At 71.0% G+C, this 57,671-nt stretch carries 42 protein-coding genes (2 of these 42 only partly in view); 14 read left to right on the top strand and 28 right to left on the bottom strand.

What is annotated here, in order from left to right:
* The 3 genes in view from KF837_10030 to KF837_10020 are tightly spaced (at most 49 nt apart) and all read right to left on the bottom strand, a layout consistent with a single transcriptional unit that may run on beyond the window.
* A protein-coding gene (locus tag KF837_10030; protein ID MBX3227643.1) for a hypothetical protein crosses the window boundary here: on the bottom strand, nt 1–1,949 show its 5' portion. Its footprint begins 403 nt before the window's first position; the window shows 1,949 of its 2,352 coding nt (coding positions 1–1,949); its start codon is at nt 1,947–1,949; its stop codon lies beyond the left edge, outside the window.
* 49 nt (nt 1,950–1,998) lie between these two features.
* Entirely contained in the window at nt 1,999–2,313 is a 315-nt protein-coding gene (locus tag KF837_10025; protein MBX3227642.1) for a hypothetical protein, read from the bottom strand.
* A 48-nt stretch (nt 2,314–2,361) separates the two neighbouring features.
* Nucleotides 2,362–4,494: a GGDEF domain-containing protein gene (locus KF837_10020; protein ID MBX3227641.1), complete on the bottom strand. Its 2,133-nt coding sequence runs from the start codon at nt 4,492–4,494 to the stop codon at nt 2,362–2,364.
* Between the two features lie 92 nt (nt 4,495–4,586).
* Between KF837_10020 and KF837_10015 the strand changes: the two genes are divergently transcribed.
* Nucleotides 4,587–5,561: a rhomboid family intramembrane serine protease gene (locus tag KF837_10015; protein ID MBX3227640.1), complete on the top strand. Its 975-nt coding sequence runs from the start codon at nt 4,587–4,589 to the stop codon at nt 5,559–5,561.
* 21 nt (nt 5,562–5,582) lie between these two features.
* On the opposite strand, the gene KF837_10010 is transcribed toward KF837_10015, so the two are convergent.
* Nucleotides 5,583–6,152: a Uma2 family endonuclease gene (locus tag KF837_10010; protein MBX3227639.1), complete on the bottom strand. Its 570-nt coding sequence runs from the start codon at nt 6,150–6,152 to the stop codon at nt 5,583–5,585.
* A 79-nt stretch (nt 6,153–6,231) separates the two neighbouring features.
* Here KF837_10010 and KF837_10005 point away from each other — a divergent pair, with 79 nt between their 5' ends.
* Nucleotides 6,232–6,972 carry a hypothetical protein gene (locus KF837_10005; GenBank protein ID MBX3227638.1) on the top strand — a complete coding sequence of 247 codons (741 nt, stop codon included), beginning with the start codon at nt 6,232–6,234 and terminating at the stop codon, nt 6,970–6,972.
* A gap of 84 nt (nt 6,973–7,056) precedes the next feature.
* Here KF837_10005 and KF837_10000 read toward each other — a convergent pair whose 3' ends face one another.
* A complete protein-coding gene (locus KF837_10000; protein MBX3227637.1) occupies nt 7,057–7,659 on the bottom strand; it encodes a hypothetical protein in 603 nt (200 codons plus the stop codon).
* Entirely contained in the window at nt 7,656–8,777 is a 1,122-nt protein-coding gene (locus KF837_09995; GenBank protein MBX3227636.1) for an N-6 DNA methylase, read from the bottom strand. The genes KF837_10000 and KF837_09995 overlap by 4 nt, the downstream gene beginning before the upstream one ends.
* Before the next feature lie 49 nt (nt 8,778–8,826).
* Between KF837_09995 and KF837_09990 the strand changes: the two genes are divergently transcribed.
* The 3 genes from KF837_09990 to KF837_09980 are packed head-to-tail and all read left to right on the top strand — an operon-like array spanning nt 8,827 to nt 11,005.
* Nucleotides 8,827–9,906: a hypothetical protein gene (locus KF837_09990; protein ID MBX3227635.1), complete on the top strand. Its 1,080-nt coding sequence runs from the start codon at nt 8,827–8,829 to the stop codon at nt 9,904–9,906.
* Nucleotides 9,903–10,253, top strand: coding sequence for a hypothetical protein (locus KF837_09985; protein ID MBX3227634.1), 351 nt, complete (start codon nt 9,903–9,905; stop codon nt 10,251–10,253). Before KF837_09990 ends, KF837_09985 begins: the two co-directional genes overlap by 4 nt.
* Nucleotides 10,250–11,005: a hypothetical protein gene (locus KF837_09980; protein ID MBX3227633.1), complete on the top strand. Its 756-nt coding sequence runs from the start codon at nt 10,250–10,252 to the stop codon at nt 11,003–11,005. The genes KF837_09985 and KF837_09980 overlap by 4 nt, the downstream gene beginning before the upstream one ends.
* A gap of 96 nt (nt 11,006–11,101) precedes the next feature.
* Here the strand turns inward: KF837_09980 and KF837_09975 are convergent, their stop codons facing one another.
* Nucleotides 11,102–11,539: an extensin family protein gene (locus KF837_09975; GenBank protein ID MBX3227632.1), complete on the bottom strand. Its 438-nt coding sequence runs from the start codon at nt 11,537–11,539 to the stop codon at nt 11,102–11,104.
* Between the two features lie 214 nt (nt 11,540–11,753).
* Nucleotides 11,754–12,953 carry a UDP-N-acetylmuramyl-tripeptide synthetase gene (gene murE, locus KF837_09970; protein ID MBX3227631.1) on the bottom strand — a complete coding sequence of 400 codons (1,200 nt, stop codon included), beginning with the start codon at nt 12,951–12,953 and terminating at the stop codon, nt 11,754–11,756.
* 202 nt (nt 12,954–13,155) lie between these two features.
* Here murE and KF837_09965 point away from each other — a divergent pair, with 202 nt between their 5' ends.
* Nucleotides 13,156–14,601 carry a serine/threonine protein kinase gene (locus KF837_09965; GenBank protein MBX3227630.1) on the top strand — a complete coding sequence of 482 codons (1,446 nt, stop codon included), beginning with the start codon at nt 13,156–13,158 and terminating at the stop codon, nt 14,599–14,601.
* 16 nt (nt 14,602–14,617) lie between these two features.
* On the opposite strand, the gene KF837_09960 is transcribed toward KF837_09965, so the two are convergent.
* The 8 genes from KF837_09960 to larB all read right to left on the bottom strand — a co-directional run bounded on the left by KF837_09960 (nt 14,618) and on the right by larB (nt 28,433).
* Nucleotides 14,618–17,638, bottom strand: coding sequence for an FHA domain-containing protein (locus tag KF837_09960; protein ID MBX3227629.1), 3,021 nt, complete (start codon nt 17,636–17,638; stop codon nt 14,618–14,620).
* Nucleotides 17,639–17,683: 45 nt separating this feature from the next.
* Nucleotides 17,684–19,765, bottom strand: coding sequence for a CPBP family intramembrane metalloprotease (locus KF837_09955; GenBank protein MBX3227628.1), 2,082 nt, complete (start codon nt 19,763–19,765; stop codon nt 17,684–17,686).
* A 10-nt stretch (nt 19,766–19,775) separates the two neighbouring features.
* Nucleotides 19,776–20,519, bottom strand: a complete 744-nt coding sequence (locus KF837_09950) for an ABC transporter ATP-binding protein (GenBank protein ID MBX3227627.1) — start codon at nt 20,517–20,519, stop codon at nt 19,776–19,778.
* The gene (locus KF837_09945; GenBank protein MBX3227626.1) at nt 20,516–21,880 is read right to left on the bottom strand and encodes a protein phosphatase 2C domain-containing protein; all 1,365 of its coding nucleotides are present in this window, start codon (nt 21,878–21,880) and stop codon (nt 20,516–20,518) included. The genes KF837_09950 and KF837_09945 overlap by 4 nt, the downstream gene beginning before the upstream one ends.
* The gene (locus KF837_09940; protein ID MBX3227625.1) at nt 21,877–22,521 is read right to left on the bottom strand and encodes an FHA domain-containing protein; all 645 of its coding nucleotides are present in this window, start codon (nt 22,519–22,521) and stop codon (nt 21,877–21,879) included. Before KF837_09940 ends, KF837_09945 begins: the two co-directional genes overlap by 4 nt.
* 2,010 nt (nt 22,522–24,531) lie before the next feature.
* Complete coding sequence (locus KF837_09935) at nt 24,532–25,653, bottom strand: FHA domain-containing protein (GenBank protein MBX3227624.1); 1,122 nt, start codon at nt 25,651–25,653, stop codon at nt 24,532–24,534.
* 261 nt (nt 25,654–25,914) lie between these two features.
* Nucleotides 25,915–27,675 (bottom strand): nickel pincer cofactor biosynthesis protein LarC, encoded by a 1,761-nt coding sequence (larC, locus tag KF837_09930; protein MBX3227623.1) that lies wholly within the window; start codon nt 27,673–27,675, stop codon nt 25,915–25,917.
* Complete coding sequence (gene larB, locus KF837_09925; GenBank protein ID MBX3227622.1) at nt 27,672–28,433, bottom strand: nickel pincer cofactor biosynthesis protein LarB; 762 nt, start codon at nt 28,431–28,433, stop codon at nt 27,672–27,674. Before larB ends, larC begins: the two co-directional genes overlap by 4 nt.
* 76 nt (nt 28,434–28,509) lie before the next feature.
* On the opposite strand from larB, the gene KF837_09920 reads away from it, so the two are divergent.
* Together KF837_09920 and KF837_09915 are read left to right on the top strand one after the other, a co-directional pair.
* Complete coding sequence (locus KF837_09920) at nt 28,510–29,055, top strand: hypothetical protein (protein MBX3227621.1); 546 nt, start codon at nt 28,510–28,512, stop codon at nt 29,053–29,055.
* A 24-nt stretch (nt 29,056–29,079) separates the two neighbouring features.
* Nucleotides 29,080–29,676 carry a hypothetical protein gene (locus tag KF837_09915; protein MBX3227620.1) on the top strand — a complete coding sequence of 199 codons (597 nt, stop codon included), beginning with the start codon at nt 29,080–29,082 and terminating at the stop codon, nt 29,674–29,676.
* Nucleotides 29,677–29,689: 13 nt separating this feature from the next.
* Here the strand turns inward: KF837_09915 and KF837_09910 are convergent, their stop codons facing one another.
* Nucleotides 29,690–31,171 carry a lipoprotein gene (locus KF837_09910; GenBank protein ID MBX3227619.1) on the bottom strand — a complete coding sequence of 494 codons (1,482 nt, stop codon included), beginning with the start codon at nt 31,169–31,171 and terminating at the stop codon, nt 29,690–29,692.
* Nucleotides 31,172–31,278: 107 nt separating this feature from the next.
* On the opposite strand from KF837_09910, the gene KF837_09905 reads away from it, so the two are divergent.
* Together KF837_09905 and KF837_09900 are read left to right on the top strand one after the other, a co-directional pair.
* A complete protein-coding gene (locus KF837_09905; protein ID MBX3227618.1) occupies nt 31,279–32,316 on the top strand; it encodes a zinc-binding dehydrogenase in 1,038 nt (345 codons plus the stop codon).
* A gap of 22 nt (nt 32,317–32,338) precedes the next feature.
* Nucleotides 32,339–33,841, top strand: coding sequence for an RtcB family protein (locus tag KF837_09900; GenBank protein MBX3227617.1), 1,503 nt, complete (start codon nt 32,339–32,341; stop codon nt 33,839–33,841).
* 175 nt (nt 33,842–34,016) lie between these two features.
* Here KF837_09900 and KF837_09895 read toward each other — a convergent pair whose 3' ends face one another.
* The 3 genes from KF837_09895 to KF837_09885 form a co-directional block, all read right to left on the bottom strand.
* Nucleotides 34,017–34,856, bottom strand: coding sequence for a hypothetical protein (locus KF837_09895; GenBank protein MBX3227616.1), 840 nt, complete (start codon nt 34,854–34,856; stop codon nt 34,017–34,019).
* 344 nt (nt 34,857–35,200) lie between these two features.
* Entirely contained in the window at nt 35,201–38,383 is a 3,183-nt protein-coding gene (locus KF837_09890) for an efflux RND transporter permease subunit (protein ID MBX3227615.1), read from the bottom strand.
* Entirely contained in the window at nt 38,380–39,399 is a 1,020-nt protein-coding gene (locus KF837_09885) for an efflux RND transporter periplasmic adaptor subunit (protein ID MBX3227614.1), read from the bottom strand. Before KF837_09885 ends, KF837_09890 begins: the two co-directional genes overlap by 4 nt.
* An 89-nt stretch (nt 39,400–39,488) precedes the next feature.
* On the opposite strand from KF837_09885, the gene KF837_09880 reads away from it, so the two are divergent.
* Nucleotides 39,489–40,133 (top strand): TetR/AcrR family transcriptional regulator, encoded by a 645-nt coding sequence (locus tag KF837_09880; GenBank protein ID MBX3227613.1) that lies wholly within the window; start codon nt 39,489–39,491, stop codon nt 40,131–40,133.
* Between the two features lie 73 nt (nt 40,134–40,206).
* The gene (locus KF837_09875) at nt 40,207–40,926 is read left to right on the top strand and encodes an SGNH/GDSL hydrolase family protein (GenBank protein ID MBX3227612.1); all 720 of its coding nucleotides are present in this window, start codon (nt 40,207–40,209) and stop codon (nt 40,924–40,926) included.
* 16 nt (nt 40,927–40,942) lie between these two features.
* Here the strand turns inward: KF837_09875 and KF837_09870 are convergent, their stop codons facing one another.
* The 7 genes from KF837_09870 to KF837_09840 form a co-directional block, all read right to left on the bottom strand.
* A complete protein-coding gene (locus KF837_09870) occupies nt 40,943–45,634 on the bottom strand; it encodes a cadherin-like domain-containing protein (GenBank protein ID MBX3227611.1) in 4,692 nt (1,563 codons plus the stop codon).
* Nucleotides 45,631–47,352 carry an OmpA family protein gene (locus KF837_09865; GenBank protein ID MBX3227610.1) on the bottom strand — a complete coding sequence of 574 codons (1,722 nt, stop codon included), beginning with the start codon at nt 47,350–47,352 and terminating at the stop codon, nt 45,631–45,633. Before KF837_09865 ends, KF837_09870 begins: the two co-directional genes overlap by 4 nt.
* 93 nt (nt 47,353–47,445) lie before the next feature.
* The gene (locus tag KF837_09860) at nt 47,446–48,816 is read right to left on the bottom strand and encodes a hypothetical protein (protein ID MBX3227609.1); all 1,371 of its coding nucleotides are present in this window, start codon (nt 48,814–48,816) and stop codon (nt 47,446–47,448) included.
* Between the two features lie 11 nt (nt 48,817–48,827).
* Nucleotides 48,828–49,466 carry a hypothetical protein gene (locus tag KF837_09855; GenBank protein MBX3227608.1) on the bottom strand — a complete coding sequence of 213 codons (639 nt, stop codon included), beginning with the start codon at nt 49,464–49,466 and terminating at the stop codon, nt 48,828–48,830.
* 104 nt (nt 49,467–49,570) lie between these two features.
* Nucleotides 49,571–50,005 (bottom strand): SUMF1/EgtB/PvdO family nonheme iron enzyme, encoded by a 435-nt coding sequence (locus KF837_09850; protein ID MBX3227607.1) that lies wholly within the window; start codon nt 50,003–50,005, stop codon nt 49,571–49,573.
* Between the two features lie 601 nt (nt 50,006–50,606).
* Nucleotides 50,607–52,031, bottom strand: a complete 1,425-nt coding sequence (locus tag KF837_09845; GenBank protein ID MBX3227606.1) for an outer membrane protein transport protein — start codon at nt 52,029–52,031, stop codon at nt 50,607–50,609.
* Between the two features lie 7 nt (nt 52,032–52,038).
* Entirely contained in the window at nt 52,039–55,638 is a 3,600-nt protein-coding gene (locus KF837_09840) for a hypothetical protein (GenBank protein MBX3227605.1), read from the bottom strand.
* 260 nt (nt 55,639–55,898) lie between these two features.
* On the opposite strand from KF837_09840, the gene KF837_09835 reads away from it, so the two are divergent.
* Nucleotides 55,899–56,825 carry a hypothetical protein gene (locus KF837_09835; protein MBX3227604.1) on the top strand — a complete coding sequence of 309 codons (927 nt, stop codon included), beginning with the start codon at nt 55,899–55,901 and terminating at the stop codon, nt 56,823–56,825.
* Nucleotides 56,826–56,828: 3 nt separating this feature from the next.
* Nucleotides 56,829–57,539 (top strand): S1 family peptidase, encoded by a 711-nt coding sequence (locus tag KF837_09830; protein MBX3227603.1) that lies wholly within the window; start codon nt 56,829–56,831, stop codon nt 57,537–57,539.
* A gap of 11 nt (nt 57,540–57,550) precedes the next feature.
* Here KF837_09830 and KF837_09825 read toward each other — a convergent pair whose 3' ends face one another.
* Nucleotides 57,551–57,671: the 3' portion of a hypothetical protein gene (locus KF837_09825; protein ID MBX3227602.1), read on the bottom strand. It continues 173 nt past the right edge of the window; the window shows 121 of its 294 coding nt (coding positions 174–294); its start codon lies beyond the right edge, outside the window; its stop codon occupies nt 57,551–57,553.

The raw sequence follows: 57,671 nt of genomic DNA, 5'->3' as shown, positions 1-57,671 counted from the left end.
AACGGGAGATCGCCCTCCGGCGTGACGGAGGAGGTCTGGCGGCTCAGGAAGTTGCCGTACGCGCGGCGGCTCGTGAAGACGACCCAGTAGTAGCCGCCGACCGCGACCGGGAGCACGGTGGGCTCGTAGTTCATGTGCGCGTCCTCGGTGTTGCACGCCGTGTCCGGATCCGCGAGGTTCGGATCCGGATCGGGGACGTCGCAGAACGGGAGGTAGCACTCCTTGCCGCCGGCGCCGTTCGGGCGATAGCCGTTGAGCGCGTCGAGCGGGGACGGGATCTTCGTCGCGACGTCGACCCAGTGGAGGTCGGCGCAGTAGTGCACGAGCTGGGTCGGCGGATCGCGATGCCCGCCCGTGTCGTACGCGGTGCCCTCCTGATAGAGGACCGCCTTGCTGTCGGGGAGGAAGGACGGCCAGCCGACGACGCGGTTGTTGCTCGCGACGAGCTCGCGGTTGTTGGTGAACGACGGCGGGCTCGAGGTGAGGTTCGCGTCGAGGATCGAGATCGCGCGGCCGCTCGCGTTGCGCTCGCGATCGCCGAACGCGAGGAGCTTCGCGTCGGGCGAGAAGGACGGCGCGACCGCCTTGCGACCGGCGGCGGCGGTGAAGAACCCGTCCTCCACGATCGCGCCCGTCTTCGCGTCGTAGAGGCGGCTGTTCTGATCGAGGCCTCCGAGGCCGCGGATCCAGGCGCCGGAGCGCGACGCGCTGCCGACGAGCCAGTTGCCGTCGGGCGAGAGCGCGCCGAACGGCATCGCGTGGCCGTTGCTCGTGACGAAGCGCGCCGTCGCCGCGCCTTCGGTGCTGATCGTGAAGACGGCGCTGTCGTGCGGCGCGCCGTTGTCGCCCCAGTCGAGCGCCGCCGCGAGCGCGGTGCCGTTCGCGCTGACGGAGTGGCAGACCGTGCACTTCGAGTCGCGCGCGGTGCCGGTCTCGTTCGGGAGGTTCGTGCTGCCGATGAAGACCTCGACCTTCGTGCCGGGCTTCAGGCGCATGATCGCGCCCTCGGCGCCGTTCTCGCGGACGATGCGCGAGTTGTACGTGTTGTAGAAGACGGTCCCCTTCAGCGAGCCCTGCGCGATGCTCCAGGTCTCCGTGATCGGACCGGTGACGTCGGCGCCCTCGATCTTCGTCACGTTGATCGTGACCGGATCGTTCGCCCCGACGCTGCGCGTGATCGTGCGCCACCACTCCTCGCTCACGACGACGCGCGCCGCGTCGCCGCCGCCGGAGTAGAAGCCCGAGTAGTCGATGTTCTTCGCGCTGAGGCGGACCCAATACGCGGTCGGCGCGGCGCCGCCGAACATCAGCTTCGGCGCGAGGAGCCCGCGCGGGAACACGGTCTTGTCGTAGGGGTAGAGCCACTTGAAGTTGGAGGCGTCGGCGTTGCCGCCCGCCTTCAGCGCCGTCTTCGTCGCCTCGGAGATGCCGCCTCCGCCGCCGCCGCCCGCGGTGAGGTCCTCCTCGATCTCGAGCGACACGGTGACGTCCGCGAGGCCGACCAGGTTGCCGACCTGCGCGCGGACCTTGGTCTTCCCCGCGAACGTCGCGGTGTGGAAGAGGCCCTCCTTCTCGATCGATCCGATGCCCGCGTCGTCGACGGACCAGATCGCGGCGACGGGCGTCGTGCTCGCGCCGATGTACGCGGTGAACTGCTGCTGCCCGGAGTGGCTCGTGAGCGAGCCCTTCGCCTTGACCGTGATCGTGGCGGGCTCGATGCGGAGCTGCTCGCCGTCGTTGGGGCTCCCGTCGCCCGAGCTCGACCCGTTGCCGCTGCTCGTCGTGCTCCCGAAGCCGCTCGTCCCGAAGCTGGCGTCGTCGTCCTGGTTCCCGCTGCCGTCGTCGAAGCGGGAGCCCTCCGACGAGCCGCACGCCGCCATCCAGGCGGAGAGGCCGAGCGCGGAGACGACGAAGGCGGGAGCGAGGAACCGGTTCTTTCGGAGCGCCATCGGCGCAAAATGGTACCGGTAACCGGCGCCGAAGGCGAAACGCTAGCGCTCAGCCTACACGCGGGCCCTTCGGGGGCTCCGGTGCGTAGCCGTCGTCGTACTTCTGCTCTTCGGCCGGAGGCGCCTCGTTCGTGTTGGCCTGCGGGGCGGGAGGAGGAGGCGAAGACTGCGGCTTGCCGCTGATGACCTTCTGGATCTCGCTGCCGATCGACTCGAACGCGCGGTTCACCTCGCCCACCGCCTCGGTCGCGACCTTCTCGACCTTCTCGGTCGGCAGCGACTGCACGGCGCCCTTCGCAGCGCGGAACAGAAGGCCAAGGCCTTCCTTGAGGTCGTCGACGGGCTTCGGCTTGTCCTCGCTCATGGCCCTCGATGATGACCACGCCCGGCCTACATGTCCAGACGCGCGGGCCTAACCGGCCTTCACGCGCGCGGCGGAGGGGGGCGACCACATCGTGACGCGGTCGCGGCCTGCGTTCTTGCTCTGGTAGAGCGCCTGGTCCGCGCTCTTGAAGAGCTCGTCCCACTTCGCGCCGGCGGCGGGGAACGTCGCCGCGCCGACCGAGCACGTCACCGTGAGCGGGCCGTTCGGCGTCTGGAACACGGTCTTGCCGAGCTCCTCGCGGATGCGCTCGCCGAGGAGCATCGCGCCCGCCTCGTCGGTCTGCTCGCAGAGGATGACGAACTCCTCGCCGCCGAAGCGCGCCACGACGTCGGTGCTCCGCTTCACGCGCTTCAGGATCTCGCCGAGGCCCTTGATGACGACGTCGCCGACGTCGTGGCCGTACGTGTCGTTGACCTTCTTGAAGAAGTCGATGTCCGTGACGAGGACGGAGAGCTTGCGGTTGAAGCGCTGCGCGGCGCCGATCTTCTGCGCCGCCGCGTCGAGCATCGCGCGCTTGTTGAGGAGGCCGGTCATGCCGTCCGTCGTCGCCATCGTCTCGAGCTTGTGGACCATGCGCGCGTTCGAGAGCGAGACCGCGAGGTGCGAGGCGAGGACCTCGAGCGTGGGGCGCGTCGCGTCGCCGAACGCGTGGCGGCGGCGCGCGCCGAGGATGAGCGTGCCGAGGACGCGGCCGTGATGGAGGAGCGGCAGGACGAGGAGCGAAGGGACGTTCGGCCACGGGAGCCGCTTCGTGAGCACGGTCTGGTGCGCGGCGTCGTACTCGCCTTTGTACGGGAGCGGGAAGCGGTTCGTGACGACCATCGAGACGAGGCCGGTGTTCTGCTTGAAACGCTGGCCGACGAGGTCGTCGATCGCGCCGTCGTTCGACGTGGCGGCGCGGACCTCGTGGAACTTCTTGGTGTCGTCCCAGACCGTGACCGCGGCGAGATCGAAGCTCGCGATCTCGCGCGCGGCGCGGACGCCCGCCTCGACGACGTCCTTCTCCGACAGCGCGGCGCCGAGCGCCTGCGCGGCGCGGTAGAGCTTGCCTTGCTCCACCTTCGCGCGCTCGAGCTGCACGAAGACGCGCTCGTTCTGGATCGCGCGGAGGCAATAGCGCGCCGCCTGCGCCGCGACGTCGTGCTCGTGCGGCGTGAAGGCCTTCGAGTCGATCCGATCGAGGCACAGGACGCCGCGGACGACGCCGTCCTCGATCACAGGGATCGCGGCGAGGGCGCGGATGGGGCACGGCCCCGCGTAGTAGGGAACATTGTACGAGGGCCGCAGGTTCTCGAGCAGCACGGCCTCCTTCTTGGCGATGACCGCCGCGCAGACGCCGTCACCGATCGAGAAAGGTGCATCGTGGATCTCGTCCGACGCCGTGGAGAGCTCGCTGATGCGGAGGTGCGTGCCCGAGTCGGTGCGCCAGAGCAGCACCGCGGTGTGGAGGTCCAACGAACGCCGCAGGAGCTCGAGTGCATAATGCACGGATTGGTGAATCTCTTCGACGCTCGAGCGCGCGAGCCGCTCCTCGGCGTCCTCTTTTTTCGTGACCGCTTCCCCCGCCCCGAGGAGGCGGTAGCTCCGTGCGTCGGCGCGAAGGCGCTCGAGCTCCTTCTCGACCCGCGACCGCGCGGTGACACGGATGCGCGCGACCTCGGCGCGGAGGAGGATCAAGTTGAGGAGCGCGAACGCACAAGCGAAACCCGCCTGCGTCGCGAGCGCTTCGAGCGACGCCTGCCCGAGCGTCTTGTAGCGGATGAGCGCGTCGAGGCCGACGACCCATCCGACGACCGCGAGGCCCGCGACCGGGCGGCCGAACGACGCGACGAGCGCGACGAGCACGTACGTCGCGGGCGAGAAGCGGCCCGAGAGCGTGCCGTCGAAGCGAAGCAGCGCCGCGTCGAGGCCGATCGCGAGGAGCGCGCCGAGCTCGAAGTCGAGGACGAACGGCGCCTCGCCGGTGAGACGGAGCTTCTGCCGGAGGCGCTTGCCGAGGAAGAACGCCCACACCACCGCGCCCGCGATCGGGATCGGTCCGAGCGGGAGCTGCGCGAAGCCGAGGACGACGAAGGCGGCGAGCGCGCACGCGAGCGCGATCCCGTGCGCCCCTCGAACGAAACGGCGCGCAAGCAGCGTCGCGCGGACGAGCGAATCCATCTGGCATTGTCGGTATCAGGACGGCGCGGGGGCGGCCAAAAAGGCGGTGATGTTCGCCGGTTGCTTGACGCGCGAGCGGACCGTAAAACCGGATGGTGAGCGCCTCCCCGCCCGCGTCCGCCCCGACCTCGGCTTCGGCGCCCGATCAGGCCGAACAGAAGGGGATCGACGGCGCGCCGATCACGGGCGCGCTGCTCGCCGCGAACGCGGGCGTCTTCGCGGCGCAGGTGTCGCTCGCGGGGCACCTCCGCTTCGGGCTCGGCGGGGCGGACGTGCGCGACCAGACGCTGTGGAACGCGATCCTGCGCTGGCTCGGCGGCAACGACTCGACCTTCACGATCGCGGACACCCGCGTCGAGACGCTGGTGACCTCGTGTTTCCTCCACGGCTCGATCCTGCACCTCGGCTTCAACATGCTGGTCCTCTGGCAGGTCGGGCCGTTCCTCGAGCGCGCGATCGGACCGGCGCGCTTCCTCCCGCTCTACCTCGGCGCCGGCGTGATGGGCTCCGCCTTCAGCGCGATCGCGGGGCGCCTCTTCGGCGCGTCGCTCAGCATCGGCGCGTCGGGCGCGGTGTGTGGGCTCATCGGCTCGATGCTCGTCCTCGGCGCGCGCACGCAAGGGTGGAAGGGCCCGCTCGCGCGCCAGATGGCGGGGTGGCTCGCGTTCCTCTTCGTGCTCGGCCTCGCGAAGAACCTGCAAGGCGGGATGGTGCAGGTCGACAACGCGGCCCACATCGGCGGCGCCGTCGGCGGCGTCCTCGTCGCGGCGACGTGGCAGCGCGGCGTGACGTACACGAAGAAGGCGGAGCGGGCGATCGTCGGCGCCTGCGTCGCGCTCGTGCTCCTCTGCGGGATCACGGTCTACGTCCGCGATCGCACGGACCCTTATCTCTTCATGAGCCTCGACGAACGCCTCGACGCCGCCTGGCGCGCGGCGAAGACGGGCAAGTGCGACGAGGCGGACATCGCGATGAAGCGCGCGCAGCGCCTCGATCCGGGGAGCGCGCTCCTCCGCGATCGCGCCCGCGACGTCGACCGCCTGTGCCTCGCCGGCCAGCGCCCATGACGCGGCCTTCTCCGTCTCCGCTCACCCGGTGAGGAGCGGAGACTTGTCGATGCGCTCGTAGACGGCGTCGACCGAGATCTCCGCGGCGCAGACGCGGAAGGACCCCGACGACAGCGGGTCCATGACCCATCCCCCCTTCACGCGTCGATGCACTTGAATCAGCTTCTTCTTCTGCGAGATCAGGACGTACTCGCTCAGCGACGCGATCGTCTTGTACGCGGGGAGCTTGTCGTGGGTATCGATGCGGGAGGTGCTCGGCGAGAGGATCTCGAAGATGGCGCTCGGATTGATCAACGCGCGCCCCCGGACCTTGTCGTAGGCGGCAGGCTCGCAGATCACGACGACGTCTGGGCCGAAGGCTTCCCCGGTCGCTTCGCAGTACACGCCGATCGGGCCGAGCACCTCACATCGTCCGTCGAGCGCGCGCAAGAGCTCCCTCCCGAGCGACATCTGCAACGCGGCGTGCCGGATCGTCGGCTGATTCATCGCCAAGATCTCCCCGCCGAAGAGCTCGTACCGCGTGTCGGGCTCTCCCTCGAAGGCCCAGAATTCTTCGAGGCCGAGTCCGAGGCTCCTGGCAGGCTCGCCCATGACGGCCATTGTACGCGGGCGTCGCTACCGTGTCCTGCCGGCTTGCGCGAGGGCGAGGGCGTGGCCATGAATGGGGCCCATGCGAGCCGACATGGACGAGGTCATCATCGAGCGGCCGCGCTGGGGGCATTGGCTTCGGTACCCGCGCACGCGGGTGCGGAACCGGACGCGGGCACGCGAGGGAGGCGAAGAGACGTTTCCGCTCCGCGAGCCGATGGGCGGGTTCTACGCGGCGAAGTCGCTCAGCGACAACCTCGCGCCGCTCGAGCGGTACCTGCGGAGCCAGGTCGGGAGACCGTGGGCGAAGGTCCGCTCCGAGATCGCGGCGCAGCTCTCGGTGACGAGCGCGCTCCAGAAGCACGTGCTCGATCACCTCAAGCAGTACGTCGTCGAACGCGTCTACGAGGACGACGCGGGGCGCCTCCGCGGCGCGGATCGCTTCGGGCGGCCCGTCGTGCCCTGGCGCTTCTTCGTTCATCCGCGATCGGGCGCGCTCGCAGAGATGCCGCCGCGCCCGAGGACGAAGGCGAGCCGCGCGCGCGTGCGGCGGCCCGACGTGCGCGTGCTCGGGCCGGACCGAGAGCTCCGTCGCGTCCGCGGGATCTGGTACGAGGTCGAGATCGCCGCGCTCCCGTTCAGGCACGGCCCCGACGCGGTGCCGTTCGTGCGCGACGCGATCGCGAAGCTCGATCCGCGCCGGCTCGACTACGACGCGCGCGACGAGTCCATGCGCGACCTCTGGGACGAGAACCGCTACGCGCGATCGATCCGCCAGCTGTCGAAGCGCGAGATCCGACGCTGGCTCGGCGGCGCGCCGTAGCCCGCGGCTTGGCTCGCAGGGCGTCGAGCGCGGCTTGGGCTCGCGTCGAGCGCGCGCCGGGCGTCGAGCGCGTGGATTGGTGGATTAGAGGAGCGCGTTCCAGCGGGCGTTCGCGCGGTAGACCTCGTCGAGGGCGCGGACGACGGCCTTCGAGCTCTCGTTCCGCGTGGCGACGAGGCCGGCCGGGACGCGGAGCGCGAGGAGCGACTCGCGCGGGACCCGCGGATGGTGACCGCCCTCCTGCGCCGCGGCGAGGACGGACTGCGCGCGCTCGCCGAGGAGGAAGGGGACGAGGAACGCGATCGGATCGTCGCCGCGCGGGGCGAGGACGAAGAACTCGCTCGACACCGCGAGCGGCCGCTTCGCCTGCGCGAGCGCGGCGGGGTGCACGAACGCGATCTGGCGGAGGTAGGGCCGGAGGCGCGACACGATCACGTCGCCGGGGTGGACCGCGCGCTTCGTGCTCTTCGCCGTCGCGGGCGAGCGCAGCGCGCCGGTCACGTCGAGGAGGCCGTCCTTCGCGTGGGTGGTGTCGAGGACGACGCCGGGCGGCGCTTGCTCGGTGCGCACGGTGACGAGATCGGAGAGCGGGATCCCCTCCCCCGCGCTCGCCTCCGCGAGGTAACGCTCGGGCGCGAGGACGAGCTCGGGGCCGAGGTCGACGAGGGCGCGGACGACGACCTTCACGGCGACGCCTCCGCGAGGCGCGCCGCCTTGCGCGGCTTCGGCTCGCGCCCGAAGTCGGCGGCGCGGAGGAACGGCGCGAGCTCGCTCGCGACGTCGTCGAGGTCGTGGTCGAGCTTCCCCGTCGCGTCGTGGATCGGCTCGCCGCCGGTGTCCTTGCCCGCGCGCTCGCTGATCACGAACATCGTGCGCTCGTCGGCTTGCGCGATCTCCTTCGCCGAGCGGCGCTTCTGCGCGAAGAGGACGAAGGTGCGCTGCGACGTGTGGGGGAGGAACGTCTCGCGCGGCAAGCCGACGACGGCGAGCACGCGCGCGCGCTCGAAGAGCCAGCGGCGCATGCTCGCGTAGGCGCCGCCGCTCGCCTTGTTGTAGGGGAGGACGATGCCGAGGCGGCCGCCGGGCTTCAAGACGTCGAGCGCGCGCTCGAGGAACAGCACGTCGCGCTCCGGCGTGCGCACGACGTCGGCGACGGAGAAGCCGTCCGCCGCGGCGCGGCCCGCGAACGGCGGGTTCGTCGCGACCACGTCCGCGAGCGCGCGTTTGTCGGCGGGGACGAGGTCGGACTCCTTCTGCAGCCCGTCCGCGCGCGCGACCGACTCCGCGTCGGCGCCGCCCGCGATCGCGAGGAGCCGCGCGACGCGCACCGCGCGGCCGTCGAGGTCGACGCCGCGCGTCCTCGCGCCGAACGCGCGCGCGCGCGACAGGAACGCGCCCGAACCGCAGGCGGGATCGACGAGGAGCTCGCCCGGACGCGGCGCCACCATCCGGACGATGAAGTCGACGACGTGACGCGGCGTGAAGTACTGCCCCTTGTCCGCCTTCGCGACGCGGGGGACGAGGGACTCGAAGATCGCGTCGAGCACGCTCTCGTCGGTGAGGGCGCCTTCGAGGATGCCGTCGACGCGGGCGAGCAGCGCGCGATCGGCGATGCGGCCGAGCTCGAGTCGCCTGCCGGCCTCGGTGATGGCGGGGCCGAGCGCCTGCTTCTTGCTCACGAGCCGCGCGGCCGCGACGGCGTAGACGAGCTCGAACGCGTCTTCCCCGCTCGTCGCGAGCACGATGTCCTCGACGTGGCGCAAGATGCTGGCCGCGCTCGTCCCCGGTCGGTGCCGCTTCGGCATTCGCCGTGCGACGCTACCACGGTCCGCGCAGGCTGGTAGGCTCTCGCGCATGACGTTGATGCGCATCCGCGATCTCGACGAGGCCTGGCGCACGAGCGGGCACGGGCCGCAGCTCCGCGCGGTGAAGCGCGCGGCGGAGGGGCTGCGCGAGCGCTTCGCGGGAGGGCCGCGCTGCGTCGCGGTGCGGACGCTGCCGCTCACGACGCTCGCGTATCCGACGCGCTACGCGTTCTGGGCGGCGGCGATCGCGCCGGCGCCGCTCGTCACGATGACCCACCGCTGTACGCTGGTGCAGTTCTTCGAGCAGGGCGAGCTGAAGCACCTCCTCTTCAACCCGACCGACATCGACGGCGCGCGCGCGACGCCGTTCTTCGCGCGCATCATCGAGCAGGTCGGCGTGACGATCAGCGAGCGGATGGCGAAGCGCTTCGCCCCGCTCGAGGAGCAGCTCGCGGAGCTTGGCATAAAACCATATAATATCGACTATATCGCCTTTGACCATTTTCACACCCAGGACCTCCGGCGGCTCCTCGGCACGTCCGACGGGGCGTTCGCGCCGCGGTTCCCGAACGCGACGCTCCTCGCGCCGAAGAACGAGTGGGCCGACTGGGACGACCTCCACCCCTTCCAGCGCGCGTGGTTCGTGCGCGACGGCAAGCAGGGCGTGCGGACCGACCACGTGCTCCTCACCGAGGACGACCTCCAGCTCGGCGACGGCGTGATGCTCCTGCGCACGCCGGGCCACACGTCCGGCAACCAGACGCTGTTCCTCAACACGGAGTCCGGGGTGTGGGGCATCAGCGAGAACGGCACCTGCGCCGACAACTGGTCGCCGCTCGCGAGCAAGATCAAGGGGCTCGCGTTCACGTGCAAGAAGCAGGACCTCGACCTCGTGCTCAACGCGAACACGCCCGAGCTCGGCGCGGTGCAGTACACGTCGATGGCGCTCGAGCGCATCATCGTCGATCGCCTCCACCGCGCGCCCGCGTTCGTGCAGATGTTCCCGTCGAGCGAGGTCACGCCGAGCCTCCTCGCGCCGGGCCTCTCGCCCACCGTCGTTCATGGTCACCTCACGCACGGTGAGGTCGCGCGGCCCGCGGCCCGCGGCGGACGGGCGTCGGCCGCGTGAACGATCCCGCCGCGTGGGGTCAGCCCGCGTTCGCCAAGGACTTCCCGAAGCACGAGGAGCTCGATCGCCTCGTCCTTGCCTTCGCGCGCGGCGACTACGCTACCGTGCGCGAGGGCGCGCCGAAGCTCGCCGCGAGCACGGACGACGACGCGGTGAGGGCGGCGGCGAAGCTGCTGCGCGAGCGGATCGAGCCCGACCCGAGCGCGAAGCTCCTCTTCCTCTTCGCGTTCCTCCTCCTCGCGTTCCTGAGCGCGTGGTGGATCACGCACGCGGGCCCGGAGGGCAACGGCACGCCCCCCGCGAAGGTCCCGCCGATCCCGCCGCCGAAGACGGAGAAGATCGATTGAGGCGCGCGCTCGCCGCCGCCACCGCGCTCGCCGCGTGCACGCCGTTCGAGGCGGAACAGACCACGACGCCGGAGCCGCGGGAGGCGGGGAGCACGGACGACGCCGGCAGTACCGCGAGCGATGGCGGCAACACCGCGAGCGACGGCGGACCGAGCGACGGCGGCGGCGCGACCGGCGGCGGGCTCGCGTGGGAGGGGAACGACCCGAACGGGTGGTCGATCAGCAACCGCGACGGCACGAGCACGATGGACTGTTGCGGTCCGTGCGTGTCGCCGTGCACGCTTGTCGCGGCGGCCACGTGCGACGACACGAGGATCGTCGTCGACGACATGCTCCACTTCAACTCGGGGCCGGCCGACACCCGAGGCCATCGGTCGGACGGGTTCTACGCGAAGCGCACCTTCGGGCCGCTCACGGTCGGCGCGAAATACCGCGTCGACTACAAATGGAGGCACCTGAGCGCCAAGGCCAACGGAAGCTTTGGCGGCGAGAACACCCAGGTCGCGAAGTGGACGATCGCCGTCCGCCACGAAGGCAGCAACATCGTCCAAGCCGACGACGCGTGGGGCCTGCGATGCCAGAGCTGCGGAGCAGGCCCGGCGGAGCTCGCGGCGCGCACGCTCGGCCCGTTCGACGCGCCCAGCATCACGGTGGAGATCGTGATCACGGGCTCGCACGCGAGCACGCAATGCCCCACGATCGTTCACGACGTCGACGTCGCCCCCGAGTACATCCGCTTCGTGCCGCTCTAACGCTGCTCCCCAGACGCACGCCGGTGGAGCTCGCGTCCAGCGTTGGGAGCAGCCGCCCCCATAACGACCAGCCGCGGGCGAGGTGGAGCGGCCGCCCTAGCGCTGACCCCAGAAGGACCAGCCGCCGCGGTCGAGGTGGAAGTGGTTGTGGTGTTGCGCGTTGAAGGCGGGGCCGACGACGTAGGTGAGGTCTGCCTCGTGCGCGCGGAGACGGGTGTAGACCGCGCGCAGGAACGCGCGGCGGGCTTCGTTCGTGCCCGAGTAGTCGCGGTCGATCACCGCCGGCGTGCCCTTCGCGGGATGAAAAGCCGTGAGGTCGAGCGCGCTGCCGAAGGCGTGCGCGCTGAGCGACGCGCCCTTCCGGAAGTTGCGCGGCCGGCAGGCGTACGCGCCGGCGTTCGCGATGCGGACCACCTTCGAGCCGAGGTGCATCGCGGCCTCCTCCTGCACGATCGCCTCGACCTGCGCAAGCGTGCAGTCGAGCAGCGCCGGCGGGTCGTACGTGACGCCGGTGGGGCCGCGGTAGAGGAGCACCGGATGCGGGATGCCGACTGAAACTTGTAGCCTGCAACCTTCAGCCCGTCGCGGCACCCGGCGACTCGTCCCACGCGCGCGGGAGCGGGGACGACGGGACCGAACAGCCCACCGCGGCGACGGCGACGGCGACGAAGAGAAGCGAACGACGAGCCAACAGGGTCCCTCCGTTCTTGCCGCGCCCTCGCGGCACATGCAAACGCGGCCGTCTCGTTCAGCGCGCTGAGAGCGCCGTGCGGGCCGCCTCGACGTCGGAGAAATGCCGGACCTCCGCGCCGACCGTCATCTCGGTCTCGTGGCCCTTGCCCGCGATCAGCACGACGTCGTCCGGTGACGCCTCGCGGATCGCGGCCGCGATCGCCTTCGCGCGATCGAGCTCCGTGCGGACGCCCGCGTGTCCGGTGAGGCCCTCCGCGATCGCGCGGCAGATCGCGGACGGGTCTTCGTCGCGCGGGTTGTCGGTCGTGAGGAGCACCACGTCGGCGGGGCGCGCCGCTTCGCCCATCGGGCCGCGCTTGTCCTTGTCGCGCTTGCCGCCCGCGCCGAAGACGACGAAGAGGCGCGACCTGCCCGCGAGCTCGCGCGCGATCGCGACCGTGCGCGCGAGCGCGTCGGGGGAGTGCGCGTAGTCGACGACGACCCAGGGCCGCTCGTGGATGACCTCGAAGCGGCCCGGCGGCGCGGGCGCGGCCGCGATCGCGTCGGCGGCGGCGCGCGGGTCCGCGCCGGCGGCGACCGCGCCGAGGAGCGCCGCGAGCGCGTTCTCCGCGTACACGGCGCCGATCGCGCGGACGCGGAGCTCGGCCGGGAGCGACGGATCCTTCACCTTGCACGCGATCCGCGTGCCCGCCCAGTCGATCGCGATCGACGTCGCGACGATGTCGGGCTCGCCCTGCACCGCGCCGCGCGACGGGACCGCGTACGAACGATGGAGCACCCCCTGCGGCGTGACCTCCTTCAAGAGCGGGTAGTTCTCGTCGCTCGCGTTGAGCACGGCGGTGCCGCCGGGCGGCAGCGAGACGAAGAGCTGAGCCTTGCTCGCGAGGTAGTGCTCCGGCGACCCGTGGGCGTCGAGGTGATCGTGGGTGAGGTTCGTGAAGACGCCGACGCGGCACGGCCACGCGCGCGCGAACCCGCGGGCGAGCGCCTCGCTCGTCAGCTCCGTCGCCGCGTGGGTGCCGCCGCGATCGACGCAGGCGCGCATCCCCTTCAAGAAGCCGTCGTAGCTCTTCTCGATCTCGAGCGGCACGTCGTCGAGGAAGAAGCCGACCGTCGTCGCGCGCGCGACCGGCGTCGAGAGCGTCCGCAGCGCGGCCGCGACCCACGCCGTCGTCGTCGTCTTGCCGTTCGTCCCCGTGACCCCGACGGTGAAGAGCTTCGCCGCCCACGCCGGCGGGGTCGGAACGCGGTTCATCGTCCGAGTCTAACCGGCGCCGCGGGCGGCGGGCCGTGTCCTTCCCGCACCTACAACCGGTCGTCCAGCCGGAGCGGAACGGAGAGCGGAAAGGCTTGGCGCCGGGAGACAGACGGGTCACCATCAACGGGAGATGGGCAGTATCGCGAACGGCCAAAGGGTCGGTCGGTACCAGCTCGTGCAAATGCTCGGAGAAGGGGGCATGGGCACGGTCTGGCTCGCCCATCCTTACGACGATCCGAACCAGCTCTACGCGGTCAAGACGGTCTCGCCCCAGTTCGCGCGGGACCCCGCCGTCTGCGGGATGTTCGTGAAGGAGGCGAGCCTCGCCGCCGCGCTGGACCACCCGAACGTGGTCCGCCTCTACGACGTCGGCATCCACGACGACGTCCCGTTCTTCGTCATGGAATGGGTCGACGGCTTCTCCCTCCGCGACGTCGCCAAGGCGGTGGTCGAGACCGGCGAACGGGTCCCCCCCAGCATCGCGCTCCGGATCGGGAGCGACATGTGCGGCGGCCTCCACGCCGCCCACGAGCTCTGCGGCGACGACGGGCATCACCTCGGCCTCGTCCATCGCGATATCTCCCCGCACAACGTCCTCGTCGCGCGCGACGGCGTCTCGAAGATCATCGACTTCGGCGTCGCGAAGGCGCGCGATCTCGCGACGAACACGGAGGAGTCGATGGTCGGGGGGCTCAAGGGCAAGGTCCGCTACATGGCGCCCGAGCAGGCACTCGAGCGCGAGATCGACCGGCGCGCGGACCTCTTCAGCGTCGGCGCCGTCCTCTACCAGTTGCTCACCGGTCGCGCCCCGTTCGAAGGTCCGAACGAGATGGCGATCATCAACGCGTTGATGTCGACCAACCCGGTCTACGTCCCGGACGACCTGCCGGAGCCGGTGCAGTGGATCCTCCGCCGCGCCCTCGCGCGCCGCCCCGAGAACCGCTTCGGCGACGCGGCCGAGATGCAGAACGCGATCGAGCTCGCCCTCGTCGAGATGGGCGCGCCCGACAAACACTACGACGTCGCGGAGTGCCTCGCCTGGTTCGTCCCCCTCGGCGATCCGCCCGAGTACGTCACCGCCTCGCGCCGCGCGCTCCCGATCGATCCCGACCCCGACGACCTCGGCACCCCGGTCCGGTCGACGAACTCCCCTCCCCCCCTCGCCTTCGCCGGCCCGAACGAGACCGGACCCGCGCGGCGGATGTCGCTCATCGACGTCGACGAGATCGCGATGCAGCAGCGGAGCCGGCGCTCGAGCGGCGGCGGCGCGATGCGCGCCCTCTTCATCGCGGCGGGCGCGGTCGTCATCCTCGGCGGCGGCGTCGTCTACGCGCTGCACGACGACGCGCCGAAGGACGACGACTGGGGAAAGAAGAGCGCGGCCGACGACCCCGGCACGACGGAGCTCGACAACGCGCCGCTCGGCTCCAGCACCGCCGTCCCGACGGCCACGACCGTGACGCCGTCGACGCCGATCATCGACGTCGGCGACGTCGAGGACAACACGAAGCCCGACGCGCAGAAGAAGAAGAAGCGGCGCCCCAAGCCCGCCGACTCGAGCGGCGCCGGCGGCGCGGCCCCCGCTCCGGCGACGCCCCCGAGCAAGCCCGGCGATCTCGCCGGACCGATCAAGGTCTGGAAGTAGGCGCGCTCAGACCAGCTCAGACCGGGTCGCGGCGCTTCAGCAGGATGAGGAGGAGGATCAGCATGAGGACGGTCATGCTGAGCAGCACCGTGGTCGGGAGCCAGATGTCGAGGTAGTTCACGAAGCCCCACGCGCCCTTCAGCTGCTCCGAGCCGACCTGAGCGAGCGCGCACTGGAAGTAGCCGCCGATCACGTAGTCGGGCGGCGAGTTCAGCGTCGGGTTGTTCAGGTTGATGAACCACGCCGGATCACGGGCGATCGCGACCCGCTCGTGCGCGATCGATCCCTCGAAGCCCCAGCGCGCCGGCATGACGTACATGAGCGGCTTCAGCATCGGGTTCGTCGTCATCGGGACCATGAGGCCGCCGAGGACGACCTGCGGGATGAGCGCGATCGGGGTGAGCGACATCGCCGCCTCGGCGGAGGAGACGGCGGTGGAGAGGAGGAGCCCGAGCGCGGTCGCGTTCATCGCCACCGCGACGATGACGACGAGCTCGAGGAGGAACGCCGCCGCGCCGCCGTGGAAGCCGAGCGTGAAGAACACGATCCCGAGCAAGATCGCGCACTGGAACACGCAGACGAGGCTCAGGATGATGTACTTCGAGAAGACGTAGTTGACGAGCGACAGGTTGACCATGCGCTCGCGCAGGTAGACCGCGCGCTCGGTCACGATCTCGCGCGCCGAGTTCGAGGTCCCGAACCACACCGCCGAGACGACGACGAAGAACATCGCCGCGGTGTGGTCCTGCGTCGGCTGCATCTTCTCGAGGAGGTCGTTCGTGCCGCCGGCGCCGCCTTGCACCTTCTTCCCGAGCTCCTGCAGCGCGCCGAGGCACCAGAACGGCACCGCCTTCTGCTGCCCCGCGAAGACGAACGCGAGCATCACGCCGATGATCGGCGCCTGGAGGAACATGATCGCGGCGCCGGCCCGGTCGCGGACCTTCACCTTCCAGTAGCGGCTCATCAGGAGCATGAGCTGCGCGAAGAGCGCGACGCTCGGACGGTGCGGGACGCCGCGCGCGGCTGGCTCGGTCCCGACCGAGCGGCGCCCCGAGAACATCTGCTGGAAGACGGGGTTGCTCTGCTGCATGAACTCCGCGCGCCACTCCCGCGCCGCCTCGAGGCGCGCGAGGGGACGGGGCACGTTCGGGTTCTGCTGCTTCATCCGGTCGTGGACGACGCGCTCGCGGATGTTGAGCATGTCGAACATGTCGCGCGGATTGTCGATCACGCGGCCCTGCATCGTCGGTAGTCCGCTGTATTGCGGATTACGCATCAGCGAGCCGAAGAAGCCGTAGCTCGAGTCCCTCGTCGGGCCGTAATACGTGGGGATACCGCCGTAGCCCATGATGAACGCGAGATTGAATTTCTCGTATTCGTCCTTCGCGGGCTGGTGAATCGTCATGATGATCGTCTTGCCGGTCTTCTTCGTGAGGTCGGCCAAGAGGTTGATCAGCGCGGTCGTGTCGTCCGACGCGAGGCCGGAGGTCGGCTCGTCGAGGAAGAGGATGACGGGATCGGTCACGAGCTCGAGCGCGATGTTGACGCGCTTGCGCTGGCCGCCGGAGAGGACCTTCTTCTCCGGTTTACCGATTTGCAGGTTCTTCACCGCCTCGAGACCGAGGTCCTTCAGCGTCTGCTCGACGCGGCCGTCGATCTCCGCCTCCGAGTAGTCGTTCGGGAGGCGGAAGCGCGCGGAGTATTTCACCGCCTCGAAGACGGTGAGCTCGGGGTGGACGATGTCGTCCTGCGGGACGTAGCCGATGACGCCGCGGAGCGCGTCGTAGATGGCATAGAGGTCCTCGCCGTTGATGCGCACCTGTCCGCTCGTCGGCGGGAGGTAGCCGTTCAACGTCATGAGGAGGGTCGTCTTGCCGGCGCCGGACGGACCCATGAGCGCGATCATGTCGCCCGGGAGCGCCTTGAACGACACGTGGTCGAGGAGGATCTTGTCCTTCGACTTGTCGTCGCGATCCGGCACCGCGAGGAAGAGGTCCCACGCCTCGATCTCGTAGAGCGGCTTCCCCGCCCACGCTGCCGAGTGGTCCTCGATGACGACGTTGACCTGCTTGCCGGCGATCTGGATGACCAGCGGCATCGGGCCGATGAAGACCTTCTCGCCGTTCTGGACCGGGACGCGCTGGCCGCGCGCGATGCGCTGGCCGCGGACGAACGTGCCGTTGCCGCTCCCGAGGTCCTCGAGGAAGAGGTTCCCGCCCTGATCGTGGATCTGCGCGTGGCGCGCGGAGACCTGCGGGTGCGGGACGACGATCTTGTTCTCCGGCGTTCGACCGATCGTGATCGCACCACCCTGGAGCTGCGCGAGGTTGAGCTCGCCGATGACGGTGCGGTGCTTGCGGTGCCCGCCCGACGCCCCCGCCGCGGCCGCCTGCGGCGCCGGCGCGGCCGCGCCCGCGAGGTTCGGCTGCGAGCCCGGCACCATGATCCCCGGCTGCGAGCCCGCCGCGATCGGCAAGCCGGCCATCGCCGCCTGCGCGAGCTGACCGAGGAGCGAGACCGGCACCGGGATCGGACCGAACGCGACGACGCCGTTCGGATCGATCGGGGTCGGCGTGTTCGGCGGGATGCGCTGCCCGCCGACGTAGGTCCCCGAGGTCGAGCCCTGATCCTGGACCATCAGCCGGTCCATCATCACGGTCGCGTGCGTCGCGCTCACCGCGCCGGAGTGGATGACGAGCGACGCGTTCGGCGCCTCGCGCCCGATGAGGAGATGCCCCGGCGGCGCGGTCGCGTTGCCGCGCGCCATCGTCATCAGCACGATCGCCGGATGCGAGAGCGGCACCGGCGTCTGGCCGAGCGAGAACTGCGTCCGGAAATCGAACGGGACGGGCGTGTTCGGCTGCACCGGGGCGCCGTTCGCGTACGAAGGCGCCTGCCCGTTGTCGATGAACTGCAGATTGTTGCCTTGCTTGACGATGCGCGCGTGCTGAGGCGCGACGCCCGGCCCCTGGAGGACGACGTCGTTGCCGGGCGCGCTGCCGAGCGTGATCTGCTCCTTGCCGAAGCCGGGAATCATGGGCTCGCCATCCTAATACGCCTCGGCCCGGAACTGGTGCCGATCTCAGCCGAAACGGACGAGCGTCAGGACGGCGTAGACGAGGTGCGCCGCGAGGCACGGCAGCACGGCGCGCGCGCGGAGGAAGAGCACGCTCGTGACGAGCCCGAGGACGAGGTACGGCACGAACAGGGGCGCGGGGTGCACCGCCGCGAAGGCGAACGCGCCGAGGAGAGGCGCGAGCCACTTGCGATCGAGCTCGGCCTCGATGCAGGAGAGGAGCCAGCCGCGGAAGAAAAGCTCCTCCGCGATCGGGACGAGCGTGACGCCGAGCGCCGCCGCCGCGACGCGTCCGTCGGCGGGCGCGATCGGGAGCGCGAGCCCCGCGCGCGCGGCGAGCAGGCGATGGAGGATCGCGACGCCGCCCGCGAGCGCGCCGCCGGCGAGGCCGAGCGCGATCGCGCGAGAGCGCGCGGAGAAGACGATGAGCGGCGCGTCGCTCCGCGCAGTCAGCGTCATCACGAGGAGGACGCCCGTAGACGCGGCGGTCCCGATCGCGAGCCGGATCCCCGGCCCGAGCTCGCTCATGTCGACGAGCCGCTCGGCGATGTTGGCGGTGGACTGGAACGCGGCGAGCACGAGGAGCGCGCGCCAGATCGGCGTCTCGCGCTCGAAGTCGCCGGCGTCGTCGATCCATCGCACGCAGCCGAGCGCGGAGCGACCCGCCTCGCGCGCGACGAACCCGAGCGCGACGAGCGGCACGACGACGACCCACACCTCCGTCGCCGATGCGACGCCGAAGAGCGGCACGAGCACGAGCACCGTCTCCACGACGAAGCCGCCGAGCGGGCCCTTCTTGCTCCCGGCCCCCACCGTGAGGAACGCGATCGCCGCCGCCGCCTTCGCCGCGAGCGCGGCCGCGATCGTGACCGCGATCGTGCGCCAGGCGATCTCGACGTGGAGCGCGACCGACCACGGCGTCGCGAAGAGCACGAGCAGCGGCGCGCACACGAAGATCGCGTCGGCGCGCAGGCGCGTGACCTTCCCCGCCAAGAGCGCCCGCGGCTCGATCGGCAGCGGCGCGAGGAGCGGGCGCGCCGCGACGTCGCGCGCCGCCATCCGCGTCGCGCGCGCGCTCACGACGACGAACGAGCCGAAGGCGGCGACGCCGCACGCGAGGCGGACCATCGAGGAGGGCTCGAAGCTCGGCGTCTTCGACGTCCACGCGTACGCGAGGACGCCGGTCGTGACGGCCGCGGTGTAGCCCGCCATCAGGACGGTGCCCCAGCGGCCGCCGGGCTCGCGCCGGCGGAGCACCTCGTCGATGCGATCGATGACGAGCGCCTCGCGCTTCGTGCGCCGCGGGCGCCCGGTCGGCACGAGGTCGACGCGGTCGTAGCCGATCCGCTCCGCGACCGCGACCGCGGCGACGCCGGCGACGACGAAGAGCGCGAGGCCGGCGGCGGCGACGAAGAGGCCCTCGCCTTCGAGCAGCGCGCGCGCGAGGGCGGAGGGCCAGCCCGCCACGAGCACCCCGCTCTTCGGGCTCCGCCCGAGCGACGGCGCCTGGACGAGCGCCATCAAGAAGACGACCTGCCCGCCGACGAGCAAATAGGAGCGGACCCGCGCGACCGTCATCGGCGGCACGAGCACACGCGTGACGCGCATCCCCGCCTCGCCGCCGATCACGCCCGCGGCCGCGACGAGGAGGGCGAGGAGCACCGTGCGCGGCGCGGCCACGACGCCCATGAAGGACGACACCGCGAGGGTGAACACGAAGAGGCGCTCGACGAGGCCGACCGCGATCCGCGCGGTCTCGCGCAGCGGCAGCGCGTCGAGGAGCGGCGTCTCGAGCGGGCTCGGCTCTCCGCGCAGCACCGGCCCGCGCGACATGCCGCTCCACACGACCGCGAGTCCGAGCGCACCGACGACGATCCACGCCGCGCCGCGCACGCGCTGCTCGTCGGTCGCGAGGCTCGCCACCGTCCGGCCGACGCCGTAGCCCGAGGCGCTCATCAAGACGACGTAGGCGAGGCGGAAGAGGCCGGCGGAGGCGCGGCGCCCGACGCTCCGCTTGAGGCGGTTCGGGAGCGACGCGCGCGACCAGTGCCGGAGGAGCAGGGACAGCAGCGCGCCGACCTGGCTCATCGCGCCGCCCTCACTTCACGAGCTCGAGGAACGCCGCCTCGAGCGACGCGCTCTCCGCGACGCCGGCCTGCGCCCGCACCGCCGCGGGGCTGCCCTCGGCGACGAGCCGCCCGCGATGCAAGACGAGGACGCGATCGCAGAGGACGTCGGCCATCTCGAGGAGGTGGGTCGAGACGACGACCGCGGCCCCGGCCTCGGCGCGCGCGCGGAGCAGCGCGCGCACGCGCGCGGCGGTCGGCGGATCGAGGCCGTTGGTGGGCTCGTCGAGGAGGAGCAGACCGGGCTCGTGCGCGAGCGCGAGGAGCAGCGCGAGCTTCTTCTTCGTGCCGAGCGAGTAGCTCGCGGTCGGCGCGTCGAGGGAGGCGCCGAGCTCGAGCGCGTCGATGAGCGCGGGCAGGCGATCGCGCACCGCGGCCGGCGCGCTCCGGACGTTGAGGACGAAGTCGAGCGTCTCGTGCCCGGTGAGGAAATCGTAGAACGCGGGCTCGTCGGGCGAGTAGCCGAGGCGCTCCTTCACCGAGCGCGCGTCGCGCGTGCAGTCGAGGGCGAGGTGCGCGGAGTGGAACGTCGCGCTGCCGCGGCTCGGGCGGAGGAGCCCGAGGATCAGCTTCATCGTCGTCGTCTTCCCCGCGCCGTTCGGGCCGAGGAGGCCGACGACCTCGTTCGAGTGTATGTTGCACGTGAGGTCGACGAGCGCGGCGTGCGCGCCGAAGTCCTTCCCGAGCTTGTCCAGGACGAGGACGGGATCGGTCAAGGCGTGCCGCCGGCCGCGCGGCAGGCTTTGGCGAGTCGATCGAGCGTCTCGGCGGAGGCGTCGCCGCGGTCCCGGAGGTGCTTGTAGCCCGCGCACGGATCGCGGTGCCCGCCGTCCGGAAGCCGCCACTTCGGCAGCGGGGTGGGGCTCGGCGGAGGCTCGAGCGGCGGCGCGGGCACGACCGGGGTCTCGACCGCCGCCGCGTCCTCGTCGAGCGGCGGGTCCGTCGCGACGACGGCCTCCGCGTCGACGATCGTCACCGGCTTGTGGTGCTCGCCGCCGAGGGTGAGCGTGAACACGATCGCGCCGACGATGCCGACCGCGGCGAGGGCGAGGAGGATGCCGGCGACGAGCGACGGCGTGCGCGCGCGCGACGGCGGGATCGAGGGGGCGGCGGGCGCGGACGGGAGGTGCGGGCTCGACTGCGGGATCGGCGCCTGGATCTGCGTCGACGGGCCGGACCCGCTCGGGGCGGGGATCGGCGGCGCGAGCGCGGTGCCGGTCGGGCCCGCGTTGCCGTCGAGCGTGGGCGCGACCCCGACCGCGGTGAGCGGCACCGTCTTCGCGACGCGGACCGCGGCGGCGGACTCGTTGACCGTCGCGCTCGCCTTCATCTTGATCACCATCGCGGTGATGTTGTCGTGCCCGCCGCGCGCGTTCGCGAGGTCGACGAGCTGCGCCGCCGCTTGCTTCGGCGGGTGCGAGCCGGCGATGTCGAGGATCTCGGCGGGCTCGACGAGATCGGAGAGACCGTCGGAGGAGAGGATGAAGACGTCGCCGTTCACGTAGCCGAGCGGCGTCGGGCGCAGCTCGACCTCGACCTCCTTCGCGATCCCGAGCGCGCGCAGGATCTTGTTCGCGTCGGGGTGCTTCGCCGCGTCCTCCGCGCGGATGATGTTGCGGTCGACCATCTCCTGCACCATCGAGTGGTCGCGCGTGACCTGCGAGATGGCGCCGGCGTGAATGAGGTAGAGCCGCGAGTCGCCGACGTGCGCGATCTCGGCGCCGCCTTCGTGGGCGAGGACGGCGACGACGGTCGAGCCGGGCCGGAACCCCGCCTCCTGCGTGGGCATCGCCCAGATCCGCGCGTTCGCCTCCTCGATCGCGCGCTTGAGCGCGAGGCCCGGGTTCGCGTTCGGCGGCGCGGCCTCGAGGATCTCGACGATCGCCTTGATCGCGAGCTCGGAGGCCTCCTTGCCGCCGGCGTGGCCGCCCATGCCGTCGCAGACGACCGCGAGGAGCCCGAGCTTCGTCTCGAGGTGCGTGTTCGAGTCCTCGTTGACCTGCTTGTCCGGATCGCGCCCCGGATCGGTCTTCACCGCGAGCTCGACGGCGGGTGCTCTCGACGCGGGCGCGGTCATGTGTCGATCCTCACCGAGAACTCCACCGGACCGAAGCGCAGCTGCGCGCCTTGCGGCACCGGCGTCCACGTGCCGGACGCGATCCGAAAGCCTGCCACATGCGTCCCGTTGTTCGATCCTTCATCACGCACGAAGAGCTGACCTGCTTCGAACTTCAGCGTCGCATGGATCCCGCTCACGCGCGGCTCGTTCAGCGTGATGGGGCACGCCGCGGGATCGCGCCCCACCCGCACCTCGACGCCGCCCTTGATCGCGAACTGCCCGGCGGCGCCGAGGATCGTCGCGGAGGTCGGCGTCGCGCCGTAGGGACTAGGCGGAGGGGCGAGCGGCTGCGCCGCGATCGCGCTCGTGAGCGGAAACGCGGGCGCGGCGGCGGCCGCGGGTTGCACCGGCGCGGCGGGCGGCGCCGCTCCGGAGGTGGCGATGTCCTTCGGGAGCGGTTGCCCGCACGAGAAGCACACCGACGCTTGTCCGGCCATCACCATCGTTGCCATTCCGCACGCGGGGCAGCGCACCTCGACCGGTGCGCCCCCCGCTACGGCTAAAGGGTGGCCACCTCCTCCCTGTTCCGGAGGAGATAATGGTTGCGGTGGCGGCATCGGCGGAGGCGCGAAGGCCGCGGCCTGCACCGGAGGCGGCATCGGCTCCGGTGGCGCGGCGCCGTAACCGCCGCCGCCGTAGCCGCCGCCGCCGGGCGGAGGACCACCGCCATACGGAGGCGCGCCGTACCCCCCGCCGCCGGGCGGAGCGCCGTAGCCGGGGGGCGGGCCCGCGACGATCGGCTGCGGAGGCGGACCCCCGCCGCCGCGCTTCTTCCCGCCGCCGCCGCCGCGAAGGAGGACGACGACGAGGAGGAGGATGACGACGACGATGCCGGCCGCGCCGAGGATGATCGGGAGGTTGAGCGGCTTTTTCCCGGCTTTGAGCGTAATGACGGTCTCGGCGGTAACCCCGGATGCTCGCTGAGCCTTGTTGTCGTAGATGACGACGCGCGTGATCGCGTTCTCGCCCTCGCCCTCGAGGAGCTTCTCCTCGTCCGGCACCTTGAAGGTGGCGAACGTCGCGCTGACCTCCTCCGCGCCGCCGCGGAGGTTCTGCGCGACGAGGTTCTGCATCGCCTTCTTCGCGACGTCGGGGTCGTTGCGGTTCACGTTCTGGTTCGGGTTCGTGCCCGCGGGGACGAAGTACGACTCCGCGCGTCCCTTGTCGCCGCCCCAGCAGAAGTTGCCGAACACGCGGAAGGTGCCGCCGGGGTGGACCGGGTTCGCGTCCGCCTCCGCCTTCGTCTGCGCCAGGTTGATGTCGAGCGGCCACGAGGTGGGGTCGACGCCGATCGGGACCTCCTTGAACGATCCGTCGGGCTTGATCGCCTGCGCGCCCTGGCCGGAGAAGATCAGGTTGAAGGTCTGCTCCGCGGTCGGCGCGAGGCACGAGAGGCGCCACTTCACGACCCACATCGCGTTGAAGCGCGCCTTCACCGAGGAGAGGATCGCGGTCGCCTTCTGGACGCCCTGCCCCGTGCGGACGATGTCGAAGAACCCGCCGATCTCCGGGTTCGAGAGGTCCTGCATGAACTGCATGTCGTTCGACGCGAACTGATCGTTCACGAAGCCGCGCGCGTTCGGGAAGTAGACCGCGATGACGGGGAGCGGCGTCTTCGGCGCGAGCGGGTTGTCCTCCGGGAAGCGGCCCTTGTTGAAGTACTGCTTCATCGCCTCCGCGCTGACGGAGGAGTTCGAGGCGTCCTCGCGGCCGGAGCCGTTCGAGAGGAGCACCATCGTCTGGTGGAGCGGGATGTTGAGCGCGCCGCCGGACGTGTTGCCGAGATCGCCGAACGACTTGGTGATGTTCTTCACCTGGTTGAACAGCGGGCGCGAGCGCTGGTGCGACGGGCTCGTGGTCGGGTTCGACTGGAGGATCTGGACGAGCGACGCCTTCTGCGCCGAGGGCACCCACGCCGACTGCGCGACGTACGGCTGGATGCGGTCGTCGAAGATGATCAGCTTCGCGACGTCGTTCGGCCCGAGCGCGTTGATCATCTGGTTGGCGACCTCGCGCGCGTCGGCGTAGCGCGGGCCCATGTTGCTCGACGCGTCGAGCGCGATGAGCCACGCCGTCCCGACGAGCGGGTCCTTCGTCGACGCGCCGAACGTCGCCTTCGACTCGAAGCTCGCGGGGTTCTCGGCGCCGTCGACGCGGACGAGGAGGCGGCCGCCGGAGTCGGGGAACTGGAACGCCTTCCACATCGCGTTCTTCGCCTCGACCGCGCTCGAGATGCAGTCGAGCATCGCGTCGCCCTGGACCCGGCCGCAGCCGGCGGCGGTGACGACCTCGCTCATCGGCTTGAACTCGATGACCTCGACGACGGTCGTGAGCACGGGCGTGCCTCCCGCCACGCCCGCCCGCGGATCGATGCGGAGGATGTGAGCCTCCGGGATCGCGAACGACGTCCGCGAGACGAGGAGGACCGCGAGGAGCGTCAGCCAGGCGTAAGGGCCCCAGAAGCGGCCGCGAGGCCGTCTCTGGGGTGGGGGCGTCGGGGGCGAAGCACCCGGCGATGACGATGACGAGCCATGGATCGCGCGTAGCACGCGCGCGAGCGTACTACAGGCTGCTCTATCGTCGCGACGAATACGACGGGACGGCGGGAGCTAGAGCCGCGCGATGACTTTGACGATTGTCGTGTATCCGCCGAAGCGGATCTTGTCGCCGTCGCGGAGATCGCGCTTGCCGTTGAAGCCGATGTGCTCCTCGTTGACGAACGTGCCGTTGGTCGAGCCGGTGTCCTCGATTTGCACCGTACCGGCGGTGCCGTCGACGACGAGCGCGGCGTGACGCGACGAGATCGTGGCGTCGGAGAGCGGGATGTCGACCTGCTCGCCCGAGTTCGCGCGGCCGATCGTCTTCCGGCCACCGTTGAGCGCCCAGAAATCGCCCTGCGTGTTCGACTGGTACGAGACGAGGAAGCCGCGGAGCGCGTTGGGCGGGAGGTTCGCGGGGACGGCGGGCGCGGGCGGCGCCGCGGCCTGGCCCGGCTGCGGGGGCGGCGCGCCCATGTTCGGATCGCCGGGGAAGCCGGGCTGCGGAGCCGCGCCGGGGAAGCCGGGCTGCGATCCGTAACCGGCCTGTCCGGGCGGAGCGCCGAAGCCGCCGGGCTGGGGCGGAGGGGCGTAGCCGCCGCCGGGGAAGCTGCCGCCTTGCTGCTGCGGCGGCGGAGCCTGGCCGAACTGGCCGTACTGCGCGTTCGGATCTCCATATTGAGGAGGAGGCGGCTGCGGTGCGCCGTAGCCCTGGTTCGGATCGGGGTAGCCGGGCGGAGCGCCGCCGAAGCCGCCGGGGGCGCCGCCGTACTGCTGCGGCGGGGGCTGGCCGAAGCCGCCTTGCTGCGGAGGAGCGCCGCCGAACTGGCCAGGCGGAGGCTGACCGAAGCCGGGCTGCTGCTGCTGGCCGTAACCGCCGCCGCCGCCGTACTGATCGTTCGCGAACGGCATCGCGTCGACCGCGATGGGATGACCGTGGGGGCAGTAGCTCGCGCCGGGCGCGATGTCGTGGCCCATCTGGCAGCGGAGCGGAGCGCCTCCGCCGGGGGGAGCGCCGTACGCGCCGGGAGGAGGCTGACCGAATCCGCCTTGCTGCGGAGGCGGCGCACCGAACCCGCCCTGCCCGGGCGGAGGGCCGAAGCCTGGAGGCCCGGCAACCACTGGCGTTCCGCAAATGTTGCAGAACTTGTCCGACGCTTGAGGGATCGCGCCGCACTGCGGACAGGGATTCATCGTCTCGTCTCTCCATCGCACGACGTCTCGGTCGTGCTGACGAGGCAGCATATCGGGTTGGAAAAAAAAGGGCGAACTTCGTCGGGGCGGATGGGCTCATCCCGCGGGCGAGCCCGCACTCGCAGGTCTCGAGCTCGTCGCCGCCGTGCTCGCCCTGTTTTTTTCGACGTGTGGAGGACGGCGCTCGCGCGACGACCGCGCCGGCGGGGCGCGCTCGCGGCGAGGCACGCCGGCCTGCCAATTTTGCGCTTTTTGTCAATTTCAACGAAGCGCGGCGCTCGCGACCATGGCCGCGTCGATGACCTCGCGGACGGACACGCCGTGGGCGCGCGCGGCGGCGGCGCACGCGTCGAGCTCCGGCTTCCGTTGCGGAGCGCCGAACGGTCCGCCGGCGATCTTCACCGGGATGGCGCCGAAGCGGGTGTCGACGTTCGCGACACGTCGCGGACGCTCGACGCGATCCACCTCGTGGCGCCGCACGCCGATCGTCGTCGACTCGCGCAACATCGCGCGCGCGACGTCGTCCGCGATCTCGGCGGGCGCGAGCGCGCTCAGCGTCTGGGCGGGGCGGCTCTTCTTCATCGTGATCGGCGTCGTCCACGCGTCGACGGCGCCGGCCTCGAGGAGCGCGCCGAGGGTGTGGCCGAGGAGCTCGCCGGTGGCGTCGTCGATGTTCGCCTCGAGGACGACGTGGGTCGCTCTCGTCTTGTTCGTCTTGTTGTTCTTCGCCGGCGCGACCTCGGTGCCGAGCACGACGCGGAGGAGGTTCGGTCGATCGGGCAGGTCGGCGGTGCCTGCGCCCCAGCCGGAGACCTCGGGCTTCATCGCGGGCCACTGCGCGGAGCCGGTCGCGTGGGCGCCGACGATCGCGGCGCCGGTCGGCGTGACGAACTCGAAGGGGAGGCCGCCGTCGTAGGTGTCGAGCCCGGCGAGGCACTCCACGACGGCGGGCGGCGGCAGCGGGAGGACGCCGTGCTGCGCGCGGACGCGGCCGTGGCCCATCGGGAGCGGCGACACGACGACCTTCGCGTCGAGCCACTCGAGCGCGGCGGCGCTGCCGACGACGTCGACGATCGCGTCGACGGAGCCCACCTCGTGGAAGTGCACTTCGTCGATCGGCATGCGATGGACGCGGGCCTCGGAGGCAGCGAGCCGCTCGAACGTAGCGATCGCGCGGTCTTTCACGGCGGGCGCGAGGCTCGCCTTGGAGAGAAGCTTCTTGATCGAGCCCCACGTCCGCACGGGCTGCTTCTTCTCGACGTGCACGTCGAACGACGTCGCGACGATCCCGCTCCGCTCCCGCGTCCCGAAGTGAAGGTGGAACCCGTCCACGTCCAGCTGCGCGACCGCGTCCTCGATGACGACCTCGGGCACCCCGAGATCGACGAGGGCCGCGATGATCATGTCACCCGCGAGCCCGCTCGGCGCATCGAAGAAGAGGATCTTCCCCTTCCCCACCCCGCGCCCCAACCGCGGCCGCGAGGGAGGCCCGGCATGCTCGCCGTGCGAGTGCGAATGGCCATCGTGCGTGTGCGTGTGCGAATGACCATCGTGCGCGTGACCGTGCGCGTTTTCGCCGGTGCCGCGCCCCCGCTTCGCCGAACCGCCCCCACGCGGCGCTGCCGCGACGCGTGCTCCACCCACCGAGCCGCCGCTCACGCCCCGCGCTCCCGCGACGCCGCGACCACTGCCGCCCCGCGCTCCTGCGACGCTCGTGGAGTGAGGGTGCTCGTGAGCGTCGTCCTCATCATGGTGGGAGTGGGAATGGCCGTGGTCGTGCGCGCCGGAACGGTCGTGGTGGTGCGAATGCCCGTCGTGCGTGTGCTCGTGCGTATGCGTGCGGTCCGCGTGCGTACGCGTGCGGCCGGCGTGCGCGTGCACTGGCTGTCGCGCGATACTCACTGATTCGCGCTTGCCCTTTGCGCCGGCCGTCGAACCGCGTCCCGCGCCCGAGCCGGAAGCCTTCGCGCCGGTCGTCGAACCGCTGCGCTTGGGGGCGCGGGCCTTCTTCTTTGCGCTCATCGCTTCGTCTTTCGGAGGATGCGGGCGGCGGCGAAGGCGGCGCCGAAGCCGTTGTCGATGTTGACGACGGTGATGCCGCTGGCGCAGCTCGTCAGCATGCCGAAGAGGGCGGTCTGGCCGTTCATCGCGGCGCCGTAGCCGATCGAGGTCGGGACCGCGATGACCGGGCAGTCGACGAGGCCGCCGACGACGCTCGCGAGCGCGCCCTCCATGCCCGCGACGACGATGATGACCGAGGCGCCCTCGAGCATCGGACGGCGATGGAGCAACCGGTGAATGCCCGCGACGCCGACGTCGAACACGCGATCGAAGTCGACGCCGAGCATGCGCATCGTCTCCGCGCACTCCTCCGCGATCGGCATGTCGCTCGTGCCCGCGCTCACGAGCGCCACCTTGTGGCCGGCGGCGAGCGGCGGGATCGCGCCGTGCTCCAGCGTGCACGTGCGCGCGAGCGCGTGGTGCTTCGCGGCCGGGAGCTCGCGCAGCAGCGCGGCGGCCTTCACGTCGTCGATGCGCGTGACGAGGACGTTCTGGCCCGTCCGCGCCAGCTCGCGCGCGATGCCCGTGATCTGCTCCGCCGTCTTGCCGTCGCCGAGGATGACCTCCGGCACGCCCTGCCGCAGCGCGCGATGATGATCGACCATCGCGTAGCCGAGGTCCGCGAACGGGAGCTGCCGCAGCTCCGCGACCGCGGCGGCCACGTCGGCGGCGCCGCTCTTCACGCGATTGAGCAGCTCGGTCAGGCGCGCTTCATCCACGCCCGCTCTTTAGCCGAAGGCCCCGAGCGAGACCAGCACCCTCCCCGGCGCGTTCGGTTCGACTATAACGACGGGCATGCCGCTCCCTCTCGCGCCGGTCGTCGGCCTGCTGCTCGGGCTGGGGCTGGCGTGGCTCGCGCGCGTGGAGCTCGCGCGCTCCGAAGTGCCGCTCGTCCTCGCGCGCCCCTTCCTCGTCGCGCTCGGGTTCGGCCTCGTCGTGTTCGGACCGGTGGTGGGGTACGCGGTCGCGCTCCACGGCGACTGGTCCTACCTCTATCTCATCCGCTTCACGCGCATCCCCTCCGCGATCGACCTCGTCCTCGTCGTGCTCGCGGCGGCGACCGTGCCGATCGGCTTCGCGCTCGGAGCGCCGTGGGCCCTCGCGAAGCGCGGCTCGGCGCTCCTCAAGCTCGGCGCCGTCCTCGTCGTCTTGCTCGCCGGCGGCACCCTCCTCGCCGCGAAGCGCCTCGCCGTGAGCGCGTCTTTCGCGCAGTACCACGGCGCGTTCGGCGGCGCCCCCATCGCGCAGACGCCGCTCGGCCGCGGCGTCCTCCTCTCGTGGCTCGCGCTCCTCGCCGGCTACGGCTGGGCGGCGCGCGTCCTGATCCGCCGCGTGCTATGAATTCCACGAAGGTCGCATAGAGCCATGTGGGTCCGAGGCGCAGCGATTAGGCCGGTGCCGCCGCACGCCGTCGTCGCGCGCGAGGTGCTCGATCGCGTCGAAGAGGAGCTCGCCGACAACGGCCTCGGCACGAAGTCGGAGCTCGACGACGCGTTCGAGCGCTTCGAACGGACGCAGCCCGCGCTCGCCCAGCAAGCGGCGGAGATCCTCGCGCGCCCCCTCGACGAGACCGCCCTCGCGCTCGGGTACTTCCTCACCATCACCGTGTGGCTCGGCTTCGAGCGGGCCTTCGGCGCGCGCCTCGCGGAGGTGAGCGAGGACGAGCGCGCCGCCGCCGACGCCGCGCTCGAGCTCGAGGAGGAGCTCCGCGCGAGCCACAGCGACGAGCCGCTCGAGCTCGAAGACGTGATGGCGATCGAACAGCCGCACATCCTCGCGTTCGTGAACGAGCACGTCGACGCCGCGCTCGAGCCCCTCGACGAACGCGACGGCGCCCCGCGCGAGGTCGACGTCGACGACGTCCACCTCGTCTACCGCAACGTCCTCGTCGAGACGCTCGCGCTGAGCCACGCCGTCCGCTCGACCGACGGCGCGACCAAGGTCCGCGAGCTCCTCGCTTGAATTGGCCCCGCGCTCAGCGCGTCGCGCGGCCGAGGCCGGCGATGTCGACGGCGGAGAACTCGACGTCCTCGGGGACGAGGAGGTAGCCGCCGCCGACGTGGTCGTACGGGGTGAAGACCGCCTGGCCGGTGGAGATCGTCTTGCCGTTCGCGTCCTCGAAGGTGACCGCGCGCGTGTCGTCGCCGGTCGGCTCCTCCGCGAGCTTGATGCGCTCGCCGAAGCTGAGCTCGCCGTCGGGGCTCACCTCGACGAACTGGAACGGGTGCTTCACCGCGAACGAGCCCGGCGGCGGCGCGGCGGCCGCCTGCGCGTTCACGTACGTGAGGCGCTCGAGCAGCTTGTTGTAGTTGTAGCCGCTGATCCACTTCGGCTGGCAGTAGCCCATGAGGTCCTTCGCGGTGGCGGGATCGACGAGCCGCTGGCTCGACGGCGCGTAGCCCCACGCGCCGATGCCGCCCTCCGGGTTCGGGAAGGCCGGGTCCGGACCCGCCGCCCCGCCGCACGGCGCGTGCGGGCGGCCGTGCGCGTGGCCGATCTCGTGCGCCATCGTCATCGCGCTCGACGCGCCGGTGTAGCCGACGCCGACGCTCGCGCGCCCCGTGACCGCGTCCGGACCGTAGAGGCCGGAGAGGCCGGTCACGCAGCCCGCCGCGCAGTACTCCTGGAACGTCGCCTTCGTCGTGAACCAACCGTAGTAGTAGACGTCGTTCGCGATGCCGTCCTGCGCGCGGAGCGTGAGCATCGCGCGGAGGAGCGCGCTGATGCCGGTGCCGTTCGACTTGATCTCCTGGTTGAACTCGAACGGCGCGTGCATCGAGATCTCGACGTCCGACAGCGGGTAGAGCTGCATGAACGTGCGGCGCTGGAGGTCGAGCTGCGCCGGCGTCGTGTCGGGCAAGAAGTTGGCGCCGCCGAAGGTGTACTTGATCGGGACGAGCACGATGCGGAGCTTCTGCGCCGTCGTCCGCGCGCCGAAGTCGGTGCGCGCGCCATTCTTCGGGAAGCGCGCGTCGCTCGCGGCGCCGGTGAGCGGCGTGCCGCTCGCGGAGGTGAGGGAGACCTTGAACTTCGCGCCGGCGGGGAGCGACGCGCCCGGCACCGTGAAGTTGAACGTCGTCGCGAGGTCGCTCTCGACCGAGGCACCCGAGAGCGTCTTCGTATCGGAGAAGGTCACGACGTCGCCGTCGTCGTCCGCCACCTCGAGGACCGCCGTCACCGGCTCGCTCGTCGCCGTGCTCGTCGGCGTGACGTAGACGCGGACCATCGCGTCACGACCGGCGAGGATCGGGAGCGACGCCGCGACGGCGGCGCCGTTCTTCGCGATCGTCGTCTTGAGGCCCTGGTAGGCCGCGACCTCGGTGATCTTCAGCGAGCGCGTGAGGCGCGCCGGCATGTCGTTCGTGAGGTTCGTGGTCTCGATGCCTTCCTCCGTGGTGGCGGCCGTGCAACCCGCGACGAGAGCAAGAGCAACGGCAGCGACGATCGACTTGCGCATGGAAACCTCCGGCGGCGAACGGCGCGCACTCTGTCTCACGATCGCGGGATCGACAATCGCGATGTGACACATGTCATTGGAAAGGGAGCGTGTACGATCCGGCAACGATGCAGACCGAGGCGATGGTGATGATGGCGACCGGCGGACCGGAGGTGCTCGAGCGCAAGACGATCGAGCTATTCGAGCCCGGACCGCGCGAAGTCCGCATACGCGTGCGCGCGGTCGCGCTCAATCACATCGACATCTGGGGCCGGCGTGGCCTGCCACATTTCAGATACGAGTTCCCGCATCGGCTGGGCGCGGACATTTCCGGTGAGGTCGAAGCGCTCGGACCCGGTGCAAAAGGCGCCAACGTCGGCGATCACGTCGTCGTGAACCCGGGTCTCAGTTGCGGCTCATGCGAATCTTGTCTTTCCGGGAGCGATGTATTGTGCAGGCACTACCGCATCCTCGGGGAGAACACCCAGGGAGGGTATTCGCGCCACGTCGTCGTCCCCGACGCGAACCTGCTCCCGAAGCCGCGCGCGCTGTCGTTCGAGGACGCCGCCGCGCTGCCGCTCTGCTTCCTCACGGCGTGGAACATGGTCGTGAAGAAGGGCGCGATCCAGGCGGGGCACACCGTCCTCGTCCAGGCGGCCGGCAGCGGCGTGTCGAGCGCGGCGATCCAGATCGCGAAGATGCATGGTGCACGCGTCTTCGCGACGACGAGCACCGACGAGAAGGCGAAGCGCGCGAAGGAGCTCGGCGCCGACGAGGTGATCAACTACACGACCCAGGACTTCGTTGCAGAGTGCAAGCGCCTCACCGGCAAGCGCGGCGTCGACCTCGTCGTCGAGCACGTCGGCGGTGAGGTCCTCGCGAAGAGCATCGTCGCCGCGACGGCGGGCGGCCGCGTCGTCACCTGCGGCGCGACCGCGGGCTTCACTCCGCAGATCGATCTGCGCCACGTCTTCTTCCGTCAGGTCCAGGTCCTCGGCTCGACGATGGGATCGAAGGGCGACCTCTTCGGGATCCTGCGCCACGTCGAGGCGGGCAAGCTGCGACCGGTCGTCGATCGCGTGATGCCGCTGTGGGACGCGGTGGAGGCGCATCGCCTGCTCGAGGCGCGGAAGGCGTTCGGCAAGATCGTGCTTGCGGTGGATTGATCCGTGCTCATCTTCTCGCGCCATGCCGCGGGTCGAGCTCGTCCACGAAGGTGATTGGAAGCGGCGTGCCGTCTTCCAGGACGGCTATTACCGCCTCGAGACGGGCGACACCGGCGACGTGCCGGTGCGCCTCTTCCTCACGGAGAAGCTCCTCACCGAGGCGGAGCCCACGCTCTATCGCCAGGTCGTGAACGCGACGCGCTTCCCCGGCGCGAAGCTCGTCTGCGTCACGCCGGACGTGCACTACGGCTACGGCGTCCCGGTCGGCTGCGTCATCCTCACCGATCGCGACGAGGGCGCGGTCGCGATGGGCCCGGTCGGCTTCGACATCGGCTGCGGGATGATGAGCGCGGAGAGCAAGGTGCCCGCCGAGCTCGCGACGCCGGACCGGAAGCTCGAGTTCAACCGCGAGGTGACGAAGCGCGTGAACCTCGGGGCGGGAGGGCGGAGCGTGAAGCTCGGCGCGCTCTCGAAGAAGGAGCTGCAGAGCCTCGTGCGCGGCGGCGCCGAGCACTACGTCGACAAATACGGCGCGAGCTTCGATCGCTCGCGCGCGGAGCGTCATCGCATCCCGGTCGACGACACGTGGGACATCCCGTGGGGCGGCAAGGGCTCGCCGGAGCGCGGCCTCGATCAGCTCGGCTCGCTCGGCGGCGGCAACCACTTCATCGAGCTGCAGCGCTGCGTGCAGACCGGCACGCTCTTCGTGCAGGTGCACACCGGCTCACGCGGCTTCGGCCACGGCCTCGCGACCAACTACTTCCAGCTCGCGAAGGCCGAGAAGCCGGACGAGATCACCGACCTCGATCTCGGCTACTTCACGCCCGACTCGAAGCACTTTCGCGGCTACCTCAACGCCGTCGCGGCGGGCGGCAACTACGCCATCCTGAATCGCCTCGTCATCTACGAGCAGATCGCGGAGGCCTTCCGCAAGGTGTTCAAGGAGGACCTCGAGCTCGTCTACGAGATCAGCCACAACCTCGTGCAGGCCGAGACGCATCCCGAGCTCGGGAAGGTCTGGGTGCATCGGAAGGGTGCGACGCGCGCGTTCCCCGGCGGCCATCCCGCGCTCGCAGGCACGATCTGGCAGGACACCGGGCATCCCGTCCTCATCCCCGGCTCGAACCGCGACTTCAGCTACATCCTCATGCCGGAGGCGGACGCGGCGAAGAGCGGCTACTCCGTGAACCACGGCGCGGGCCGGCGTCTCTCGCGCGGCGAGGCGATGCGCCAGCTCGATCAGCGCAAGGTCGACGAGCAGTACCGGCGCGACGACATCCTCGTGAACCTCGACGGCCGCGTCCCGCTCGACGAGTCGAGCGCCTGCTACAAGTCGGCGCGCGAGGTCATCGACGCCGTCGTCGGCGCAGGCCTCGCGCGCATCGACAAGACGCTCTGGCCCCTCGCCTCGATCAAGGGTAGCGAGGAGGCCGCCGCCCGCGCGCGCCGCGCGAAGACGCGCGACAAGGAGAAGCGCCGCGACAAGGACCGCGACGCCGCCCGCCGCACGAAGGGCCACTACTGACCTTAGCTGAGGTACCAGTTTTCCATGACCGCGCTCCTCCGGTCTGGACGGAGCAAGAGCGAGGCCAGCGTGAAGGACCGCGAAATCGCGAGCTTCTGCGCGCTACGGCGTGTCGGTCTCCCGACAGGACGTCGAAGCCCAGACGCACCCGTCGGCTCGAGCTCGACCGCGCGAGCTACGTCGCGAAGACCTCGGCGGCGGTCGCGGCGGTCACCGCGCGCTCGAGCCAGCGCGAGAGCTGCTCGAGCGAGGCCGCCTGGAGGGTCTGCTCCGTCGCAGGCTCGACGCCCCCGAACCGTGCGCGAAGCACGAGCACGAGCGCGTCGCGCGTCGCAACCTGCTGCCCCTCTTCGCGGCCTTCTTGGCGGAGCTCACGCTTCCATCGTTCCACGAAATCCTGCGTCGCCATGGCAAACTCCTCGTCTTTGTCCGGCTCTCCCCAGACTTTTAGCATTCCGGAGACGATCATGTCGCGCTCCGGCACGTCGTGCTGCAGCGCGGTGGCCTCGCTCAGCGCGGCGCGCAGCACGCGACCTGCGCCGACCGCGCGCAAGAGGAGGGTATCGCTCTCGACCGGCAGCTCGTTGACGACGATCAGGCTCGTGAAGAAGTCCTCCGGCAGCGCGTACGTGCCCGACGGCCAGTCGGGGACCGCGGTGAAGCCGAGCCTCGCGAGCGCGGTCGTCGGACGGCCGGCGGACAAGATCCAGAGCCTCGATGCACGCTTGTCGGGCGTCTTCCGTCGCTCGATCAGCTTCGCCAGGCACGCCAGCACTTCGTCGCTGCTCGGCGGGTTGTGAAAGAACTCGAGCAGCGCGTGCTCTTCGTGGAACATCCGGCCGACGAGGCCAAAGCGGCGAAGCGCCTCGAGCCTCGTCGCGTCGGGCTCGAACGTCAGGTCGATCGACTGGCTGTCGGGCGCGACCTCCTCCTCCGTCTCCACCTTCCCCGCGCGCGCGAGCAGCGCGGACCACATCAGCTTCGCGAACTTGTCGAACGGTGTCCGACTCGGCATGGAGCCCTCATCGTTCGCGCCTCGGAGATGTTGCGTGAAAGGTGCGTGTCAGCGGCGGGCTTCGTAGCGGGTGGAGCGGGCGTGGCCCATGCGGACAGTTCGCGGCCGACCGATCGGCGTCGTCCGATTCGCTCTTTCGCCGTAGTCAACCCCCCTAGGGGTAATGCCGATGAGATTTGTCTCCTTTAGGTAAGGAGACATTGAGCGGGCGTATGTCGTCCCAGATCGGCGTTCTGCGTTTTCCGTGCCCGCGTTGCTCGGAGGCGGTCTCGATCGACGTCGCGACCGCGGACGCCGAGACGGTGTTCACGTGCGTCGCGGCGTCGTGCGGGTTCGCGAAGCCCCTAGGTCCGAGCTTCCCCCGCTTCGCCACCATCGTCGCGCAGCACCGAGCGTTCGACGACGCCACCATTCGCCAGCGCGTCGTCGACGCCATGAGCGCGTGGTTCTTCGACTGGAGCGCCCCGGACTGAGACGGCGGGCGCGAGCAGCTTGTAGAGGACCGGCGTGACGACGCGCGCGAGCAGCGTCGAGCTCACGAGGCCGCCGAGGATCACGATCGCGAGCGGCGAATAGAGGCTCGAGCGCTCGAGGACGAGCGGCACGAGGCCGCCGATCGCGGTGAGGGTCGTGAGGAGGATCGGGACGAATCGCGCCTCCCCCGCCTTGCGGATCGCGTCGTCGAGCGAAGCCCCCTCCTCGCGGAGCTGGTTCGTGAAGTCGACGAGCAAGATCGAGTTCTTCACCTCGATCCCCATCAGCGCGACGAAGCCGATGTTGGCGGTGAACGAGAGCGTGTTGCCGCTCACGTAGAGCGCGACGAGCCCGCCGATGACGCCGAGCGGCAGCACCGACGCGACGATGAGCGTGCTCTTGAAGGTGCGGAACTCGAGGACGAGGATCGCGAGCACGCCGAAGATCGCGATGACGATCGCGGCGCCGAGGCCGCCGAAGCTCTCCTGCCGGTTCTCGAGCTCGCCCGCGGGCTCGGCGCGCACGTCCTTCGGCAGCTCGATCTTCGCGAGCCGCGCGAGCGCGAGCTTCGTGAGGCGGTCGGTGTTGTAGCCGTCCTTCACGTGCGCGGTGACGGTGACGCTCCGCTCCTTCTGGTGGTGCCGGATCTTCGACGGCGACGGCTCCGGCACGATCGACGCGACCTGCGCGAGCGGCACCGCCGCGCCCTTCGCGCCGACGTAGAGGCGCTCGAGCGCGCCGACGTCCGGCGCCGCGCCCGGCGTCCGCCGCGGGAGCGTCACCTTGATGTCGCGCGCCTCGTCGCTCGCCGGGTCGCGGTACTTCCCCGCGACGACGCCGCCGATCGCGAGGCGCACCGCACGATCGACGTCCGGCGGCGACACGCCGAGCACCGCCGCCTTGTCGCGGTCGACCTTCACGCGCAGATCGGTCCGCCGATCGCTCGCCGGGTTGCGCACGTCGCGCGTGCCCTCGAGCTCGCCGAGGAGCTCCTCGACGTCGGAAGCGGCGCGCTCGAGCGCGGCGGGATCGTCGCCGAGGAGGCGGATCGCGATCGGGGCGTCGAGCGGCGGGCCGTTCTCGAACTCGACCACGTCGAAGCGCGGGCCCGGGTAGTCGCGGAGCTTCGCGCGCACCGACTCGACGAAGCGCGTCGGCGGCTCGTGCCCCTCGAGGACGACGAACACGTCGGCGACGTTGGCGCCCTCGTTGCGCCCGACCACGTTGTAGTAGATCTGCGGGTGCCCCTTCCCCACCGTCGTCGCGACGTGCGCGGTGCGCGGCTCTCCGGCGACGATCGACTCGACGAAGCGCGCCGCGCGATCGGTCTCCGCGAGCGCCGAGCCCTCCGCGCCCTGCACCGAGATCATGACCTGGGGTACGCCCGCCTTCGGGAACAGGCTGAACCCGATCTTCGGGACGAGCGCGAGCGCGCCGGCGAAGACGGCGAGCCCGACGAGGAGGGTGGTGCGCGGCCACGCCATCGCGCGGTCGAGGACGCGGCGGTAGCTGCCCTCGATGAGCCAGGTGAGGCCGCGGAGGAAGACGTTCCCGTGCTCCGCCTCCGGCACGAGGACGCGGCTCGCGAGGAACGGCACGACCGTGAGCGAGACGAGGAGCGACGCCGCGATCGTGACGACGACCGCGACCGGCAGCGAGCGGATGAACTGCCCCGCGTTGCCGGGCAGCATGAGGAGCGGGAGGAACGCGAAGAGGAGCGTCGCGGTGCAGCCGAGGACGCTCACCGTGATCTGCTTCGTCGCCGCGATCGCGGCCTCCACCGGCGGCCTCCCCGCGCGCACGTGGCGCGTGATGTTCTCGACCACCACGACCGAGTCGTCGACGAGGAGGCCGAGCGCGAGGACGAAGCCGACGATGCTGAGCTGGTTGATCCCGAAGCCGAACGCGTCGAGGAAGAAGAGGCCCATCGCGAGGCTGAGCGGGATCGACACCATCACGATGACCGACGCGCGCCAGCCGAGCGGCAGGAGCGTGAGGAGGACGAGGAAGATCGCGAGCCCGAAGTCGCGCGTGAACCCGGACATGCGGTGCGCGACGTTGGCGGACTGATCGAAGCCGCGCTCGAGGTGGATGCTCGGCGGCAGCGACGGCGCGAACGCGGCGAGCTCCGCGTCGATCACCTTCTTCGTCTCGAAGATGTTCTTCCCCTCCCGCTGCGGCGCGGTCACGAGCACGGCGCGCTTGCCGTCGAAGCGCGCGAACGGCGCGTCCTCCGCCTCGCGGTACGTCACCGTCGCGACGTCGGCGACGCGGATCGAGCTGCTGCCCGCGGAGCGCACGATCGTGGTCCGCACCTCGTCGATCGACGCGTAGTCGCCGCTCGTCTGCACGTTGAAGCGGCGGCTCCCCGCCTCGACGCTGCCGGCGGGGACGTTCGCGCTCTCGGCGCCGACGGCGGCGATGACCTCCTGCGGGTGCACGCCGAGCGCGACCATCCGATCGAGATCGAGCGTGACGGTGACCTCCAGCTTCGGGAGGCCGGCGACGGTGACCTCGCCGACGGAGCCGAGGTTCTCGAGCCGCCGCCGGAGCGTGCGCGCGGCGACCTCGAGCTCGCGGTACGACGCCGTCTCGCTGACGAGCGCGACCTCGGCGACGTTCACGTTCGCGGCGTTGAACTGGCGCACCTCGAGCCGCGCGAGCTCCGGCGGCAGGGTCGGGCGGAGCGCGGTCGTCTCGCGCAGCACCGCGTCGTGCTTCTCGGTCGGATCGCTGCCGGCGACGAACTCGACGCGCGTGACCGACACGCCGTCCTCGATCTCGGTGCGCATCGTCTTCACGTCGGCGAGCGACTTCAGCTTCGTCTCGAGCGGATCGACGACGAGGCGCTCCACGTCGGTGGGGCTCGAGCCGGGGAGCACCGCGACGACGACGAACGTCGCGAACGGGAAGGTCGGGTCCTCCGACTTCGGCACGGTGAAGAGCGACTGGACGCCGAGCGCGACGACGGCGAGGAAGACGACGAGCGTGAACTGCCACCGCCGGACGGCGAACGCGGTCGGTCCTCCGGCCGCGTCTCGACCAGCGCTCACGGGACGATCCGCACGGAGGTGCCGTCCGCGAGGCGGGAGGCGCCGGCCTCGACGACCTCCGCGCCTTCGAGCGTGGACGCGAGCGCGATCCGCGCGCCATCGAGGAAGGCGACCTTCACCGGCACGCGCCGCGCCCGACCGGCGTCGACGACGTAGACCGCGCTCTCGTCGCCCGGTCCGAACGTGACCGCGCCGGCGGGCACGACCGCGCCCGCGTCTTCGAGGTGCGCGATCTCCACCTTCGCGGTGAGCCCGGAGAGCACCGTCTTCGGCGGCGACGCGAGCTTCACCTCGACCTCGAAGGTGCCCGCGCCCGCCGTCGCCACCGTCGCGACCTGGGTGACCTTGCCGTCGTGCACCTGCGTCGGATCGGCGTCGAGGACGACGCGCGCCGGATCGCCCTCGTGGATACGAAGGACGTCGCGATCGGTCACCCCGATGCGCACGATCGCGCCCTTCGACTGCCCGCTCATGTGGAGCACCGCGCGCCCGGGCGCGACCACCTCGCCCGGCTCGACGAGCCGCTTGTCGACGCGGCCGTCGTCGGGGGCGACGATGACGGAGCGCTGCGCGTTGAACGCCGCCGCGTTCGTGCCCGCCTCCGCGAGCGCGAACGCGGTCTCGGCGTTCTGCACCTCGACGATCGCGATCGCGCCGCTCGCGTGCAGCTTCCGCACGCGCTCGAGGTCGCGCTCCGCCTTCGTCGCGCCCTCCTTCGCCTGGCGCAGCGCCGCGTCGACCTCGGTCGGATCGAGCCGCGCGAGGACCTGCCCGCGCCGCACGCGCGCGCCCTCCTCGACCGAGACCGCGGAGACGAGCCCGCCGACCTTGAACGAGAGGTCGATCTCGCTCTTCAGCCGCAGCACGCCGGTCCCGCGGATCGGCCGCGCGATCGGGCCGTGCTCCACCTTCGCGAGCCGCACCGCCACCGCGGGGTCCTCGGCCTTCGGCGCCGTCGCCGCCTCCGCGCCGCTGCAGCCCGCGAGCGCGATCAACAACCAGGGAGAAATGCGCATCCGCCGCTCCTTGACAGTGTCCAGTAGACATTGTCTAGGGCTTGAGCTTGACAATGTCAAGACGCGAGGTGAAGTAAGGTGGAGTGGACTTGGCGCTCGCGAAGAAGAGGGACGACGACGTCCGCGGCGAGATCCTCGCCGCGGCGGTGCGCACGATCGAGGAGGGCGGGCTCGCCGACCTCAGCATGCGAGAGGTGGCGCGGCGCGCGGGCGTGAGCCATCAGCTGCCGTACCACTACTTCACCGATCGCGAGGGCATCCTCGCCGCGATCGCGCAGTCCGGTTTCACGCTCCTCGGCGCGCGCCTGAGGAAGCTGACCACCGCGGACATGACGGGCGCGGAGAAGCTCGCCGCGGCGGGCCGTGAGTACGTCGAGTTCGCGTGCGACCACCCCGCGCACTTCCGCGTGATGTTCCGCAACGACTTCGTCGCGGTCGAGCGCTTCCCGACCGCGCAGGAGAACGCCGACGACTGCTTCGCGCTCCTCCCGAAGCTCGTCGGCGAAGCGATCGCGGACGGCCTGCCGCCGAAGCCGGACGAGCGCGCCCTCGTCATCCTCGGCTGGTCGATCGCGCACGGCCTCGCGTGCCTCCTCCTCGACGGCCCGCTCGCGAAGAAGCTCCCCGACGCCGCCGGCGCCCGCGCCGCCACCGTGCACGCGGTGATGGAGGCGCTCAAGAACCTCGTCGAAGCAAGCTCGAAGCCACGACGCAAACGACCACGCTCGACGTGAGCCCGCGAGCGCGGCGATGGGAGGCGTGAGACATCGGCGAACCTCGTCGCCGCGGCGATGGGAGGTGTGAGGCATGAGCGTGGTTCGGGCGCGGGTGCGGTTTTGGCTTCATGCGCCGGTGTTGCCGGTGGCGGTGGCGATGGGGGCGCACGCGCGGCGTCGTATGCCCAGCCTCCCCGAAGCTGCGGGGGAGCGCGGCGGCGCGGTGGCCGGCGACGGCGCGGCGTTCGAGCTCGCGGTGCTCGGGGAGTCGACCGCGGCCGGTGTCGGCGTCGGCTCGCAAGAGGAGGGGCTCGGCTTCGCGCTCGCGCGGGCGCTGCGTCGCCACGTGCGCGTGCAGATCGCCGGTGAGAGCGGCGCCACCGTCGCGCGCGTGCACGAGCTCGTGTCGTCGCTCGCGTTCCCCGTCGATGCGGTCGTCGTCGCGATCGGCGTCAACGACACGCTGGAGCTGACGCGCGGCCGCACCTGGACCCGCCGCGTCGCGGCGCTCGTGCGCGACCTCCGCGCGCGCGGCGCACGCGAGGTCGTCGTGTCCGGTCTCCCGCCGCTCGGCGCGTTCCGTTCGCTGCCGCAGCCCACCCGCTCCGCGGTCGGCGCGCGCGCGGACTACCTCGACGCCCTCCTCCGCCGCACGTGCGCCGCCCTCGACGCGCGCTACGTCGCCTTGAACCTGCCCCCGCGCGAGGAGTACCTCGCGCGAGATGGGTTCCACCCGTCGGCGGCGGGTTACGCGCGCTGGGCGGAGACGATCGCGGCGACCGCGCTCACGGCGACCGCGAAGGCGCCGTGAGCGCCCCGCCGCGCCGTCACCTCTTGTTGCGGCGGCGCGTGCGGTAGGCGAGCGCGAGGCCGAGGCCGAGCGCCCACGCGGTGGAGGACGCGGCGGTGCCGGGGGTCGCCGCGCAGTTGATGCCGCCGCCTTCGAGCGAGCCGCCGTCGTCGGGCGGGGTCGTGCCCGGGACGGTCGGGCCGCCGTCGACGTCGACGCCGCCGCTCGTGCCGCCGGGTCCGCAGGTGCCGGCGACCTCCGTCGTCGACGAGCAGACCTGACCGCTCGGGCAGCCGTTGCCGCCCGTGCCGCGGCAGCCCGCGCCGCACGCGCCGTCGTTGCAGATCTGTCCGCTGTCCGCCGCGCCGCACTCGGAGTCCTGCGTGCAGGGCGTGCCGTCGTCGGCCGGGTCGAGCGGGTCTCGCTCGCCGCTGTCGACGCGGCCGTTCTTGTTCACGTCCTCCGCCCCGTCGCGCACGCCACCCTTGTCGGTGTCGGGATCGAGCGGGCTCGTCCTCGTCGACGGATCGGCGTCCGCGATGCACTGGTTCTTCGACGTGTCCGTGCCCGGGTTCGCGCAGTCGAAGCCCATCTCGGTGCCGTCGAACAGGCCGTCGCCGTCGCTGTCGGAGTCGAGGACGTTGGGCTTGCCGTCCCCGTCCGTGTCCTCGGTCGGGTTCGGCTCCTGGCCGTCGGGCACGCCGTCGTCGTCGGAGTCGGCGTCGTTTTTGTGCGAGCCGATCGCGTCCTCGAATTTATCGGTAAGGCCGTCACCATCGGTATCGGCGTTCCCCGGATCGGCGTCGTCCGCGCCGTTGCCCGGCGTCGGGTTCGTCTCGCCGAAGTCGACGCGGCCGTTGCGGTTGAAGTCCTCGGAGCCGTCGCTCACGCCGCCCTTGTCCGTGTCGCGGAGGAGCGGGCTCGTGCGCGAGGAGGGATCGGCGTCGGCGATGCAGCGCTGGCGCGCGGCGTCGGTCGCGGGATCGGAGCAGCTCTTGCCCATCTCCGTGCCGTCGAACAGGCCGTCGTTGTCGCTGTCGGCGTCGAGCACGTTGCGGAGCCCGTCGCCGTCGGTGTCGTGCGACGGGTTCGGCTCGTCCCCGTCGCGCACGCCGTCGTCGTCGGTGTCGGCGTCGCTCGGGTTCGAGCCGAGGGTGCGCTCGAGGTCGTCGCCGAGGCCGTCGCCGTCGGTGTCGACCACCGTCGCGTCGTCCGCGCCCTGGCCGAAGACCGGGTTCGTCTCGCCGACGTCGAGGCGGCCGTTGAGGTTCCAGTCCTCGGAGCCGTCGGACGCGCCGCCCTTGTCGGTGTCGCGATCGAGCGGGTTCGTGCGCGTGGAGGGATCGGCGTCCGCGACGCAGCTCCGCTTCCGGAAGTCGGTCGCGGGGTGCGCGCAGGCCTTGCCCATCTCCGTGCCGTCGAAGAGGCCGTCGTTGTCGCTGTCGGGATCGAGCGGGTTGACGAGGCCGTCGCCGTCCGAGTCCTCGGTCGGGTTCGGCTCCTCGCCGTCGAGCACACCGTCGTCGTCGCTGTCGGCGTCGTTCGGATCCGTGCCGATCGAGATCTCGAACGCGTCGGGGAGGCCGTCGTTGTCGCTGTCCGGCGGCGCGTTGAGGTCGTCCGCGCCCTGCCCCGCGATCGGGTTCTGCTCGCCCGGATCGAAGCGGCCGTTCCGGTTCAGGTCCTCCGCGCCGTCCATCACGCCGCCGCGATCGGTGTCGCGGAGGAGCGGGCTCGTCTTCGTCGTCGGATCGGCGTCGACCGTGCAGCGGCCCTTCGACGCGTCGGTCGCGGGGTTCGAGCAGGCCTGGCCCATCTCGAGGCCGTCGAAGAGGCCGTCGTTGTCGCTGTCCGCGTCGACGACGTTCTTCGCGCCGTCGCCGTCGGTGTCGTCGCTCGGGTTCGCCTCGTCACCGTCGAGGAGCCCGTCGTCGTCGGAGTCGGCGTCGTTCGGATCGGAGCCGAGGAAGCGCTCGAGCGCGTCGCTGAGGCCGTCGCCGTCGGTGTCCGTCACGCTCGCGTCGTCGGCGCCCTGACCCGCGATCGGGTTCGTCTCGCCGGGGTCGACGCGGCCGTTGAGGTTCGCGTCCTCCGAGCCGTCGCTCTTGCCGCCGCCGTCGGTGTCCTTGTTCAGCGGATCGGTCGTCGTCGAAGGATCGGCGTCCGGCACGCAGCGGCGCTTCGAGAGGTCGGTCGCCGGATTGGAGCAGCCGAGGCCCATCTCGGTGCCGTCGAAGAGGCCGTCGTTGTCGCTGTCGGGATCGAGCGCGTTGATGAGGCCGTCGCCGTCGGTGTCCGCGGCGGGGTCCCGCTCGTCGCCGTCGAGGACGCCGTCGTCGTCGGAGTCGGCGTCGTTCGGATCGGTGCCGATCGCGATCTCGATGTCGTCGGGGATGCCGTCGTTGTCGCTGTCGGCGCCGCCGGCCCCGATCGCGACGGTGACGTTGCCGGTCGCGGTCAACGTGCCGTCCGAGACGGTGTACGTGAACGTCGCGCTTCCGGTCGCGCCGATCGGCGCGGTGTAGCGGATCTGGTTACCAACGATCGTCGCCGTGCCGATCGACGGCGTGCTCACCGCCGTGATCGTGAGCACGGTCGGCGGGATGCCGTCGGGATCGGTGTCGTTCGCGAGGACGTCGATGTCGACCGAGGTGCCGACGCTCGCGGTCGCGGTGTCGTCGTTCGCGATCGGCGCGTCGTTCACCGGCGTCACCGTGATCGCGATCGTGTCCTCGTCGATCTGCGGCGTCGTCGGCGCCGGCATCGTGTTGCCCTGGTCGTTCGTCGTGATCCGGAGCGTCGCGGCGCCGTTGAAGTTCGGATCGGGGCGGAACGTGAGCGTCGCGAGCGCGTTGTTGATCGCGGTGACGGTGCCGGTGAACGTCATCGTCGCGTCGCTCGTGCCGTCGCCGGTCGTGAACGTCAGGCCCGCGATCGTGAAGAGGCTCACCGTGCCGTTCGTCGCGGCGAGCGTCACCTGCACCGGGTTGTTCCGCGCGTCGATGTCGCGGATCGAGATCGTGTTCCCCGCGGTGAAGGTGAGGGTCGTGTCCTCCGCGACGGTGCGCGCGCCCGGCACGGTGTTGACCGGCGCGTTGTTCGCGTAGCAGCTCGTCGCCGCGAGCTCTCCGCGCGTGATCGTCGCGTTCGCGACCCCGCCCGCTCCGCCGGTCGCGCCGTTCATGTCGAACTCGGAGAGCGACGAGGAGCTCGTCGTCCCGCCGGCCGCGCCGTTCGCCGCCCGCGCCGGCGTGCCCGCGCTGATCGCGATGTAGCCGCCGCCGCCGCCGCCGCCGGGGCCCTCCGCCTCCGCCGAGCCGATGATCTGGTTGCCGCCCACGCCGCCGTTCGCCTGGAGCGTGAAGGAGCCCGGGACCGAGTCGGCGATGACGATGACGGTGCCGCCGCCGCCGCCGCCGCCCGGCGCGTCGTTGCCGCCCGCGGTCGTGCTCGTCGCCGCCGCGCCGTTCGCGCGGATCGCGGACTGCGCGGTGCCGACGAGCGTGCCGGTCTCGAGCAGCACGAGGCCGCCGCCGCGAGCCCCCGCCGTCCCCGCGTTGTTGTTCGAGTCGCCGGCGCCGCCGCCGCCGCCGAGGAAGTAGCGCGTCGGCTGACCGGCGACGGGGCCCGAGACGAGCGGACGCCCGCCGAAGCCGCCGACGGGCTGCCGGCTGTTGCCGTCCCAGTCTCCCTCGCCCGGAGCGAGCGTGCAGGCGTCGCCGTTCGCGGCGCTGTACGTGTAGCCGCCGCGACCGCCGCCGGTCGACGTCGTGCGCGCGTTGCCGTTCGCGACGAAGCCGGGATCGAGGCGCCACGGATCGTCCGTGCACGTCGGGAACGTGCCGGTCATGACGCCTTGCCCGTTCCAATTCGCGAGGTTGCCCGCGTTCGCGCCGCCGCCGCCGCCGGCGTTGTGCGCGTTGCCGCCGCCGCCGCCGTTCGCCGGCGCGCCGCGGCCGAAGGCGCCGCCGTTCGCGGCGTACTCGGTGGTGAAGCCCGCGATGCTCTCGCCCTTCTGCGCGCCGAACGTCCCCGCCGCGCCGCGGAAGCCGAAGACGCCGGTGCCGGCCGCGGTCGTGTCCTGCTCGACCGCGCCGCCGCGGAAGCCGGTCCCCGACGCGTCGATGACCGCGTTGCCGTTCAGCGTGGTCGTGCCCGAGACGCGGAGCGCGACGACGCCGCCGACCGCCCCGTCCCAATTCTGCGGGATGATCGACGCGCCGTTGTTGATCGTGAGCGACGAGTACTCCGGGACGCGGACGACCTGCGTGTGCCCGCTCGCGCTGTACGCGTTGCGGGTGCCGCCGCAGGCGCCCTCGAGCGTGATCGTGTTGCCGGTCACGCTCGCGACGTGGACGAACTCGAAGACGCCGGCGCCGCCGAGCGCGGTCACGTCGCCGTAGCTCGCGGTGTCGGACGTGTCGATCGTCGCGCCCTGCATCTGCATGATCATGATGAGGCTGCCCGGACCGAAGGTCGGCCCGAGCTCGGTGACGTTCGACACCGTGACCGTCGACGCGCCCGCCGCGACGTCGGCGGTGACGGGGACGTAGCGGTTCACGATCGTGCCGAGGACGTTGATCGTCCCCACGCCGTCCGCGCCGGGCGCGAACTCCTGCTGCACGGCGCCGAGCGGCGCGGTGGCCTCGTCGGGACCCGCCATCGAGCAGGCGCCCGACAGAACCATGACCGACACGACGCCGACTGCACGAAGGAAGGAACGATTCATTGCGGTTTCTCCTGCTGCGATTCGATATGGAACTCGACGCGACGGTTCTCGCGGCGCCCCTCCTCGGTGGTGTTCTCCGACATCGGGCGGTCCTGGCCGTAGCCCTTGCTCGTGAGGCGATCGGCGGCGATGCCTTTCTTCACGAGCCACTTCACGACGCTGGCAGCGCGGCCCTCGCTGAGCTTCTGGTTGGCGGCGGGCTTGCCGCGGTTGTCGGTGTGGCCTTCGACGCGCAGCTTCGTGATCTCGGGGTGCTTGTCGAGGACGGTCTTCACCGCCTCGAGGATCGACTCGCTGTCCTTGCCCGGGACGATCGCGGTGCTGTTCGTCGCGAACTTCACCTGATCGAGGATCTTGATCTGCCCGTCCTTGATGAACGCCTGCGGGCAGCCGTTGCGGCGCGGGTCCTTGTCCGGCTTGCCCGGCTCGTCGGGGCACGCGTCCTGCTCGTTCGGGACGCCGTCCTTGTCGCGGTCCGGATCCTCCGGGCAGCCGTTCCGCTTCGGGTCGCTGCTCGCGACGCCCGGCTCGTCGACGCAGGCGTCTTCCTTGTCGATGACGCCGTCGCCGTCCCGGTCGGGGCAGCCGTTCTTCTTCGGATCGCTCGACTTCGGTCCCGGATCGTCGGGGCACGCGTCGCGATCGTCGTAGATCCCGTCCTTGTCGCGATCGGAGGGCGGCGGCGCCTCCTCCTCTTCTTCGACCGGGCAGCCGTGCTTCTTCGGGTCCTTCGACGCGACGCCCTTCACGTCGGGGCACGCGTCGTCGTCGTCGTAGATGCCGTCGCCGTCGCTGTCCTTCCGCTCCTTCTCCATCGCCGGCATCCACTCGAGGCCGAAGAGGAGGCGCGTCTCGGGCGCGCCGAAGCCGCGCGTGAAGCCCATCGCGACGCCGCCGGCGATGCGGAAGCTGTCGGTGAGGTGCACGTGCGTGCCGAGGAGCCCCTCGACCGGCGTCGCCTTGCGCCCGAAGAAGTCCTTCCCGATCGTGCTGCCGTAGAGCTCGGGGCCGACCACCATCTTGCCGTCGAGGAGGCGCAGGCCGGCCGCGCCGCCGAACGTGATCTCGCTCCCGAGCTCGGAGCCGGCGTACGGCTCGGTGCGGGCGCGGTACATGAAGCCGGCGCGCACGCTGTACACGAAGACGCCGACCTCGCCCGCCGCGATGAGGTGGGGCGAGAAGCGCGCGCTGCCTTCGCTCGAATACGAGCCTTCGGTCGCGGTCGGGATCCAGAGGTTGACGCCCGCCGCGAGCGAGAACGCGCTCCGGTACTCGCCGGCGAGCTTCACGTCGCCGCCGAGGCGGATGTCGCCGAACGTCGTGTTGCTCGTCGGCGCGGCGTAGGTCACGCCGTTGATCGTGCCGGACTCGCCGGTCGTGTACGCGTAGAGCGGGACGTTGAGGTTGAGGCGGAGCGTGTCGAACAGGTTGACGCTGCCGCCGAGGTGGACGACGAACTGATCGGAGACGACGCGGCTGCGGACGGATCCGTCGCGGTTGTAGATGACGAGCGGGTTGCGCGCCCACTCCGCGACCGCCCCGACGGCGGGCCGCACGTTGCCGCGGAGGTCGAGCGTGTCGAGGACGAACCACTCGCTTCCGCGCGCCGAAGGCTCGAAGCGATTGATCGCGAAGCCGCGCGCCTGCTGCGCCTCCGCATCGACCGCCGCCGTCGCAACGACGGCCCCCGCGAGCAAACCCAGGATCCGATGTCTCATGCGACCGGCGACCATCCTCGGGATCGACTCCGGTGGCAAGCGCAACGTTCGCGCGCTCTCTGGTTCTCGTTAGCGCTCTCGTAAGCGCTCTCGTTAGCGGCCGAGCGCGGCTCCGACTTCCACGTTTGCCCTCGCGAGCGGCGCGTCGAGGCCGGGCCATCGCGTCCCGGCGGTGAACCCTCGCGCCGGATCCGCGCACTGCACGAGGCCGGTGTTCGCCTGCGCCGTCGCGTCCCGGCGATCGCTCCACGCGCTCCAGTGAACGCCGACGACGGACGGGTACGCCGCGAGCTGCGCGAGCTGCGACGCATAACGTGCGCCGCGCTCCGCCTGCGTCTCGACGAGCGGCGGCGCGGTGTTCGTCCATCCGTCGATGCGCGCGCGGAGGCCGGTCTCGCTCACGATGACGGGGAGCTGTGTCTTCTCGGCGAGGAGGCGGAGGGCGTCGCCGAGCCACGGCTCCTCGAACGTGGGGGCAGCGGAGTAGAGGTTCAGCGCGACGAGATCGAACCGCGCGAGGAGCGAGGCGCGCTCGGGGTCGAGCTCGCCGAGGGCGAGGCGCGGCGCCGCCACGACGTGCCGCCCCGACGCCGTGCGCACGAAGTAGAGGACGAGGTTGACCCACTCGGGGAGCAGCCGCTCGAGGACGAAGCGCTGGAGGTCGCGCCCGCGCGCTCCTTCGTCCGGCGCCGGCTTCGCCGTCGCGACCTCCTCGATGCTCGCGAACGACGAGCCCCACGCCGCGTTGAGCGCCGCCACGGACGGATAGAGCAAGTGGAGGAACTTCACGAGCGCGTGCGGCGCGCAGTGCGGCTTCGGCACGGTCGAGGTCGCGGGGCAGTCCGACCAGAGCCAGGGGCGGAGGTCGCGCGCCTGCTCGAACATGCCGGTCTCGTGACCGAGGTAGAAGACCTGGAGGCGCGGATCGTCGCGGAGCGGGCGGACGTCGGCGAGGAGCATCGCCTCGAGGTCGGCGCGGAAGCCGAGGCTCCACGGATCGCCGACCTTCACGCCGGAGCGGCCGGTGACGAGCGGGGCGCCGCTCGCGTCCTTGAGCGCGCGATCGTCACCGCGCGGCACGGGCGAGAGCACGACCGAATACGGCGCGTCGAGGTCGCCGATCTCGCTGAACGCGCCGGCGGAGTTGAAGCCGAGCGCGGTGAGCGAGGCCCACTCGCGCTCCGGCGACGAGCGGCGGAGGTGCTCGCTCATGCCGTCGCAGCCGTCGGCGCGCAGCACGCCGTCGACGCCGAGCACGAACGTGCGCTCGCCGCGCGGGCTCACCATCCACGCGCGCTCGCTGTCGGGCGGCCGCTCGAGGTGCCAAAAGGAGCGCGGAGCGGCCGCGTCCGCGGCGTCGGGCGCGGCGGCGGCGGCGTCCGCAACGACGACGCCGCGCGGCGACGCGGCGTCGCCGGCTTCGCAAGCCGACACGAAGAGGAGCGCGAGGAGCGGCCGCCGCATCGAAGCGAGCGTCAGCCGCCGCCGCAGCGCCCCGGGGTCGCGCACTTCCCCGCGCGGCACGCGCCGCTCGCGCACGCCTCGTCCGACGTGCAGTCGCCGCCCTTGGCGACGAGCTCGTCGCAGACCGCGGTGTCGGGGTTACAGCGCATCCCGGCCGCGCATCCGTCGGGCGCGCACGGCTCGCCCGCGGCGGGGAACGGCCTGCACGCGCCGCCCTCGCAGCTGCCGCTCTTGCAGTCGAGGTACGAGGCGCACTCCGCGCCGTCGGCGACGAGCGGCTCGACGATGGCGGGGTTGCAGAGCCCGTACGCGTCGCCGAGGTGGAGGCGCACGAGGCGGGCATGGAACGCGCTGCACGAGAGCGCGCGCACCTCCGCGACGCACGCGTCGCTCCGCTCGAGGTGGAGCGCGACGCGCCCCTTCGCGACCGCCTCGTCGGTGGGCGGCTTGTAGTCACGCCCGTTCTTCTGATGCAGCGCGACGCAGCCCTCCTGCGTCGGCGGCGATCGCACGTCGACGAAGGAGAGATCCGCGAGCTCCGCCTCCGAGCAACACGAGAAGATGCGCTCGCAGAGCGCCTTCGCGTTCGCGTCGATCGCGGCGTCCTTCGCCGCGTCGGGATCGGGATCGTCGCCGCACGCGAACAACACGACGAAGGCAACGACAGCGGCACGACAGACTGTGCGGGAGCCTGACACGTTCAAGTGTCCATCATCGCACGTCTGCTCGGCTGTCACGTCTCGATCGGGTCAGATCAGAGGCTCCGCACGAGGCGGAAGCCAATGCCAAGCCCGGGCGAGCGCTCCTTCCACTCGGTCGACAAGGCGCGGTTCGACGCGCGAAGCAGCGACGGCCAGTGCCGGTACCCGCCGCCGCGAGTGAGGCTTCGTGGCTTGGAAGGAAGGAGCCCGCCACGATCGGTCACGGGTCCCGGCGGCGTGCTCCCGCTGAGGCCATCGTTCACCCACTCGGCGACGTTGCCGAGCATGTCGTAGAGCCCCCAGGCGTTCGGCAGCTTGGTCCCAACCGGGTGCGTAGAACCGCTCGCGTTCACGCAGTACCACGCGATGGGGTCCAGCGCCTCGTCCTGACAACATTCATCGTAGAGTGTCTCCTGCGAGGTGATGTCTGCCGTGTAGAAGCTCGTCCGCGTGCCCGCGCGCGCGGCGTATTCCCACTCGGCTTCCATCGGCAGGCGGTAGCCCTGGCATTCGTACAGTGACGGCGGCCCTTGCCGACCTCGCCCGTACAGTCCGCGAGCTCGTAGCAAGGAGATAGACCTTCCTTTGCCGAAAGGGCATTACTGTACGCCACCGCTTCATACCAGGTAATGCTTCCGACCGGACAGTTGGGGTCCGTGCAATCGTGATATCCGCTATCCTTGAAGCGGTCGCTCGTATTCGGGTAGCCCGCCGCCATCCACTCCGCTTGCGTGACTTCGTACTGACCATGTCGCCCGAACCTCCGGATGTCTACAGGTGATTCCATTGATCTGTCGCTCCGCGGCCGGGACCTGCTGAGGAACGGACCAGGGGCCGAGTGGCCGACTGTTCTTGCATAGGCTCGGGACCGACGCCTCGGTTCGCGGTTCTTCAGGTTCGCCACGGGCGTCGTGAGGAGCCAACGAAGCGTCGGTCAAGACGGGAGAACCGCTACCTTCATGGCGACTCTCACTAGAACATGCATACCCAAGTGCCGGAAGAACTCCGACAATGGCGACACCAGCAAAGAGACGTCGCCTTTCACGAAGACTCCTCGGACGGTCCGGCGGAAGGAGGCGTCTTACCAGTCTACTGAAACTGGTACGTCGCGCCGAGGCCGATGATGTTGGCGCTCTGCTCGTACTTGCCGGCGTTGATCGGGACCGGTGTGACGGGGTTGCCGCGGAGTGGGTTGACGGCGGAGACCTTCGCGGTGGCGGGGTCGACGTCCTCGCTGAAGCCGAAGAGGTGCGCGAAGAGCACGTCGATGCGAAGCCCCGGCATCGGGCGCACGCCGGCGCCGATGCCGATCGTGACGTGGCTCAGGTCGGTGGTGAGCGGCGTCTGGTAGTCGGTGGGGACCGCGCTCGTCTCGTAGTTCACGCCGCCGCGGAGATCGAGGCCGACCGGCGCGCGCTCGCGCTGGAGGACGGTGACCTCGCCGCCGAGGCGGAAGCTGTTCGACGCCTGGAAGTTGCGCGGGATGCTCACCGGCGGGACGTTGAACGGGCTCGGGAAGCCGGTGATGCCGCTGAACGAGAGCGACGTCGGCGTGATGTCGAGCGAGCGATGCACGTTCCAGAACTCGCGCACGTACGCCGCCTCCACCCGCACGTCGCGGAGCGGCCGCACCTCGATGCCGGCGCGGAACGTCGCCGGCAGATCGGTCTTCACGCGCACGCCATTGCCGGTCTGGCTCGCGGTGTCGAACGCGGCCGCGCGCGGGAGCGTGACGTTGAGCTCCGCGGGGACGTCGATGCGGTACGGGAGGTGGAACGCGGCGCCGAGGCGGATGTTCGGGTGCGGCACCGCGGTGACGCCGAAGTGCGCGCTCGGCGCGAAGATCGGCTTCGTCTTGAGCTTCGCCCGCGCGTCGTACTCCGGCGACTCGGGCGCGGCGAGGAGACGATCCTGCGGGCTCGCGCTGAAGATGAGGTCGGACTGCAGCTCGCCGACGAGCGCCTCGAAGCCGGCCCCGATGCGGAGCTCCTCGATCGGCTTGAACGCGACGTAGGCGCCGACGTTCGCGAGGACGGAGCCCTCGAGCGAGACGAGCGAGTAGCGCGACGGCGCGGGCTGGCCGTCGGCGAGCGTCGCGGGGTACTTCGAGAGCGACGCGTACGGCGCGTGGACGCCGGCCGCGAACGTGAACATCCCGTTGCCGGGCGAGTACGATCCGGCGAGGGTCGGGATCGGGAGGAAGGGCGTCGCGCCGTCGACCGGCGGCGAGGTCAACGTGGTGGGGTTGCCGGCGGAGTCGGTGACGATCGATCGGCGCGTGAACGTCGTCGACACGTTGACCCACGCGAGATCGAGCAAGAGCGCGGTGCGCGCGTCGGAGAGACCGGCCGGGTTGTACGTGATCGCGCCGAGGTCGTCCGCGCCGGCGACGAACGCCCCGCCGCGCGCGAGCGGCCGCACGCCGCGCTCCGACGTGTACATGCCCGAGGCGTGGGCCGTTCCTTCCAGGCCCGCCACGACCGTGAAGGCGAAGAGGAGCCGGAGCGCTTTCATGATGGGCTCAACGTTCCGTCGCGTTCTTCACGCTGGCGTAGAGCTGCTCGAGGCCGCTCTCGGGATCGGTGAGGAGCTCGTGCACGTTCTGGAAGACGTTCGCGTAGTCGTCGGGATCGAGCGGGCCGTCCTCGGCGGCGTCGACGCGGTGCACGTCGGCGATCGCCTCGAGGAAGATCTGGAGCGCGGGGCGCGTCGGGCGGCCGGGCGGCGAGACCGGGAGCGAGAGGCGGGCGAGGCTGTTCCGGATCGCCTCCTCGGGGTCGAGCTCGCGCGCGCAGATCTCGTTGCCGTACTCGTCGTACGCGCGGGCGTTGAGGCGCGAGAGGAGCGACAGCTGCGGGTCGAGGTCGTCGAGCGAGTGCGCGAGGACGGGGTACATCGCGCGGACGTCCTTCATGTCGCCCATCGCGCCGAGCGCGTCGACGAGCGCGGCGATCGACTGATCGAGGACGCCGGGGCCGCGCGCCTTGCCCGCGAAGGGCGTGGAGGACGGGCCTTGCGCCTTGTCGCCGCCGAGCGGGCCGTCCTGGCGGAACATGTAGCTCGTCATCCGTCCGAGCTCGCCGCGCATCTCCTTGTCGCGGAGGATCACGTCGAGGAGATCGAGGCCGGACGTGACGAGGTTGCCCTTCAGCGTCTCCTCGACGTCGAGCGCGAGGTCCTTGCGGAGGGCGGGGCACGCGGTATCGCCCTTGCACTTCGCGAGGCGCTGCGCGCGGAGGAGCTCGATGATGACGGGCGCGATCTGGGGGACGCCCGGGTCCCTGAACTTCGCCTCGTCGCCGCGGCCGTCGACGGTGAGGAACTCGTCGACGATGCGGGAGCGCGCGGTGAGCCACTTGTTCTCGCGCGTCTTGTCCTTCGCGAGCACCGCCTCTTCGGCGCTGATCGCGTCGCGGAGGAGGCCCATGATCGAGATCGGCTTGCCCGACTTCGTCGTCGTCCCGCCCTTGCGATCGGTGACGCCGGAGGCGGCCGCGCGCGCGGGGTCGATCATCGCGCGCATGCCCTCGGCGAGGACCTGCACCGCCGGGACCGACTCCTTCTTCGCGCAGTCGGCGTCGCCGGACGCGATGCAGCGGTCGACCTTCATCCCGTTCGTGACCCGGCCGAGCTTCCCGAGCGACGCGACGATGTCGGTCGACTTCAGGATGTCGCCGAGCGCCGGCTCCACGCTCGCGACGCCGCCCTGGACCTTCCAGTGCTTGTCGAGCGCGATCATCAGGTCGATGAGGAGCTGCTCCTTCTGGTGCTTGACGAAGACCTCGACCAGCGGCGCGAAGGCCTCGTAACCGTGATTGTACTCGAGCGCAAAGAGGGTATCCGGATTGCGCTGATCCATATATTGGCCCTCCGTGCAGGAGCGGAGGCCGGAGATCGTCGCGCCCACGGGCGGCTTGTCGATGACGGTGTCGTCGCCGGCCCACGGATCGGGCATCGGCGGCCGCGCGGCGCAGGCCGAAGACGGGATATGCATCCCCTGGAGGTCCTTGAGGACGCAGGCGGTCGAGTGCTTGTTCGCCTCGGTGCAGACGAGGTTCGGGTCGATTTGATAGAAGACCTGGCGATTGAGGAACTCGGGGCGCGGGTAGATGACGCGCGGGTCGCGGCCGTCCAAGGTCGCGTCCCAGAACCCGCCGATCCCGGTCGACTTCGTGAGGACCTCCGGCGTCAGCACGGGCGGCTTCGGCTCCTCCGGGTTGAAGAACGCGGGCCGGAACTGGAGCGGCGCTTTGCCGATCATCGCGCGGAGATAAAAGACCGAGAGGTTGTCGATCTTGATGAGCGCGCACTCGGGGGCGGGGCCCTCGAGGGGGAGGTCGGCGGAGACGTATTCGCCGGTGACGGGCGACTTGATGTAGCCGTGGAGGACCGCGTCTTCCTTGTTGCAGAAGGTCACGCCGTTCGTGTCGGCGAGGAGCGAGAGGAAGCGCTGGAAGATGGACCGGTTCCAGCCCGTGTTCGGCTTCGTGCGATCGACCAGCGTCTCCGGCGCCGACGCGCCCTTCCCCGCCGTGGTGTTGATCGGCAATCCGGAGAGCGCGTTCGGATCGTAGGTAATCCGGTCGCGATAGAGCATTTGCGCCGGGATGGCTTGTTTGATGTAGACGGCGCGCTCGTCCGCCATCGAGGTGAGCACGTCCTCCACGAGGCCCGGCTCCGCCGACCACTTCAGCATCACGTCGAGGACGTCGTCGAAGAGGGTGGAGCCGTCAGGGAGCTTCGCCTCCGGGTGCGCGTCGAGGATCGCCTTCGCGTCGAGGAGGTCCCCCGTGACGCGCGCCATGAGCTCCGGCTCCTTCTCGAAGAGCTGGCCGAAGAGCGCGAGCGCGTCGTCGGTGCCGGGGTCGGCCGACATCTGGCCGGCGGCGTGGACGAGATCGAGGAGGGCCTCGCGCTCCTTGAGCAGCGGCGCGAGGCCTTCGGCGGCGTTGAAGACGGCCTCGTTGCCGTTGTCGGGATCGGCGAGCGGCGCGATGTGACGGACGAGCGCGGACGCGGCGGTGCTGCGCGCGTCGACGTATTCGTAGAGCGGGTTCTTCTCGCTGCCGACGAATGGATCCGGCGCGTTGCCCTTGAAGCGGCCCTGCGCGTCGAGGTCGGGGAGGCCGTCGCCGTCGCCGTCGACGAAGCCATCCGGGAGCGCGCCGTCCTTCTTCGCGACGACGGCCATGCCGCGGTAGTCGCGCTTCACGACCCACAGCGGCGGGCCGTTCGTGAAGACGGGGTGCTCGGTGAGGAGCACCGCGCGCGCGAGCTCGAGCGTCGTGCGCGGGCGCGAGAGGATCGGGCGGCCCGCCGCGTCGGTCGAGAGCGTGAGCGGCGCCTCCTGCTCGAACGGCTCGCGCATGTCCTCCTGCACCGCGGCGAGCACCTGCTTGAGCGCGCCGTAGCCTTTGCCCTTCGTGCCGGGCGCGTCGTACGGCGAGGCGTCGGGGCCGAGGAGGTGCATCGTCGCGCCGAGCATGTCGCGGAGGCGCGGCGCGGTGAGGACGGCGCCGAGGAGGCCGGTCGCGAGCTCGGGCGGCATGTACCCGCGGCGCGCGGAGAGGTGCATCATCGCCGCGCGGGCGCTCGCGCCTTGCTCCGTCGTGAGCGGCTCGATCGATCGCGCGGCGGCGCGGCTCGACTCGGGGACGAGCTCGTCGCCCTCCTTCGGGAGCAGGCGCGAGAGGAGGCCGCGGAGCTGTTCGCGCCGCGTCTTCGAGCTCACCGGGTCGCAGCTCGCGACGGGGTCCGCCGCGTCGAGGTTCTTGCCGACGACGATGTCGTCCGGGAACACCGTCTCGAGCGCGGCGATGATGTCGACCTTGTGGCGCGCGAGCGCCTCGACCTTCGCGACGGAGCGCGCGCGCACGGCGGCGTCGGGCGCGGGCGCGAGCTTCGATTGATCGACCGTGCTCGCGTCGCCGTGGCAGACGTTCTGGTACGAGATGCCGGTGAGGTCCTCGCGGAGCGCGTGCGCGCCGACGCGATCGCAGAGGACGCCGAAGATCTCCTGCCCGAGCGACGGTCCCGCCGGACGCGCTTCTTTCGCCTCCTCGCTCGCGCACCCTGCGAACGACCAGATGCCGAGGACGAAGAGAAGACGGAGGCGGCGCATGGCCCCTTACGGACTAGCGCACCTACGTCATGCGACAAGGCGTCTTTTGTAGGCTTTTTCGGCCTGTTCTGGATCCAGGTACGATCAAGAATGCTCAACTTGCGCACGTCTCGGCGCGTCATGGACAACGCAAGAATCACCCTGATTTAGTGCAGTTGGACATATGCACGACATGTCCGGAATTCGGCCTGAAGACGGGCGGTGTAGCCTTGACTCCCACACCCCAAGCGCTACTCAGACGCTCCTGCTTGGAGGCTCCCATGTCGATCATCCGCACCGCGACCTCGCTCTCGTTCCTCTGCCTCGCCGCGGCGCTCGCCGCGTGCAGCGCGAACACGTCCGATGAGCCGGTGGCCGGCTCGCAGGCGAACCTCAACGCGTGCGACGCCAACGGCACGTGGGCGATCAAGGTCGAGACGCCCGTGCAGTGGGCGGGCTCGTTCGTCGTCCAGGGCGGCACCGGCACGATCACGAACTGGCTCAAGTCGAACCGCACGCAGGACGGCACGTCCGTCACCGACGAGGCGACGCTCTGCGGCGTCCACACGCCGGACTACCTCTCGGCGCCCGCGTTCGGCGGCGAGAAGTACGGCGTCGCGTTCCCGGACGAGCTCTGGGAGAGCGGCGTCCTCCCGACGGTCACGATCAACGGCACGCTCTCGGGCACCGAGGTCGGCTCCTCGTTCCAGGCCGAGCAGGCCGCCGCCGTCCTCGGCGCGACGATGGCGAACCCGGCGACGGATCCGTGGCCGGCCAACGCGGCGCTCCTCCAGACGCTCGACGTCGACAACGACGGCAAGCCCGGCGTCTCGGTCGACACCGCGTCAGGTGCAGAATACAAGAACCCGCCGCTCGACGCGTTCCTCTCCGCCCGCGCGAGCAAGGTCTACACCGCGTTCCGCCAGGTCATCACGACGCAAGGCTCCATCACCTCCTGCAACCGCGTCGACGGCAGCGGCACGGTCGCCGTCATCGCGAACAAGCCCGCGATCGACCAGCGCGTCCTCGGCTGTCAGCGCGAGAACGGCACCGAGTGCAGCGCGTCCGAGTACAAGCTCCTCGACAGCGCGGCCCCCGTCTACAAGCCGACCGGCGACGCGATCGTCACGATGGTCCGCATCCCGGCCGAGGCGAGCTGCGCCGACATCCGCGCGATCGACTTCGAGACCGCGACCGGCAACCTCTGAGACTTGCCGAAGCGCGCCTCCTCGCTCCTGATCGCGCTCGCTGCTCCGGCGGCGTGCGCGCTCGCGTCCGAGGCGCCCGAGACCACGACGACACAAGCGATTCGTGGAGGTGAGGCCGAGAGCGGAATGCCCGCTGTCGGCCTCGTCACATTTGGCTCCCGTTACTGCACCGGCACGCTCATCGCGCCGGACGTCGTGCTCACCGCCGCGCACTGCATCACGAGCGCGCCGACGACGTTCCTGACGACGGAGGGGACCCCGGTCGCGACGCGCGCGCACGCGGTCGCGGAGAAGAAGCCGTACCCGTCGTGGACGCCGCTCGGCTGTCCGAACCCCACCCGCGACGTCGCGCTCTTGCGCCTCGCCGAGCCGATCACGAACGTCGATCCAGTGCCGTTCGGCGCGCCCCCTTCGCGCGGCGAGACGTGCACCGCGGCGGGCTTCGGCCGTCACGGCGCGGTGGAGCGTCGAAAGCGATCCGGCACGAGCCGCATCGACGACGTGATCGGCAACACCGTGCGCGTGACGTGGGGCGACGCTCTCGCGCACGCAGGCGACTCGGGCAGCCCGCTCCTCTGCGACGACGTCATCGTCGCCACCGCGTCATGCCACAACGACGGCGACGGCGCGACCCACCAGGTCGAGTACTACCAGCGCATCGACCACGCGAAGTCGTGGATCGACGCGACGCTCACGGAGTGGCGAGCGCGCTGAGGCTCCGGCCGTCAGCGGATGGCGGCGGTCCCCTCGACGACGTAGTAGTCGACGTCCGCCCAGCTCGCGTAGTGCTTCACGGCGCCTTCGTACTCGTAGAAGCCCTCCGTCGTCGCGAGGGTGTACGCCGCA

This window comes from Labilithrix sp., from assembly GCA_019637155.1.
GTDB lineage: Bacteria > Myxococcota_A > Polyangia > Polyangiales > Polyangiaceae > Labilithrix.
This window is presented reverse-complemented; position numbering and strand designations above follow the sequence as displayed.

Excerpts from the sequence above, each read along its gene's own strand:
- KF837_10025 (MBX3227642.1), bottom strand. The coding sequence starts at position 2,313 with ATGAGCGAGGACAAGCCGAAGCCCGTCGACGACCTCAAGGAAGGCCTT.
- KF837_10020 (MBX3227641.1), bottom strand. The coding sequence starts at position 4,494 with ATGGATTCGCTCGTCCGCGCGACGCTGCTTGCGCGCCGTTTCGTTCGA.
- KF837_10015 (MBX3227640.1), top strand. The coding sequence starts at position 4,587 with ATGGTGAGCGCCTCCCCGCCCGCGTCCGCCCCGACCTCGGCTTCGGCG.
- KF837_10010 (MBX3227639.1), bottom strand. The coding sequence starts at position 6,152 with ATGGGCGAGCCTGCCAGGAGCCTCGGACTCGGCCTCGAAGAATTCTGG.
- KF837_10005 (MBX3227638.1), top strand. The coding sequence starts at position 6,232 with ATGCGAGCCGACATGGACGAGGTCATCATCGAGCGGCCGCGCTGGGGG.
- KF837_09995 (MBX3227636.1), bottom strand. The coding sequence starts at position 8,777 with ATGCCGAAGCGGCACCGACCGGGGACGAGCGCGGCCAGCATCTTGCGC.
- KF837_09990 (MBX3227635.1), top strand. The coding sequence starts at position 8,827 with ATGACGTTGATGCGCATCCGCGATCTCGACGAGGCCTGGCGCACGAGC.
- murE (MBX3227631.1), bottom strand. The coding sequence starts at position 12,953 with ATGAACCGCGTTCCGACCCCGCCGGCGTGGGCGGCGAAGCTCTTCACC.
- KF837_09965 (MBX3227630.1), top strand. The coding sequence starts at position 13,156 with ATGGGCACGGTCTGGCTCGCCCATCCTTACGACGATCCGAACCAGCTC.
- KF837_09960 (MBX3227629.1), bottom strand. The coding sequence starts at position 17,638 with ATGATTCCCGGCTTCGGCAAGGAGCAGATCACGCTCGGCAGCGCGCCC.
- KF837_09955 (MBX3227628.1), bottom strand. The coding sequence starts at position 19,765 with ATGAGCCAGGTCGGCGCGCTGCTGTCCCTGCTCCTCCGGCACTGGTCG.
- KF837_09945 (MBX3227626.1), bottom strand. The coding sequence starts at position 21,880 with ATGACCGCGCCCGCGTCGAGAGCACCCGCCGTCGAGCTCGCGGTGAAG.
- KF837_09940 (MBX3227625.1), bottom strand. The coding sequence starts at position 22,521 with ATGCCGCCTCCGGTGCAGGCCGCGGCCTTCGCGCCTCCGCCGATGCCG.
- KF837_09935 (MBX3227624.1), bottom strand. The coding sequence starts at position 25,653 with ATGAATCCCTGTCCGCAGTGCGGCGCGATCCCTCAAGCGTCGGACAAG.
- larC (MBX3227623.1), bottom strand. The coding sequence starts at position 27,675 with ATGAGCGCAAAGAAGAAGGCCCGCGCCCCCAAGCGCAGCGGTTCGACG.
- KF837_09920 (MBX3227621.1), top strand. The coding sequence starts at position 28,510 with ATGCCGCTCCCTCTCGCGCCGGTCGTCGGCCTGCTGCTCGGGCTGGGG.
- KF837_09915 (MBX3227620.1), top strand. The coding sequence starts at position 29,080 with ATGTGGGTCCGAGGCGCAGCGATTAGGCCGGTGCCGCCGCACGCCGTC.
- KF837_09910 (MBX3227619.1), bottom strand. The coding sequence starts at position 31,171 with ATGCGCAAGTCGATCGTCGCTGCCGTTGCTCTTGCTCTCGTCGCGGGT.
- KF837_09905 (MBX3227618.1), top strand. The coding sequence starts at position 31,279 with ATGCAGACCGAGGCGATGGTGATGATGGCGACCGGCGGACCGGAGGTG.
- KF837_09900 (MBX3227617.1), top strand. The coding sequence starts at position 32,339 with ATGCCGCGGGTCGAGCTCGTCCACGAAGGTGATTGGAAGCGGCGTGCC.
- KF837_09895 (MBX3227616.1), bottom strand. The coding sequence starts at position 34,856 with ATGCCGAGTCGGACACCGTTCGACAAGTTCGCGAAGCTGATGTGGTCC.
- KF837_09885 (MBX3227614.1), bottom strand. The coding sequence starts at position 39,399 with ATGCGCATTTCTCCCTGGTTGTTGATCGCGCTCGCGGGCTGCAGCGGC.
- KF837_09875 (MBX3227612.1), top strand. The coding sequence starts at position 40,207 with ATGAGCGTGGTTCGGGCGCGGGTGCGGTTTTGGCTTCATGCGCCGGTG.
- KF837_09870 (MBX3227611.1), bottom strand. The coding sequence starts at position 45,634 with ATGAATCGTTCCTTCCTTCGTGCAGTCGGCGTCGTGTCGGTCATGGTT.
- KF837_09865 (MBX3227610.1), bottom strand. The coding sequence starts at position 47,352 with ATGAGACATCGGATCCTGGGTTTGCTCGCGGGGGCCGTCGTTGCGACG.
- KF837_09860 (MBX3227609.1), bottom strand. The coding sequence starts at position 48,816 with ATGCGGCGGCCGCTCCTCGCGCTCCTCTTCGTGTCGGCTTGCGAAGCC.
- KF837_09850 (MBX3227607.1), bottom strand. The coding sequence starts at position 50,005 with ATGGAAGCCGAGTGGGAATACGCCGCGCGCGCGGGCACGCGGACGAGC.
- KF837_09845 (MBX3227606.1), bottom strand. The coding sequence starts at position 52,031 with ATGAAAGCGCTCCGGCTCCTCTTCGCCTTCACGGTCGTGGCGGGCCTG.
- KF837_09840 (MBX3227605.1), bottom strand. The coding sequence starts at position 55,638 with ATGCGCCGCCTCCGTCTTCTCTTCGTCCTCGGCATCTGGTCGTTCGCA.
- KF837_09835 (MBX3227604.1), top strand. The coding sequence starts at position 55,899 with ATGTCGATCATCCGCACCGCGACCTCGCTCTCGTTCCTCTGCCTCGCC.